At 39.1% G+C, this 57671-nt stretch carries 50 protein-coding genes and 3 pseudogenes (1 of these 53 running past the window's edge); 43 read left to right on the top strand and 10 right to left on the bottom strand.

All coding sequences use genetic code 11. The annotated features are described in order from the left end of the window. A protein-coding gene (locus H0Z31_06205; protein MBO8177035.1) for a LysR family transcriptional regulator crosses the window boundary here: on the bottom strand, positions 1-371 show its start. It extends 532 nt beyond the left edge of the window; the window shows 371 of its 903 coding nt (coding positions 1-371); it begins with the start codon at positions 369-371; the stop codon falls past the left edge of the window. A gap of 129 nt (positions 372-500) precedes the next feature. On the opposite strand from H0Z31_06205, the gene gltB reads away from it, so the two are divergent. From gltB to H0Z31_06185, 4 genes and pseudogenes are all read left to right on the top strand, one after another. Continuing rightward, positions 501-5063, top strand: a complete 4563-nt coding sequence (gene gltB, locus H0Z31_06200; GenBank protein ID MBO8177034.1) for a glutamate synthase large subunit — start codon at positions 501-503, stop codon at positions 5061-5063. 51 nt (positions 5064-5114) lie between these two features. After that, positions 5115-6596 carry a glutamate synthase subunit beta gene (locus H0Z31_06195; GenBank protein ID MBO8177033.1) on the top strand — a complete coding sequence of 494 codons (1482 nt, stop codon included), beginning with the start codon at positions 5115-5117 and terminating at the stop codon, positions 6594-6596. A 179-nt stretch (positions 6597-6775) separates the two neighbouring features. Next, positions 6776-8310 (top strand): annotated as a pseudogene (locus tag H0Z31_06190) (NAD(P)H-hydrate dehydratase). Between the two features lie 161 nt (positions 8311-8471). After that, complete coding sequence (locus tag H0Z31_06185) at positions 8472-9014, top strand: GNAT family N-acetyltransferase (GenBank protein ID MBO8177032.1); 543 nt, start codon at positions 8472-8474, stop codon at positions 9012-9014. A gap of 200 nt (positions 9015-9214) precedes the next feature. Here the strand turns inward: H0Z31_06185 and H0Z31_06180 are convergent, their stop codons facing one another. Then, entirely contained in the window at positions 9215-9700 is a 486-nt protein-coding gene (locus H0Z31_06180; protein MBO8177031.1) for an Lrp/AsnC family transcriptional regulator, read from the bottom strand. A gap of 194 nt (positions 9701-9894) precedes the next feature. On the opposite strand from H0Z31_06180, the gene H0Z31_06175 reads away from it, so the two are divergent. From H0Z31_06175 to H0Z31_06160, 4 genes and pseudogenes are all read left to right on the top strand, one after another. After that, entirely contained in the window at positions 9895-10839 is a 945-nt protein-coding gene (locus tag H0Z31_06175) for a DMT family transporter (protein MBO8177030.1), read from the top strand. 57 nt (positions 10840-10896) lie between these two features. Further along, entirely contained in the window at positions 10897-11619 is a 723-nt protein-coding gene (locus H0Z31_06170) for a metallophosphoesterase family protein (GenBank protein MBO8177029.1), read from the top strand. A gap of 736 nt (positions 11620-12355) precedes the next feature. Then, positions 12356-12727 carry an iron chaperone gene (locus H0Z31_06165; protein MBO8177028.1) on the top strand — a complete coding sequence of 124 codons (372 nt, stop codon included), beginning with the start codon at positions 12356-12358 and terminating at the stop codon, positions 12725-12727. Positions 12728-12749: 22 nt separating this feature from the next. Beyond that, a pseudogene (locus tag H0Z31_06160) lies at positions 12750-13121 on the top strand (iron chaperone). 476 nt (positions 13122-13597) lie between these two features. Here H0Z31_06160 and H0Z31_06155 read toward each other — a convergent pair. Next, positions 13598-14737, bottom strand: a complete 1140-nt coding sequence (locus tag H0Z31_06155; protein ID MBO8177027.1) for an FAD-binding oxidoreductase — start codon at positions 14735-14737, stop codon at positions 13598-13600. A gap of 304 nt (positions 14738-15041) precedes the next feature. Here H0Z31_06155 and H0Z31_06150 point away from each other — a divergent pair, with 304 nt between their 5' ends. Then, a complete protein-coding gene (locus tag H0Z31_06150; protein ID MBO8177026.1) occupies positions 15042-15431 on the top strand; it encodes a VOC family protein in 390 nt (129 codons plus the stop codon). 225 nt (positions 15432-15656) lie between these two features. Beyond that, on the top strand, positions 15657-16025 hold the full coding sequence (locus H0Z31_06145) for a nuclear transport factor 2 family protein (protein ID MBO8177025.1): 369 nt from the start codon (positions 15657-15659) through the stop codon (positions 16023-16025). A 219-nt stretch (positions 16026-16244) separates the two neighbouring features. Here H0Z31_06145 and H0Z31_06140 read toward each other — a convergent pair whose 3' ends face one another. Continuing rightward, entirely contained in the window at positions 16245-16805 is a 561-nt protein-coding gene (locus H0Z31_06140; protein MBO8177024.1) for a GNAT family N-acetyltransferase, read from the bottom strand. Between the two features lie 295 nt (positions 16806-17100). Between H0Z31_06140 and H0Z31_06135 the strand changes: the two genes are divergently transcribed. The 5 genes from H0Z31_06135 (at position 17101) to H0Z31_06115 (ending at position 22669) form a co-directional block, all read left to right on the top strand. After that, positions 17101-18849, top strand: coding sequence for a sensor histidine kinase (locus H0Z31_06135; GenBank protein MBO8177023.1), 1749 nt, complete (start codon positions 17101-17103; stop codon positions 18847-18849). Positions 18850-18855: 6 nt separating this feature from the next. Further along, positions 18856-19581 (top strand): response regulator transcription factor, encoded by a 726-nt coding sequence (locus tag H0Z31_06130; GenBank protein MBO8177022.1) that lies wholly within the window; start codon positions 18856-18858, stop codon positions 19579-19581. 144 nt (positions 19582-19725) lie between these two features. After that, positions 19726-21165 carry a carbon starvation protein A gene (locus tag H0Z31_06125; protein MBO8177021.1) on the top strand — a complete coding sequence of 480 codons (1440 nt, stop codon included), beginning with the start codon at positions 19726-19728 and terminating at the stop codon, positions 21163-21165. 267 nt (positions 21166-21432) lie between these two features. Further along, on the top strand, positions 21433-21945 hold the full coding sequence (locus tag H0Z31_06120; protein ID MBO8177020.1) for a GNAT family N-acetyltransferase: 513 nt from the start codon (positions 21433-21435) through the stop codon (positions 21943-21945). A 259-nt stretch (positions 21946-22204) separates the two neighbouring features. Further along, on the top strand, positions 22205-22669 hold the full coding sequence (locus tag H0Z31_06115) for a DinB family protein (GenBank protein MBO8177019.1): 465 nt from the start codon (positions 22205-22207) through the stop codon (positions 22667-22669). Positions 22670-22686: 17 nt separating this feature from the next. On the opposite strand, the gene H0Z31_06110 is transcribed toward H0Z31_06115, so the two are convergent. The 3 genes from H0Z31_06110 to H0Z31_06100 all read right to left on the bottom strand — a co-directional run bounded on the left by H0Z31_06110 (position 22687) and on the right by H0Z31_06100 (position 26106). Then, positions 22687-23586, bottom strand: coding sequence for a fructosamine kinase family protein (locus H0Z31_06110; protein ID MBO8177018.1), 900 nt, complete (start codon positions 23584-23586; stop codon positions 22687-22689). Positions 23587-23947: 361 nt separating this feature from the next. After that, complete coding sequence (locus tag H0Z31_06105; GenBank protein ID MBO8177017.1) at positions 23948-24262, bottom strand: hypothetical protein; 315 nt, start codon at positions 24260-24262, stop codon at positions 23948-23950. A 311-nt stretch (positions 24263-24573) separates the two neighbouring features. Then, entirely contained in the window at positions 24574-26106 is a 1533-nt protein-coding gene (locus H0Z31_06100) for an FAD-dependent oxidoreductase (protein MBO8177016.1), read from the bottom strand. Positions 26107-26334: 228 nt separating this feature from the next. Here H0Z31_06100 and H0Z31_06095 point away from each other — a divergent pair, with 228 nt between their 5' ends. The 5 genes from H0Z31_06095 (at position 26335) to H0Z31_06075 (ending at position 30913) form a co-directional block, all read left to right on the top strand. Beyond that, the gene (locus H0Z31_06095) at positions 26335-26613 is read left to right on the top strand and encodes a winged helix-turn-helix transcriptional regulator (GenBank protein ID MBO8177015.1); all 279 of its coding nucleotides are present in this window, start codon (positions 26335-26337) and stop codon (positions 26611-26613) included. Continuing rightward, positions 26610-27248: an SdpI family protein gene (locus H0Z31_06090; protein ID MBO8177014.1), complete on the top strand. Its 639-nt coding sequence runs from the start codon at positions 26610-26612 to the stop codon at positions 27246-27248. The genes H0Z31_06095 and H0Z31_06090 overlap by 4 nt, the downstream gene beginning before the upstream one ends. Positions 27249-27408: 160 nt before the next feature. Further along, positions 27409-28665 carry a methyl-accepting chemotaxis protein gene (locus H0Z31_06085; protein ID MBO8177013.1) on the top strand — a complete coding sequence of 419 codons (1257 nt, stop codon included), beginning with the start codon at positions 27409-27411 and terminating at the stop codon, positions 28663-28665. Positions 28666-28734: 69 nt separating this feature from the next. Beyond that, positions 28735-29103: a hypothetical protein gene (locus H0Z31_06080; GenBank protein MBO8177012.1), complete on the top strand. Its 369-nt coding sequence runs from the start codon at positions 28735-28737 to the stop codon at positions 29101-29103. A 370-nt stretch (positions 29104-29473) separates the two neighbouring features. Further along, a complete protein-coding gene (locus tag H0Z31_06075; protein ID MBO8177011.1) occupies positions 29474-30913 on the top strand; it encodes a carbon starvation protein A in 1440 nt (479 codons plus the stop codon). A gap of 180 nt (positions 30914-31093) precedes the next feature. Here the strand turns inward: H0Z31_06075 and H0Z31_06070 are convergent, their stop codons facing one another. Continuing rightward, the gene (locus tag H0Z31_06070) at positions 31094-31693 is read right to left on the bottom strand and encodes a hypothetical protein (GenBank protein ID MBO8177010.1); all 600 of its coding nucleotides are present in this window, start codon (positions 31691-31693) and stop codon (positions 31094-31096) included. Between the two features lie 571 nt (positions 31694-32264). Here H0Z31_06070 and miaA point away from each other — a divergent pair. The 15 genes from miaA (at position 32265) to H0Z31_05995 (ending at position 47043) form a co-directional block, all read left to right on the top strand. Continuing rightward, positions 32265-33218 (top strand): tRNA (adenosine(37)-N6)-dimethylallyltransferase MiaA, encoded by a 954-nt coding sequence (gene miaA, locus H0Z31_06065; GenBank protein MBO8177009.1) that lies wholly within the window; start codon positions 32265-32267, stop codon positions 33216-33218. A gap of 28 nt (positions 33219-33246) precedes the next feature. After that, on the top strand, positions 33247-33477 hold the full coding sequence (hfq, locus tag H0Z31_06060) for an RNA chaperone Hfq (protein MBO8177008.1): 231 nt from the start codon (positions 33247-33249) through the stop codon (positions 33475-33477). A gap of 157 nt (positions 33478-33634) precedes the next feature. Then, positions 33635-33910: a metal-sensing transcriptional repressor gene (locus H0Z31_06055; protein MBO8177007.1), complete on the top strand. Its 276-nt coding sequence runs from the start codon at positions 33635-33637 to the stop codon at positions 33908-33910. A gap of 15 nt (positions 33911-33925) precedes the next feature. Further along, positions 33926-36325: a copper-translocating P-type ATPase gene (locus H0Z31_06050; protein ID MBO8177006.1), complete on the top strand. Its 2400-nt coding sequence runs from the start codon at positions 33926-33928 to the stop codon at positions 36323-36325. Between the two features lie 22 nt (positions 36326-36347). Continuing rightward, positions 36348-36551 (top strand): copper chaperone CopZ, encoded by a 204-nt coding sequence (gene copZ / locus H0Z31_06045; GenBank protein ID MBO8177005.1) that lies wholly within the window; start codon positions 36348-36350, stop codon positions 36549-36551. Positions 36552-36936: 385 nt separating this feature from the next. Then, on the top strand, positions 36937-37881 hold the full coding sequence (gene spoVK / locus H0Z31_06040) for a stage V sporulation protein K (GenBank protein ID MBO8177004.1): 945 nt from the start codon (positions 36937-36939) through the stop codon (positions 37879-37881). Between the two features lie 218 nt (positions 37882-38099). Further along, entirely contained in the window at positions 38100-40205 is a 2106-nt protein-coding gene (locus H0Z31_06035) for a GDYXXLXY domain-containing protein (protein MBO8177003.1), read from the top strand. Positions 40206-40871: 666 nt separating this feature from the next. Next, a complete protein-coding gene (locus H0Z31_06030; GenBank protein MBO8177002.1) occupies positions 40872-41168 on the top strand; it encodes a rhodanese-like domain-containing protein in 297 nt (98 codons plus the stop codon). Between the two features lie 53 nt (positions 41169-41221). Continuing rightward, positions 41222-42361 (top strand): MBL fold metallo-hydrolase, encoded by a 1140-nt coding sequence (locus H0Z31_06025; protein ID MBO8177001.1) that lies wholly within the window; start codon positions 41222-41224, stop codon positions 42359-42361. A 134-nt stretch (positions 42362-42495) separates the two neighbouring features. After that, complete coding sequence (locus H0Z31_06020) at positions 42496-42996, top strand: hypothetical protein (GenBank protein MBO8177000.1); 501 nt, start codon at positions 42496-42498, stop codon at positions 42994-42996. 30 nt (positions 42997-43026) lie between these two features. Further along, positions 43027-43185: an NUDIX hydrolase gene (locus H0Z31_06015; protein ID MBO8176999.1), complete on the top strand. Its 159-nt coding sequence runs from the start codon at positions 43027-43029 to the stop codon at positions 43183-43185. Between the two features lie 438 nt (positions 43186-43623). Next, the gene (locus tag H0Z31_06010; GenBank protein MBO8176998.1) at positions 43624-44661 is read left to right on the top strand and encodes an ATP-binding cassette domain-containing protein; all 1038 of its coding nucleotides are present in this window, start codon (positions 43624-43626) and stop codon (positions 44659-44661) included. A gap of 15 nt (positions 44662-44676) precedes the next feature. Then, the gene (locus tag H0Z31_06005) at positions 44677-45468 is read left to right on the top strand and encodes an ABC-2 family transporter protein (protein MBO8176997.1); all 792 of its coding nucleotides are present in this window, start codon (positions 44677-44679) and stop codon (positions 45466-45468) included. A 4-nt stretch (positions 45469-45472) separates the two neighbouring features. Beyond that, entirely contained in the window at positions 45473-46258 is a 786-nt protein-coding gene (locus H0Z31_06000) for an ABC-2 family transporter protein (protein ID MBO8176996.1), read from the top strand. Positions 46259-46902: 644 nt separating this feature from the next. After that, complete coding sequence (locus H0Z31_05995; GenBank protein ID MBO8176995.1) at positions 46903-47043, top strand: hypothetical protein; 141 nt, start codon at positions 46903-46905, stop codon at positions 47041-47043. A gap of 32 nt (positions 47044-47075) precedes the next feature. On the opposite strand, the gene H0Z31_05990 is transcribed toward H0Z31_05995, so the two are convergent. Continuing rightward, the gene (locus H0Z31_05990) at positions 47076-47576 is read right to left on the bottom strand and encodes a GNAT family N-acetyltransferase (GenBank protein ID MBO8176994.1); all 501 of its coding nucleotides are present in this window, start codon (positions 47574-47576) and stop codon (positions 47076-47078) included. Positions 47577-47721: 145 nt separating this feature from the next. Beyond that, positions 47722-48330 carry a trimeric intracellular cation channel family protein gene (locus H0Z31_05985; GenBank protein ID MBO8176993.1) on the bottom strand — a complete coding sequence of 203 codons (609 nt, stop codon included), beginning with the start codon at positions 48328-48330 and terminating at the stop codon, positions 47722-47724. Positions 48331-48529: 199 nt separating this feature from the next. Here H0Z31_05985 and hflX point away from each other — a divergent pair, with 199 nt between their 5' ends. The 8 genes and pseudogenes from hflX to H0Z31_05945 all read left to right on the top strand — a co-directional run bounded on the left by hflX (position 48530) and on the right by H0Z31_05945 (position 57492). Further along, positions 48530-49744, top strand: a complete 1215-nt coding sequence (hflX, locus tag H0Z31_05980) for a GTPase HflX (protein MBO8176992.1) — start codon at positions 48530-48532, stop codon at positions 49742-49744. Between the two features lie 21 nt (positions 49745-49765). Continuing rightward, positions 49766-51034, top strand: coding sequence for a methionine gamma-lyase family protein (locus H0Z31_05975; protein ID MBO8176991.1), 1269 nt, complete (start codon positions 49766-49768; stop codon positions 51032-51034). Between the two features lie 180 nt (positions 51035-51214). Further along, positions 51215-51616 (top strand): MerR family transcriptional regulator, encoded by a 402-nt coding sequence (locus tag H0Z31_05970; GenBank protein MBO8176990.1) that lies wholly within the window; start codon positions 51215-51217, stop codon positions 51614-51616. Between the two features lie 36 nt (positions 51617-51652). Further along, positions 51653-52987, top strand: coding sequence for a type I glutamate--ammonia ligase (gene glnA / locus H0Z31_05965; GenBank protein ID MBO8176989.1), 1335 nt, complete (start codon positions 51653-51655; stop codon positions 52985-52987). A 416-nt stretch (positions 52988-53403) separates the two neighbouring features. Beyond that, a complete protein-coding gene (locus H0Z31_05960; GenBank protein MBO8176988.1) occupies positions 53404-54177 on the top strand; it encodes a patatin-like phospholipase family protein in 774 nt (257 codons plus the stop codon). A 277-nt stretch (positions 54178-54454) separates the two neighbouring features. Further along, positions 54455-55039, top strand: a pseudogene (locus H0Z31_05955) (HD domain-containing protein). Positions 55040-55736: 697 nt separating this feature from the next. Beyond that, positions 55737-56531, top strand: a complete 795-nt coding sequence (locus H0Z31_05950) for a DUF2935 domain-containing protein (GenBank protein ID MBO8176987.1) — start codon at positions 55737-55739, stop codon at positions 56529-56531. Positions 56532-56655: 124 nt separating this feature from the next. Beyond that, positions 56656-57492 (top strand): GNAT family N-acetyltransferase, encoded by an 837-nt coding sequence (locus H0Z31_05945; protein ID MBO8176986.1) that lies wholly within the window; start codon positions 56656-56658, stop codon positions 57490-57492. Positions 57493-57671 lie beyond the last annotated feature (179 nt).

The raw sequence follows: 57671 nt of genomic DNA, 5'->3' as shown, positions 1-57671 counted from the left end.
AAATGGAATTTGACATTTGGATGTTCATCTTTAAAGGAGGAAATCACCATTGGCAGCGTATGACTGGCTAAACTGGACGGAAATCCAATTTTAATCGTCCCATGTTCGGGATCTAAATATTCCTCAATTTGCTGCTTGGCGTTTTCGACCGCTCGTAACACCGCTTCGGCATGGGGTAAAAAATACTTTCCAATTGGTGTTAGCTTGACATTTCGTCCTTCTCGTTCAAACAATTGGACCCCTAACTCGGCCTCTAAATTAGCAATTTGGCGACTGATCGCGGACTGGGCCACGTGGAGTGTATCGGCTGCTTCAGAAACGTGTTCTCTTTTCGCTACTTCTACAAAATAAATGAGCTGTCTTAGTTCCATCTACGGACACTCCTTACGATTCATCTCAAAATGAGATTGATTTAATCTGAATTATATATTGTTTATATAAATTTTGAAAATTAAAATGATTATTACAGGCGTAACGGTGAAACGAATGGGGGGAGATAAATGACGAAACGGTATGGATTACCTAAAGCACAAGGTCTCTACCGTCCTGAGTTTGAACATGATGCTTGTGGGATTGGGTTATATGCTCATCTAAAAGGAAAGCCGTCCCATGATATCGTGAAGAAAGGAATTCATATGTTACGGCAATTAGAACATCGTGGGGGACAAGGAAGCGACCCGGAAACTGGGGATGGCGCAGGAATAATGGTTCAAATTCCTCACGAGTTTTTTCATAATGTGTGTACTCATATCGATCTTCCAGAAGCGGGACGATATGGGGTTGGGATGATTTTTTTCCCAGAAAACGAGGATGAACGGACAACCTATGAACAAAAAATCAACGAAATTATCGAAAAAGAAGGACAAATCGTATTAGGATGGCGGACTGTACCAGTAAATGTCGAAAAACTCGGAAAATTAGCAAAAGAAAGTAAACCGTTTATTCGTCAAGTGTTTATTGGCGCCAACGACAAACTAACAGACGACCTTTCTTTTGAAAGAAAGTTGTATGTGATTCGAAAGCTTGCCGAAAAGCTGGTGATGTCGAACGAATTTTATTTCGCCAGTCTATCCAGTCGTACCATCGTCTACAAAGGATTGTTAACACCTGATCAATTAGACGAGTTTTACCTAGATTTGCAAGATGAACGCTTTCAATCGGCATTTGCGCTTGTTCACTCCCGTTTTAGTACGAATACCTTCCCAAGCTGGGAACGTGCTCATCCGAATCGCTATTTAATCCATAATGGTGAAATCAATACACTTCGTGGAAATATTAACTGGATGAACGCGAGGGAAAAACAATTTGTTTCTGAATATTTTGGTGAGGACTTAGAAAAAATCAAGTCGATTTTGGACATGAACGGAAGCGATTCATCCATTTTAGATAATGCATTTGAATTTTTGGTACTGGCAGGGAAAAAGCCAGCCCATGCCGCGATGATGTTGATTCCTGAGCCATGGTTTTGGGACAGTGAAATGGATGATGACAAAAAAGCGTTTTATGAATATCACAGTTGTTTAATGGAGCCTTGGGATGGTCCAACAGCGATTTCATTTACAGATGGGAAGCAAATTGGCGCGATTTTAGATCGCAACGGCCTCAGACCTGCTCGTTATTATGTTACTAAAGACGATTATATCATTTTTTCGTCCGAAGTAGGCGTCATTGATGTGGAACCTGAAAATATTTTGTACAAAGAGCGGTTAAGTCCTGGAAAAATGCTTCTCATTGACCTTGAAGAGGGAAGAATTATTTCCGATGAAGAAATCAAACATGAGGTGGCCAATGAAAAACCGTATCGCCAATGGGTGAATAATCAACTAGTCACGCTGGATGATTTCCATATCCCATCCGTTACAGAAAAGATAACGAACCTTGTTCAATTACAAAAAGCGTTTGGTTATACGTATGAAGACGTAGAAAAAATGATGCTTTCGATGATCAAAGATGGAAAAGATCCGACCGGTGCCATGGGGAACGATACACCTCTTGCGGTTTTGTCTGATCGTCCGCAAAGTTTGTTTAATTACTTTAAACAGTTGTTTGCCCAAGTAACGAATCCACCGATTGATGCGATTCGCGAATACCTCGTGACTTCTACGATGACGCTCCTTGGAAAAGAAGGAAATCTTCTTCATCCAGATGAAACGGCTGCGCGCCGCATTCGTTTGGATTCACCGATTCTTTCCAATGAAGAACTCGCGGGCATAAAAGAAAATCCATATTCGGAATTTCGCTCAACAACATTACCAACATTGTTTACTTCCGATTTAAAAGAAGCATTGGAACAGCTTTTCAAACAAGCGGATACAGCGATTGAACAAGGAGCTGTTTTATTAGTTCTATCCGATCGAGCGGTTAGTCTGCATCATGTAGCGATACCGCCTTTACTTGCAGTAAGTGCGCTCCATCAATATTTAATTCGACAAGGAACGCGAACAAAAGTTAGCATCATTGTTGAATGCGGAGAAGCGCGAGAAGTGCATCATTTTGCGGCATTAATCGGTTTTGGGGCAGATGCGATTAATCCGTATTTAGCTTTTGAAACGATTCGACACATGACCGAAACAGGAACCCTCTCACTTTCTTATCAAAAGGCTGTTTACCAATACAAAAAAGCGGTAACCGATGGGGTCGTGAAGGTGATGTCCAAAATGGGGATTTCCACCGTGCAAAGCTATCGGGGAGCCCAAATTTTTGAAGCAGTCGGCATCGGAAAAGAAGTCATCGACGAATATTTTACAGGAACCGCCTCCCAAATTGGTGGAATTGGGTTAGAAGAAATCGCGAAAGAAGCGAAAATGCGTCACGAAGCGGCATTCCAGACGGCGTACCAGGATGACACATTAGATTCTGGAAGCGAGTTTCAATGGCGAAGAAACGGAGAACATCATGCGTTTAATCCAAAAACGATTCATACATTGCAATGGGCGTGCCGAAAAAATGATTACGAATTATACAAGCAATATTCAAAAATGGCGAATGAAGAGCGGATGACGTTTTTGCGGAACCTGTTTGAATTTGTTCCAAATCGAAAACCGATTCCATTAGACGAAGTGGAACCGGTGGAATCGATTGTTCGTCGTTTCAAAACAGGAGCGATGTCTTATGGATCGTTAAGTGAGGAAGCTCATGAAGCGCTGGCGATTGCGATGAACCGTACAGGAGGCAAAAGCAATAGCGGAGAAGGTGGGGAAGACCCTCGCCGTTACGTTCCGGATGAAAACGGAGATTTACGGAAGAGTGCCATTAAACAAATTGCTTCTGGTCGCTTCGGTGTAAAAAGTCATTATTTAGTAAATGCCGATGAATTACAAATCAAAATGGCGCAAGGAGCTAAACCAGGAGAAGGAGGGCAACTGCCAGGGAAAAAAGTATATCCTTGGATCGGAAAGGTGCGCGGTTCTACCCCGGGCGTCGAACTCATTTCACCTCCACCACACCATGACATTTATTCCATTGAAGATTTAGCCCAGCTCATTTACGACTTAAAAAATGCGAATCGCAACGCTCGTGTCAGTGTCAAGCTCGTTTCCAAAGCAGGGGTTGGGACGATTGCGGCAGGTGTCGCCAAAGGCGGGGCCGATGTCATTGTCATCAGCGGCTATGACGGAGGAACCGGTGCTTCACCGAAAACGAGCATTAAGCATGCCGGCTTACCGTGGGAGCTAGGGCTTGCCGAAACACATCAAACGTTAATGCTCAACGGGTTGCGTGATCGAGTCGTTTTAGAGACAGATGGTAAATTAATGACCGGGAAAGATGTTGTCATGGCGGCGTTGTTCGGAGCTGAAGAGTTCGGATTTGCGACCGCACCACTCGTTGTCTTAGGGTGTGTCATGATGCGTGTCTGTCATTTAGACACATGTCCAGTGGGGGTGGCCACCCAAAATCCAGCGCTTCGTGAGAAATTTATGGGAAAACCAGAACATGTCGTCAATTACATGTATTTCGTTGCCCAAGAAGTTCGCGAATTAATGGCTCAACTTGGCTTTCGGACATTGGACGAAATGGTCGGCCGCGTTGACATCTTAAAGGTAAGTGAACGTGCTAAACGACATTGGAAAGCGAAACATCTTGACTTATCACGCTTACTCTATCAAGTAGACGGACCACGGACATTTGCTCGTCAAAAGCATCATGGACTCGAAAACACATTAGACGTTCAGTCGATTTTACCAGCTCTTACGCCAGCATTAGAGACTAAGAAAAAAGTGGACCTACATTTAAATATCAGAAATATTGATCGAACGGTTGGCACAATCGCAGGTAGTGAAATTTCTAAACGCTTTGGAGAAGAAGGGCTGCCGGAAGATACCATCAACTTATATTTTTACGGGTCTGCTGGCCAAAGCTTCGCTGCATTTGTGCCAAAAGGGATGACAATGACCCTTGTGGGGGATGCGAACGACTATGTAGGTAAAGGGCTATCCGGTGGAAAAATCATCGTTCTTCCACCAGAGGAAGCATCCTTTGCAACAGGAGAAAATGTGATTATCGGGAACGTTGCCTTTTACGGAGCGACATCCGGTGAAGCATACATTCGCGGTCGTGCTGGTGAAAGATTTTGCGTCCGTAACAGCGGTGTTCATGCGGTTGTTGAAGGAGTAGGTGATCATGGCTGTGAATATATGACAGGCGGTCGGGTTGTGATTATCGGATCTGTCGGTAAAAACTTTGCTGCCGGAATGTCTGGTGGAATTGCTTATGTGTTAGCCGATCATGAAGAGCAATTCTATCGAACGGCAAATCGAGAACTGGTATTGTTTGAATCGCTTGAAGAAAAAGAGGAAATGGAACTTGTGTACAATATGCTCGCCAAGCACTACCAATATACGGGAAGTACGAAAGCCGCTCACTTATTAGACCATTGGGACAAATATGTGAAAAAATTTATCAAAGTCATTCCACGAAACTACAAGCTAATGACGGAAACGATCGACCAACTCGAACATTCAGGTTTATCGAAAGAACAAGCTCAGTTAGCGGCTTTTGAAGCTGTTACAAAACAAAAAAAGTCGGTTGTGAACGAGTCACATAAAAAAGAAGCGATCGTGTAAATAAGCAGGTTCCTTCATCGCGTGGCTGTTCACGAAAAAGGAGGGGAATAAATGGGAAAAACGACCGGGTTTATGGAATATATGCGAGAAGAAGAAGTAAAACGTCATCCACTTTCCCGCCTTGACGATTGGAACGAATATACGTCCCCATTTTCTGAGGAAACACTCGCTCGACAAGGTGCCCGCTGTATGGACTGCGGGACCCCTTTTTGTCACATGGGAATGGAGATCAATGGACTTACATCTGGGTGTCCGATTCATAATTTAATCCCTGAATGGAATGATCTTGTGTATCGTGGAAGATGGAAAGAAGCATTAGATCGCTTATTAAAAACGAATAACTTCCCAGAGTTTACGGGCCGGGTTTGTCCGGCGCCTTGTGAAGGTTCGTGTACGGTCGCGATTTCTGATCCAGCAGTCGCCATTAAAAGCATTGAGCGGGCGATTATCGATAAAGGATTTGCGGAAGGTTGGATTCAACCAAGAATTCCTGAAAAGCGCACTGGAAAAAAGGTGGCTATTGTCGGCTCTGGTCCTGCTGGGTTGGCGTGTGCAGACCAGTTAAATCAGGCGGGGCATTCCGTTACGGTTTATGAGCGCGCTGACCGAATCGGTGGGTTATTGATGTATGGGATTCCTAATATGAAACTTGAAAAAGAAATCGTCGAGCGACGGGTTCGACTGTTAGAAGCGGAAGGCATCACTTTTATTACTAATACGGAAGTTGGAAAAGATATTACCGCAGAGGAGCTTCAGTCCCAATACGATGCGGTCGTCTTATGTACGGGCGCTCAAAAACAACGTGACTTAGTCATAGAAGGAAGAGAGTTGTCAGGTGTTCATTTTGCTATGGATTATTTAACGCTTTCCACGAAAAAAATGCTTGGTTCTACTGTTGATGAAGAAAAGTGGATTGATACGAAAGGTAAGCATGTCATTGTCATTGGCGGCGGGGATACTGGGGCGGACTGTGTCGCGACCGCTCTTCGCCAACAATGTAAAAGCGTCGTTCAATTCGGAAAACATCCTGCATTGCCACAAAAGCGGACCGAAGACAATCCGTGGCCGCTATTCCCACTTGTGTTTACGCTCGATTATGCGTACGAAGAAGCGAAAGCAAAATTCGGTACCGACCCGCGTCAATATTGTATTCAAACGAAAAAAATCGTCGGGGACGAACATGGCAATGTCAAAGAGTTGCATACGATTCAAATGGAAAAGACGGTGGATGCAAACGGAAATGTTGTGTTCAACGAAATTCCTGGTACGGAAAAAGTTTGGCCATGCGATTTAGTTTTTATTGCGATTGGCTTTGAAGGTCCTGAGCAGCCTGTCCTAAAGCAATTTGGTGTAGAGACTGTCAACAAAAAAGTCAATGCTCCGTACGGAACATATACGACGAACGTAGAAGGCGTGTTTGCAGCAGGGGACGCCCGCCGAGGTCAAAGCCTAATCGTTTGGGCGATTCATGAAGGCCGGGAAGCCGCAAGAGAAGTGGACCGCTTCTTAATGGGTGTCACGCATTTGCCGTAACTTTTGAACTTTATCAATATAGGGAATGGGAGATGACATCAAGCTGACCGAAGAGTGTTCCATCTTATGAAAGATGATGAGATGGACGCTCGAATGGGGTCAGCTTTTTTTGATGAGTAAAGAAAACAGGACCAAAATTTTCTATAATATGGATAGAAAAAGTTTTCGAGGTGAATAGTATGCGCATCGTAACAGCTGAGGAAATGTATGCCATTGATCGATATACGATCGAGCACATCGGAATAAGCGAAGAATCGTTAATGGAAAACGCCGGACAAGCAGTGGCCAAGGTGTTGTTACATAAACTCTCCCATCATCACCGAATCGCTGTTATTGCTGGAATCGGAAACAATGGGGGCGACGGATTTGTCGTGGCCCGCGTGTTAAAAAGCTTCGGATACATAACCGATTTATGGTTAATTCCACCAAAAGAAAAACTAAAAGGTGCCGCAAAACAAGCGCTAACCATTTATGAACGGTCGGGGTACGAAGTAAATCATTATGTTGGAAATGAGGAACGTTTTCATCAACAATTGTGTTGCTATGATGTCATCATTGACGCAATGCTCGGAATTGGCGTGAAAGGTCCATTGCGTTCGCCTTATAAAGAAATCATAGAGATGGTCAACAAACTGGAGACGCCATCCGTATATGCAATCGATATCCCAAGTGGAATCCCGGCAGACGGGGGAGCTGTAGACACTGCCATTCAAGCGGACGAAACGATCACAATTCAGTCACCAAAACTTAGTGCCTACCTATATCCAACAGCCGATTTTTATGGAGAAGTGATCACGGTTGATATCGGAATTCCTCCCATCGCGATCGATAAAAGGGCAGCGTACAGGAAATGTTGGACAGAAAACGATGTGGTGATAACATTACCAAGAAGGCCACGTTTTTCCCATAAGGGGACGTTTGGGAAAGGAATGGTTATTGGTGGTTCTCGGAACATGAGCGGGGCCATTACGATGACTGCAAAAGCCGCTTTACGGAGCGGTGCTGGATTATTGACGATGGCGATTCCTGATGATATCTCTTCTGTGGCGGCTACGTATGTACCAGAAGTCATGTACACCCATGTCCATCGGAAAACGGTCACTTCCGTGGAGAGATTGATTTATCGAACTTCGATTTGGATGCTGCAGCCATTGGTCCAGGCATGGGAAGAACAGCAGGAACCAAACAGATTGTAAAAACTGTGCTAGAACAAGAGATTCCAGTCGTCCTCGATGCCGATGCCTTATATTTTTGGAAGGACTATGAGTCTCTTGTTCAACATCGAACGGCCGTTACCGTACTCACGCCTCATCCTGGCGAAATGGCGAGAATGATGGACATATCAGTAAATGAAGTAGAAAACAATCGGTTCGGAATAGCGAAACAGTTTGCAACTGAATACGGAGTATATCTCGTGTTAAAAGGTCCTTATACGATTATTACAACACCAGAGGGAGAGCAATTCGTGAACACAACCGGTAATCCAGCGCTCGCTAAAGGGGGAAGCGGGGATGTGTTAACCGGGATGATAGTAGCGTTCTTAATGCAGCATCAACATGTGCATGAAGCGATTTGCAATGCGATATATGTGCACGGGAAAGCAGCTGATGAGCTCGTTCAATCTAACCATTCCCCGCTGGATGTCCTCGCATCGGATGTCATTGACGCCATTCCCAAAACTCTTTATGACCTATATCAAAAGAAACATTCGTGAAATAAGGTGGCAGTCAGTAATAGGTTTACTTGTAGGAGAATAACACAATTATATGGAATTTTATGTTGATATTTTTGTAATGGATATTCAATTATTAGGTTGAGTTTATTAAAGAAAGTAAGGGGTCATTTGAACTTTATTACCAAAAAGGGAGTAAGAGAATGTTTCCAATAATAGAAACTGAAAGACTGCTATTGAGAGAAATTGTGAAAGAAGATGCTCAAAGTATTTATGATTGCTTTTCTAATAACGATGTGACACGTTATTATGGACTAGACCCTTTAACAAGCATCGAACAAGCGAAAGAATTGGTTGAGTTTTTTGCAAAGAACTACAAAGAAAAACGTGGCATTAGATGGGGAATCGAAATAAAAGGTAGGAAAGGAATGATAGGAACGGTCGGATTTAACGCTTGGTCTCCTAAACATAAGAGAGCCGAGATAGGCTATGAACTTCATCCAGAATATTGGCGGAAAGGATATGCAACTGAAGCTGTTTCTGAAGTCATATCATATGGATTTAAAGAACTAGATTTAACGCGGATTGGAGCAATAGTTTTCATTGAAAATAAAGCATCCAATGAATTACTAACAAAATTAGGCTTTCAAAAAGAAGGGGTTCTGAGAAATTATATGTATCAAAATGGTGTTCCATATGATACATACGTTTACTCTTTGTTAAGAACGGAAATTAATTTCATGTAATCTATAACCAAAGCTAGAAAATATAATGTAACTTAAGGAATCCATCATCGAGTACGTTAACCCAATAAGAAGAAAGAGTAACGCTCGGAAAAAAATTCGAGCGTTTTTCTTTGCGATTTATATTGTTATTGTTGGGTTAAATGTGTTTTTTAACATTTTTCCCTTCCCAAAGTGAACCCGTTAGTCGAATCTCCACCATTTTATTCTTCCTCTTCCATAATCGGTAAAGCCGTGGAATACTTCACTTCACGTAACGAAAGACTCGTTTGAATTCTTGTAATCCCCAGGCTATTCAGCTTACGAATAAAGGCTTCTAAATCGTTTCGGTCTTTGATGGCGACTTTTAATACATAATCATACTCTCCGGTCAAACAGTGACACTCAAGCACTTCTGGCATAGCCGCAAAGGCGTTTTCCAATACTTCGAGTTTTTCTGCTTGATGAAAGTTCGTACTAATAAAAATAAAGCATAGTAGGTTAAACCCTAGCTTTTCTTGATTCAAAATAACGACTTGGCGATCGATATACCCTTCGTTTTCTAACCGTTTCACACGTGTATGCGTCGCTGGAGGAGATAAATTCACTTGACGTGCCAGCTCGGCATTACTGATTTGGGCGTTTGTTTGTAACACATGTAAGATTTGTAGATCAACTTCATCTAATCCTTTTCGAACGTGAGAGCTCACCCATGGTCCCTCCTCTTTCGATTATTTCAAAAAATGGTTCATTTTACGTTAGATAATGAAGAAAATTTAATAAATGATAAGATGAACTTTTGATTATTTTAAAGTAATTATATAATACAAAATAATATTTTGTAAGAGTATGAACAGTGTTAATATTATTAATAAATCTGAAGAGGGGAACAGGGGAGAAGAGCATGACCTACGTTTATTATCTGTTATTGCTGGTTACGAGCTTTTTATGGGCAGGGAATTTCGTTGTTTCTAAATTAATAGTCGAACACGCTTCGCCCATGACCTTAACGAGTTTACGATGGATCATTGCCGTCATTTGTTTAATCCCAATCGTTTGGTGGAAGGAAAAGAAAATGATACCACCGAAAGAAGCGTGGTTACCGTTATTTTTCATGGGACTAACAGGGGTTGTTTTATTTAACCTATTTCAATTTTTAGCGGTAAAACATACAACCGCGACGAACGTAGGATTGATTACCACGTTAAATGCGATATCAATAGCTGTTTTTTCATCGTTTTTTTTAAAAGAAAAGATCACGTTTCTTCAAATCACCGCGATGATGTTTTCCTTTTTTGGGGTTCTCCTTGTGTTGACGAAAGGGAATGTCGATATGCTCGTATCTTTTCAATTCAACAAAGGAGATGTAATCATGTTGGCTGCTGTGGGGGTATGGGGACTTTATTCGGTTTGCAGCAAGTGGGCAACAACGAAGGTCTCACCGCTCTTGGCTACTTTGTACGCGGGAATTTTTGGGCTCATCATACTGATTCCATTGAATGCCCCAACCTTTTCAGTAACAAATGTAAACGGGGAATTTGTAAGTGCGATTTTATACACTGGAGTGGTTTCAACCGTTGTTTGCATGGTGCTCTGGAGCGTTGGTGTCAAACACTTAGGAGCAACAGCTGCAGGCATTTTTATGAACTTTAACCCTGTATTTACTTCGTTTTTAGCCTACATATTTTTGGGGGGACAAATGACCAATGTTCAATTGGTGGGGGCTGCAATCGTCATAATCGGATGTTATTTCTTTTCACAATGGAAAAATAAACAGCTGATCAAAGGAAAAAAGAAGATGTCCTTTCATCTGACGAATCGTCCGAGGAACATAGATGCCAATTTGTGAAAATTTTGCTAAAGTAAATAGGTGAACAATGCTTCTGAAAAGGAGTAGGAGATCCATATGTCGATGAAGCTTGCCATTATTACGGATATCCATGGGAATGCTCCAGCCTTACAAGCCGCTTTGGCAGACATCGAGAGGGAAGGCGTGGATCATCTTTATTGCTTAGGAGACTTAATAGCCATTGGTCCAAATACAAATGAAGTATTAGATATGTTGTTTTATCGAGGGGATATTGCTTTTGTAAAAGGGAATCATGATGAGGCCGTTTTATCAATCATTCAAGGAAAAGGTCCATTACCAGGACATGAGCACGCCAGGTCGCATCATGAATGGGTAGCATCCCAATTGGATAAAAGCTTTATCCCAAAACTTATGGAACTGCCACAAATGTTAGAAGTCGATGTTTTCGGGAAAAATTTTCTTTTTGTGCATTATCACTTAAAGTCGGATGGTCAAATCAAACGTATTGACCCAGATCCATCTGGTGAAAAACTAGACACCATGTACGACGGCACACCATATGACGTCGTTTGTTTCGGACACCATCATCCTGTTCATCATTTTCAAACGAACAAGCGGCTTTACCTTAATCCAGGTGCCTTAGGGTGTCATCATCAACCGTATGCTAGATATGGAATAGTAGAGGTCCACCAAAACCGTCAAGTTACAGTTCAATTAAAAGAAATCCCTTACGACAATACCGACTTTATAGCATCGTTTGAGCGACTCCAAGTACCTCAACGGGAATTTATTTTAAAAGTATTTTATGGAGTAGAATAATCATTTAATGATAGAAGCAGGGGGGGACTCCTGTTTTTTTATTTGCTGCTTTCTTATAAAACTGCAAAACAAGTGGCGAGAAGTGCAAAACATTCAGTCGGAAGTGCAAAACACTTGACGATAACTGAAATAGACGGAATAGAAATTATCACTAAAATAAACGATGACTAATTTTTTATCACTCTCATGTAAGAACAGAATTTTTTCTATAATCTGTGGTGACGCAACGTGAGGCATGGATGGATAACGGGTAAGTAGTTGAAGAAGGAATGATAAAATCATTAATTAATACGAACTTAAACAATAGGTGATTTATATGTTAGGAATAAAAAATTATAATCCTAAATTCTATACTGAACCATCTCAAATAATAAATGACCATAAATAAGGTTAGATGGTCTTAAAGGGAAGAAAATAAAGGAAATTTAGGTTGCTTGGGAACAAAATAAAGATGAGTGCGTTGCAAAGTTGAAAATTTAAAATAAGGATTTATGCTATGTAGCTATAGATGACATGTAGTAATATACTTTTAGACTGACCAGCTATCGCTGGCGATACAAGTCAGATACTTTTTAAAGCCTCTAATTTGCGTTTTAAGCCATTTTGACTAAATATATAGTTGGAAATAGGTGTTGTTTAAGAACGTGTCTGAACGGTTCTGTGAGGAGTTTTAACGACGAATGGAATTGAGGAATTTCTCTGAACGACATAATTTTTTATTTTAGGAGGGAACAATATGGAAGTTTTTGCAGAATATTTAGCGCATATTGATAACCCGCAACATCGGTCCAGAACGGAAGAAGTTTTGACTTGGGTAACTAAGAAATTTCCAAACCTGGAACCGCAAATCAAGTGGAACAAACCCACGTTTACCGATCACGGCACATACATCATTATGTTTGCCGCAGCAAAGAATCATTTGAGCATTTTACCCGAAGAAGAGACAATGGTGCATTTTGCCGATGAAATCGCCCAAGCTGGCTACAGCGCTTCTTCACGCTTGTTCCGAATTCAATGGACTGAACCAGTTAATTACGAATTGCTAGAGAAGATAATTGAATTTAATATCAAGGATAAGGCTGAGAATTCGAATTTTTGGCGGAGATAGCATAATATCGAAGGAGGAAGACATGGAAGTTTTTGCAAAATATTTAGCAGGTATCGATAACCCCGACCACCGCGACCGAACAGAGGAAATTTTGGCGTAGGTTGCTAATAAATTCCCAAATTTGGAACCGCAAATCAAGTGGAATACGCCAATGTTTACCGATCACGGCACATTTATCATCGGCTTCTCCACAGCGAAACATCATTTGAGCGTTTCACCCGAAGAAGAGACAATGGTACATTTTGCCGATGAAATCGCCCAAGCTGGCTACAGCGCTACCAAAGGCTTGTTTCGAATTCCGTGGAATGAGCCGGTAAATTACGAATTGCTAGAGAAGATAATTGAATTTAATATCAAGGATAAGACTGACTGTTCAACTTTTTGGCGGAAATAGAAAAACTGTAAGGGCTTCTTAGGGCTTTTCAGAGGCTTTAAGTAGTTGATAGCTATGCAAAACTATGCCTCACGCTTTTACATGCCCCAACACTCTTGTTGGGGACGCCCTGATATGGCGAATGTCAAAGTTTGGTGTGCGCCCTTTTTTAATAAGTGTAAATTATTACAGAAGCTAAGAAAATAATTCTCTTACTTATTCCAGAAAATGGCCCTTTAGTGGTAGAGTGAAACTTAATTGTTTTTAGTTAACCGACCTTTACAAACATATTATCATTAAATTCTAAAATTTTCTAAAATTATCCTATATTGACAACAGGGTGATTGATCTGAAGTAAATCACATCCCACACAAAAATAACCACCATTTAACAAATGCTGTAATATTAATAAAAATAAAAAGACCAATTCCTATACGAATTGGTCTGATAATAGATTCGTGTTTTCTCTCGTAAGTGAACCAGTTAAGGAAAATTCCTCAGCTTTCTTCCGTCTCATCTTTTGCAGCAATCGCTTCACCCACATGATATTCGTTTGGATCTAATTCCGTCGGTTGTCCGAGAACAAGTTTCGCTAACTCAGATCCTAAGTAAGGACCTGCTGTAAGTCCAGTCGCGCCTAGACCATTCCCGACATAGATGCCCGTAAATCCTGGAAGTGGCCCAAATACTGGTAGAAAACCAGGAGTATATGGACGGAACCCAACTTTTGTTTCGACGTGCGTACAATTTTCTAATCCTGGAGCTACCGTTAACGCTTTATGGATGACCTCATGTAAACCACCAGCCGTTACGCGATAGTCAAAGCCGACGCCATCTTCATAGGTAGCTCCAACTACTACACGGCCACCTCGAAAGGTCAATAAATATTGGTTATTCGGTGGCATCACGACAGGCCAATGGTCCGAATCCTTTTCAGGCCGGTCGAGCTGAACAATTTGAGCTCGTTGCGGTGTGACTAAAAACTCGATCCCTAGCGGCAGTAAAATTTCTTTTGACCAAGCACCTGCTGTTACAATGACCGCATCAGCTTCCATCTGTTTTCCGTTCACTTCTACACCAGTGACATGAGTCCCATCATATAGGAGGCTGGCACTTCCTTGAATATAAGTAGCCCCCAATTGTTGAGCGACTTTTACAAGCGAATCGCGAAGGGCGCATCCATTGACGCGGGCAGCCCCGGTAACGTGAATCGATTGATACTCATCCGCTAAGGCAGGAAATAGCGCTTTTGTTTCCTCTGCTGACAATCTCGTAATTTCGCCTATTTCTGGGGCATCTTTCCGACGTGTGTAGGCTCTTTCTTCAATTTTTTGCAGCTTTTCTTCATCAGTATGAAGACAGAGAACCCCAACTCGTTCATAGCCTGTATCGGTTGCACCGTACGATTGAAGCTCCTCAATGAAGGATGGATAAAATTTGGCTCCGCCTTTTACTAAGCGATACCATTTTTTATTTCGACGTTGCGAAAGCCACGGACAAACAATGCCTGCTGCGGCCTCCGTTGCTTGTCCTTTGTCGTTTCGGTCAATTAAGGTGACCGACGCACCTTCTTTCACTAAATGATAAGCGGTAGATGCACCTAAAATTCCGCCTCCAACGACGATGAATGACTTCATTGCTATGCACCTTTTCTGTTTAGATTTTTACCATTATAAGCATAACATAGATTATTAAATATCCAATAGACGAGTTATATTTGAAAAGTTCATTTTAATCGTAGGGATTCACCGTCTGGGAAGAGAGGGAGGGGGTTGGAGAAGAAAAAAGGTGGTGCATAAATCACTTTTAAGGTACAAATGGTTTCAAATCCTTGATGATTGGTTCTGTTAATTATTTTTTTATATTTATATTCCACAACTGATGTTCTAAAATAAAGATATTAACATTTATTACATAAAATTGTAATTGAGAGGACATGACATGCTACATCATATTGAAATTTATGTGTCCAACCTATCGGAAACAATAAAATTTTGGAATTGGTTGTTAACAGAACTTGGGTATGAGCAATATCAGAAATGGGAATCTGGAATCAGTTGGAAATACAGAAATACTTATATCGTCTTTGTTCAAGTAGAAGAACGTTTTCTGGATATTCCATATCATCGATGCAGAGTAGGTCTTAATCATTTAGCTTTTTATGCAAAATCTAAGAAACAAGTTGATGAAATTACCGAAAAATTACAAGAAAAAGGAATAAATATTCTATACCTTGATAAACACCCTTATGCTGGAGGTGAAAATCATTACGCTGTCTATTTTGAAGATCCAGACAGGATTAAGGTTGAATTAGTAGCACCGTCTGATTAAATTTTTTGACTGTGCTTATAAAAATTAACTTGTCAAAACGATTGCTAATTTATATACTAGAATGATTGTTATTTTGGTGAGGAATTTATCTTACCTCTGTTCAAAGATTAGGTATTTCCGATAAAAAGTCTAAAACTTTGATTGAATAACGCTTTAGATACTAATCAGGAAGAAATTTAAATAACATGAAAATTTAAACAATAGTTGTTAAGGAGGCTTAAATAAATGGATTATAAAAAAGTATTACAACAATACATAGAGGCAACGAATACTCATGATTTCAACAATGTGAAAAAAGTATTACATGAAAATGCTATTTTTTGGTTTACAGATAAAACATGTACAACGATGCAAGAAATCCAAAAATATTTTGAAAATGCTTGGGACACCATTAAAGAAGAAGTTTATACTGCAAACAATGTACATTGGTTAACCGTTGACGAAAATTCTGCAACTTGTACTTATACATATCAATATGAAGGTTATCATAACGGAGAATTTGTTTCGGGGAGTGGAAGAGCCACTAATGTGTTCGTAAAGAACGAAAAAGGAGAATGGAAGTTAATTCATGAACATTTAAGCGGTCTTAAATAAATATTACAGTTAATGCTAATAGATGCGTTAGTGAAACAAGAAACAGTAAAATGGATATTAAAAACGCTCAGAATGAAAATCTGAGCGTTTCAGGCTGCAGACAAAATAGGGTTCAGACCATAGCTCTTTAGTTACGATTTTTATCGTTATTTTGTGCTAATTGTATTGACTAATTACCTTGTTAATTGAATTGTTTAAGGAACGAATTATTATAAATAATTAACGTATATCGCTTTTAATGATAGAATACATCTTTAAATCCCGATGCTTCCCTTTCACAAACATCGCTTTACGTAAAATGCCTTCAAATGTCATTCCTACTTTTTCCATTACCCGAGCAGATGCTGTATTTTCAACGAAACATATTGCTTGAATGCGAACAAGATCCATTTCTTCAAAGCCAAATTGTATGAGTTTTTTCGAAGCTTCAGTGGCAATTCCTTTTCCCCAGTATTTATCGGAAATGACGTAGCCGATTTCCGCTTTTTGATGGGCGGGTTGCCACCAAACAAAATCTATCGTTCCGATGAATTTTTTTGTTTCTTTCGATTCAATTCCCCATGGTGCAATCTGTTTATTTTCGTATTGGCTTAAAACGAAATCGATGTATTGTTTCGTATCCGCAAGGGAGCGATGCGTATCCCAAGTCACATACTTCGTCACTTCATCGTTTGAGGCATACGAAAACATTGCCTCCACATCGTCTAACGTAATTTTGCGTAAAAGTAGACGTTCCGTTTCTAAAGTAGGAAGATTTCCGTAAATTTTTTCGATGTCCATGTTCAACCTCCTGATTGTTAATTACTACTATTATAAACAAATTTTTCAAAATTGAAAGATTACTATGAAAGTATGAGACTAATCGGTTCTTTTACTAGCCACCATGAAAAAGTCCGATAAAGATTAGCCAAAATATGACGTGAGCTCCAAAACGACTTCATTCTTTATCTCCTATCAAACAAGTAATATAATAGAAGTAGCGAATCGTTAGCTGGAAAAAGAGAAATAAACCCGTGGCACGACTATGTGTTGCGGGATCTTTTTTGTACAATTTCTGAAAGTTGAGGGAATACATGTGTGGCAGTTACTGCTTTCGTTGTTTGAACGACTAGCGATAATCGTAATGATCGCCTTTTTGCTTACGAGACTTCCGTATTTTAGAAAGCTGATTTTCCAACAGGAGTTAAATAGTATACAACGATTTCTATTTATGATTATTTTTGGTCTGTTCGGAATTATTGGGACCTACACGGGATTAACGATTCACGCAGAAACGGCGGAGTTTTCTAAAGGAGCTGGATTTTTACAAGAAGAAGAAGCGATTGCTAATTCTCGCGTCATTGGTGTTGTTATTGCGGGTCTTTTAGGTGGTTGGCGTGTAGGATTAGGTGCTGGAATCATTGCTGGGGGACACCGCCTGTTTCTCGGTGGATTTACCGCAGTTGCATGTGGAGTATCAACGATGATTGCAGGTTTGTTGGCAGGAATTGTAACCAAGGGAAGGCAAAAACCATTTGCGTTATCATCTTCTTCCGCTCTCTATATTGGTATGAGTGCCGAAGCATTACAAATGCTCGTTATCTTATTAACCGCTAAACCGTTCGAACAGGCATGGGCCTTGGTTGAGAAAATCGGTATTCCAATGATAATCGCCAACGGGATTGGATGCGCTATTTTCATCCTTGTCATTCGAAGTGTGTTACAAGAAGAAGAAAAAGTGGGGGCGTTGCATGCCGAAAAAGCGATGCGTTTAGCGGAAGCAACCGTCAGTCACTTGCGAAATGGATTAAATCCTGCATCAGCGAAAGCTATTTGTGAACTATTTATCAGAGAAGTGCCATCCGTAGCTGTGGCCGTGACCGATCGTGAGCGAATTTTGGCTCATGTCGGTGCAGGGGCTGATCATCATTTTACTGACCAGCCGATTCAAACCGATACAACCCGGATCGTCATAGACACAGGGGAGATGCTTGTCGTACGTGAACGCGTCGTTTGTCACCACGAACATTGTCCGTTACAAAAAGCTATAATTGCTCCGTTAAAAAGGAAAGACGAAACCGTCGGAACGTTAAAGTTTTATTTTCAATCGGAAGCAGATTTATCATCGGTTGCTTTTGAATTTGTGAAAGGATTGTCATCGTTATTAAGTTTACAGTTGGAAATTGCGGAGGCCGAAAAGTACTACCAATTAATGAAAGATGCAGAAATTAAAGCGTTGCACGCCCAAGTTCAGCCGCATTTTTTATTTAATGCCTTAAATACGATTGTGTCTTGTATTCGAATCGATCCGAATCAAGCACGTCAACTGCTCCTTTCATTGGCCCAATATTTTCGCAAAAATTTAGGCAGCTCGACGGAATTGTTATCTACATTAGATGAAGAGCTAAAGCATGTAAAAGCCTATTTAACAATCGTTCAAGCTCGTTTCCAAGACAAGCTGCAAGTTGAATATGAGATTGAGGAAGGTTTTGAACAATTAGCTTTACCGACATTGACGATGCAACCACTTGTGGAAAATGCGGTAAATCACGGGTTAAAACCAATGAAAAAAGGGAGCCGAATAAAAGTAAAGGTTCAATCGGTTGGAAGTCACGTTCACATTTCGGTCTCAGATAACGGAAAAGGGATGGATGACAGGACTGTGGCTACATTACTAAAACAACCCGTATCATCAGCGAAAGGGGGAGGAATTGGACTTTATAATGTCAATGAACGATTGAAATTATTGCTAGGGGAAAATGTCCAAATGTCCATTGTATCTGAGCTTGAAAAAGGGACGACAGTGATAATACGAATTCCAAACAGTGTGGTAAAAGGAGAGTAGACACCATTGAAGATTCGCGTATTAGTTGTCGATGATGAGCCATTAAGCCGTGCAGAGTTAATTCATTTGTTAAACCATCATTCTCAAATCGAGGTAATCGGAGAAGCGGATTGTGGTGAGGCGGTTTTTGAAAAAGTGTTTCAGCTTCAGCCAGATGTCGTTTTTTTAGATATCGAAATGGCCGAGTTGTCCGGGTTAGATGTGGCAAAAATGCTTCAACAAATGAAAAAGCCTCCATATATTGTATTTGCGACAGCGTATCCGAATTATGCAGTGGAAGCCTTTCGATATGAGGCCATCGATTATTTATTAAAACCGTTTAATGAAGAACAAGTGCAGGAATCCGTTATGCGCCTAATACGAAATCTTTCAGAAAAACGAGAGAATCATCCCGATCTATCATCTCGAAAGCTAGCGATCGAAGTAGAAGACGGGATTGTCTATGTGTTACCGAGAGATATTTTGTATTGCTGCCGGGAAGAACGAGATACTTTAATTGTGACAACGGATAAAACATTCCAAACAAAAGTTTCATTAAAAGAGCTTGAACAAAAATTAAAAGGAAGCCCTTTTTTTCGAACACACAAAAGTTATCTCGTCAATATAGAGAAAGTAGAACAATTGATTCCGTGGTTCAATGGAGCATACCACGTGGCATTAACGGGTTGTCATGAAAATATTCCGGTGAGCCGTAATTATGTAAAAGCATTGCGGGAGGTATTAGAATTGTGAACAATTTGTGACATTTGATGCATGGATATGAGCATCTTATTCCCATATATGAACATCATGCGCAAAATTCCCCCGAATTTTCATTCAATTCTTATAAACTATCACTAGAATGAAAGCGGATACAAAACAAAGGGGGAAAAGTGGATGATTACGTTTATTGTCTCCATTGTGCTTTTAATCATCGGCTATTTTACTTATGGGAAATATGTCGAAAAAGTATTTGGTGTAAAAGCAGAACGGAAAACACCAGCTTACACGATGCAAGATGGTGTGGATTACTTGCCGATGGGAACTAAACGAAATTCGATGATTCAATTGTTAAATATCGCCGGAGTTGGGCCTATTTTTGGACCGATTTTAGGTGCCTTATACGGTCCAGTGGCGTTTTTATGGATTGTTTTTGGGGCAATTTTTGCCGGAGCCGTGCATGACTATTTAACAGGGATGATTTCTATTCGAAACCGTGGAGCCCATGTTCCTGAATTAGCAGGAAAATTTTTAGGAAAAGCAATGAAACATGTGGTGAATGCGTTTACTGTATTGTTACTTTTACTAGTTGGAACGGTGTTTGTTCAAGCACCAGCAGCACTCATTCATAATTTAGCAGAACAAAAAGTAGCCTTATCTATCATTCTAGGAGCTATTTTCGTCTACTACATTGTCGCGACATTATTACCGATCGATAAAGTCATTGGTCGTGTGTATCCGTTATTTGGAGTCCTTTTACTGGTTAGTGCGATTGGTATTGGCGGTGGCTTAATTGTCACTGGAGCACCGATTCCAGAAATAAGCTTGACCAACATGCATCCAGATAACGTACCGATTTTCCCGCTATTATTTTTAACCATTTCGTGCGGGGCACTCTCTGGTTTCCATGCAACCCAATCACCAATTATCTCTCGTACAACGCAAAACGAGCAAAATGGTCGTAAAATTTTCTACGGCATGATGATCGCCGAAGGAATCATTGCGATGATTTGGGCAGCCGCAGCAATGAGCTTGTTCAGCGGAAATGAATTAAATGAAATTATTCAAGCAGGTGGTCCGGCGGCCGTCGTTAATGAAGTAGCAGTACGTATGCTTGGAGCCATCGGAGGTACGCTGGCAGTGATTGGTGTCATCATATTACCAATTACATCAGGAGATACCGCTTTTCGCAGCTGCCGGATGATTATTGCCGATTATTTTAAAGTGGCTCAGAAGAAAATTACCAACCGTCTATGGATTGCTTTACCGTTATTTGCCATGTCTTATGCGTTAACGAAAATGGATTTTACGATTTTATGGCGCTATTTCTCTTGGGCCAACCAATCTACAGCAGTAATCGCTCTTTGGATCGGTGCGATGTATCTCATTTTATCGAAGAAAAACTATTTCATTGCCATGATTCCAGCCATTTTCATGACGATGGCGACAACAACGTATATTTTAAATGCAAAAATCGGTTTTAATCTTCCGCTAAATCTATCATATGTCATTGCAGCCATCTTTACGATTGGGATCATTGGTGCTTTTTATAAAGCAGCACGTAATAAACGAAATGAGCTTGCCTCTGTGGATGATGATTTCGAAAAGGCGGCATAAAGATGGGCTGTTGTAACAACCATTACCGAAAAGCTGTCGAAGCGGAAGAATGCCGAATCAATGAAAAAGGAAAAGATCAAATACCAATGTTATTAAAAATCCTCATGGGATTCGTTATCCTGATTGCTTTGTGGGTCTCCTTATCATAAGGAGGCCTTTTTTAGGTAAAATTTTTATTTTCAGTCTTGGAAAGTTTTACTAGATGGAAATATTCATTGATTGTAAAGTAGTAGATAGAAAATAATGGATGGAGTAGGTGAACCGTTAATGGAAGATCAATTATTCATTCGAGAAGCAAACGTAGAAGATGCCGAGCCATTAACCAACCTCATTTTACAAGTCGAACGGGAAAGTGAGTTTATGTTGTTTGAAGCGGATGAACGAAAATTAACAGCTGAGCAGCAAAGAAACCGGATTGAACAAATGAAAGAACAAAACAATTCGACGATGTTGGTTGCTGAAGTAAACGGAAAACTAGTCGGCTATTTATTTGCAATTGGTGGAATGGCCAGAAGAAATCAGCATACTGCTTATTTAGTCATTGGTATTTTACAAGAATATCGCGGGAAAGGAATCGGGACTCAATTGTTCACTACGTTAGATAGATGGGCCAAAGAACAACGTCTCCATCGATTAGAACTTACCGTCGTTGCAACTAATGAAACCGCCATCGCCCTTTATAAAAAAATGGGGTTTCAAATCGAAGGGACGAAAAAGGATTCGTTACTGATAAACGGTGAGTTCGTTGATGAATATTATATGGCAAAATTAATATCGTGAATGATGGCCGGATATGAATCATTCTTAAATAAGAGATGGTTATGGACTTAGGATGTACGGAACTGCAGTTTTTTTAAAATGGAAAAGATGAATAAATAGAAAGGAGAACGATTCTTCCTAATGACGAATCCATTCGTTCTCCTTTTTCTGTTTGGTTCTGTCAAAGAATGTTGTTGATTTTCTTTTTGACTAACGGGGGAGGTTAGTGAAAGTTTAAATTGAAATTATAATAAAACGAAAAAATGAAGTGGTGAATAAATTGATAAAATTTTTTCAATACAATTGGCAAGTAAGAGATGAATGGTTTGAATGGTGTAAACAATTGACTACAGAAGATTTATTGAAGAAGCGAATTGGAGGAGTAGGGAGTATTTTAAATACCCTCTTTCACATAATTGATGTGGAATATAGTTGGATTCGTGCCATTCAAGGAAAAGATGATGTTGTAGTTCAGTTTAATGATTATAATACCCTTGAAAAAGTTAACTCTCTCTCAGATACATTTCGTAGTGAGGTAGTGGAATTTTTACAGGAATGTTCAGATGCTTTAGAAGATGAACCTGTGAAAGTTCCCTGGGATGAAATTAAGTATACAAGGAGAGAAATTTTACATCATATCATTGCTCACGAAATTCATCATATTGGTCAACTATCTGTATGGGCAAGGGAATTAAATCTAAATCCTGTCCCTGCTAATTTTATTGGAAGAGACTTAAGAAGTTAGAATTTAAAAAACGTATTTTACTGATTTAAATGTTTAAAAACATGGATTGCCTGAAAAAAAGTCTCGTTATAATCCCCATGATCTTCAATGGACCAACACGTTGCAAGAACCGTATGGGCAAATCCCCATAATAAAATTCTTTTTTTGTCTAAATTCAGTTCTTGGACCAAAATGTCAATCCGTCTCTCTATAACTGTTGTCAAATGTTCACTAGGTAGTTTATTAAGTAAAAATTGAATTACATCGTATTCTCTGTCTCCAATTAACCCTTTCGGATCAATCGCTATCCAAGATTTGTGGCGATCCTGCAAAATGTTGTAATGATGCAAATCCCCATGAAGTAAAAAAGGTTGATTGCCCAATTCATTCAAAGAATGAAATGTCTCAACCGCTTCTTGAAGCCATTCACCCGTTATAGGACCGATTCCTTGAGGGTGATTCTTTAGAATCTGGATTAGTTGCTTTTCTCTATGTACCATGGTTGGAAGGTTCGAATATTTTGGCGCAGGGATCCATAACTTTTTCATCACTTGGGAAGCAAAAGTCGTTGCTTCCTCATCATTTTCTAATGAAGCTAGATTCGTACCAGGACGTATCCGTTCAAGAATCAAGATCCCTTTTTCTTTATCAACATCCAACATTTGAACCATTCCATTACCTTTAAATAATTGAAGCGCTTTTACTTCAGTAAGAAACTCCTCTCCAGGTACGGCAAGCTTAATGACCATTTGCGTCCCGTCTTTTCGTATGGCAGGAGCAACAAAATTATACGATAACTCAAAAGGGTCCAAAATTCTCAATTGCCAACGCTGCTCACATTCATGAATGAGCGATTGAAAATCTCTTAACCATTTTTCGCCTTTTTCTTTATGAACATTGATGATGCTTTTTATGAATACTTTTGGTAATCTGATCATACCTATTCCCCTTCGTAAATAACTGCTTTATATATAGTTCTTCCTTTGATTATTCAAATCCTCTATGTTCAAAAAATAGGGGAAGGAAGAATGATGTTGTTTTTCTATAATTGCAATCTTTTCAACAATTGTTTTAATTGTTATAGTCACATCACGAAAACCATTACAATGAATCATTACAGACTTTACAGCAACACGCTCTATTAGCTAGACGATTAAGAAAATATATTCCCCTACAGGAAAAGTTCTGTAGAGGAAACGTGTTTTTTGTGTAGTCTGATGTACATATCACCATGTATCCTTATTTCTTATATACGGTATATTTGGTTGGGGGCTAACACTTGGTTTTAGGTCTGTATCTTTAATAAAAGACTTCATTCAACTCCCATGATTCAACAGTGGCGTAAGCTGTTTGTGGATCGAATCCTCTCCCCATTAGATAAGCTATAGCGGCTACTTCTTGTAAAGCATGTGCATACGAGGTCATCTGTGCTTCTCTTAAACCATATTGAACTAAAGGAGACACCATATTCAATGTTCGGTCTTTTAGCTGAGGATACATCGGTTGCTTGATTTGTTGATGGGCCATGATCTCCGAATAAGGATATTGCGGAAATGTTCCCATTTGCTGAGATGGATAAGAAGGCATCTGATAATGAGTTGGATATTGATTCATATTTTATCTTCCTTTCTTTTTTAAAAAGACTGTAATCATTAAACACTCAATCTTATCCTATGTTCCGCGATTGTCCACTGTGTACTAGTTTAATGCCTATTTTTAGGAGACGTTTGGTGTTCTTCGATATTACTCGACCAAGTGAACTGAATATCAAGGATATAACGACACTAAAAAAGAAATTTTAGACATCACGGAACTAAAAAATTGTTAGGTGTGAATATACGGAAGGGTGTTATTTTTGTAGAAAAAAGAAAATCCCCTACCTGAATTCAGTAGGGGATTCGTTGATTTTATATAGTGTCATTTGATTACTGTAGTTTTTTCAACGGTTTGGTCGCTGGACCTTCGACAACTTCTCCGTCAATGGAAAAGCGTGATCCGTGACAAGGGCAATCCCATGTTCGTTCGCCACAATTCCATTCAACTTCACAGCCCATATGTGTACATGTTGTGTCAACAAGGTGAAGCTTTCCTTTTTGGTCTTTATAGGCACCGGCTCTTTTTCCATTGACCGAAACGACAGCACCTTCATCTGGGACTAAGTCCTCTGGTTTTCGAAGGGCGTATTCTAATTTTCCTTCCAGCATATGTTTGGCAACGTCGACATTAATCGATAGAAACTGTTTGACGCTTGGGTCGGCATGAAATCTTGATGGAGTATACAGGTTTTCGTAACGATTGCTTTTTTCGAGTACTAAATCTGATAGAAGTAAAGCTGCTGCTGTTCCGTTCGTCATTCCCCATTTTCGGTACCCAGTTGCGATCAATACATTAGGAGTACTTTGTTTCAACGGGCCGACATACGGTACTTTATCTAACGTGGTTAAATCTTGTGCTGACCAACGGAATGGAATCTTCTCTATACCGAAAACATGGTCCCCAAATGCTTGCAAGGCTTCATAATGATTGATCATTGGTTCCCCTTGACCCACTTTATGATTGTCTCCAGCAATGAGCACGTATTTTTCTCCGTTGATTGTGGCAGAACGAAGTGAACGTACTGGATCATCCGCACTAATGTACATCCCGCCAGGAAATGGGGTCTTGGTTTTGGCAGCAATGATGTACGACCTTTCCGCATACATTCGGGAAAAATAAAAAGAGCGGTCGTAATAAGGAAAGTGTGAGCAAATAACGACTTTTTGACATGAAATTTTATGACCGTCTCGGGTGATAATCGTTGGTTGTGTGCTTATCTTTAAATCGATAGCGGGTGTATCCTCGTATATAACTCCACCATTTTCGGTAATGAATTGAACGAAATGGTTTAAAAATCGAAGGGGATGAAAATTTGCCTGATTTTTCATGATAACGGCTGCTTTAGCCGCAACAGGTATAGGAATGGTATCAACAGACTGACCAGGAATTTGTAATTTTAAGTAGGCGTCATATTCATCCGAAATTTTTGGGACATTTTTTTCAGAAAATGCATACACATAGGCATCCTCTTCTTGCCAGTCACAATTGATGTTCTGTTCGTGAATAGTATTTTTTATCCACTGCATGGCATCGGTGTTAGCTTCATAATATAGTTTTGCTTTTTCTTCCCCAAAGTGTTGAATTAACTCGTGATAGATAAGTCCGTGCTGGGCAGTGACTTTAGCGGTTGTGTGACCAGTCGTTCCATTGAACAGTCGATCGGCCTCCATTAACGTCACCCGAACTCCAGCTTTTGTGAGCAAATACGCTGTCGTCACACCGGAAATTCCACCACCGACAATCGCGACATCCGTATCGATATCCTTCGTTAATTTTTCAAACGTGGGCAATTGGACGGAATCTAACCAATATGGTTTTGGATCCATTGGTAATTCATTTTGTTGTGTATTTGTTTCATTCATTGTTTAATTCCCCCTAAAAATGTCTAGATGTTCATAATTTACCCAATATTTGGGGATACATGAGTAGGGGGATGATTATTATATCAATTATTTTTTTGACATTTTGATAATAATTGGCATACAATATATTTAGAAATTTATCTAAAAATCTAACTAATGATCAAAAAATTTTTTCATTAACAATTAGAAAAATGTCTAAATATCTAATAATGAAAGGGGGATGCATCCTTGTCCTTCAATGAAGCATTTAAAGCGATTGCCGATCCGACACGGCGAAAAATTTTATCCTTACTGAAAAAAGGAGATTTAACAGCAGGAGAAATATCTTCCCATTTCGATATGCAAAAACCGAGTGTATCGCATCATTTAAAAATTTTAAAACAAGCTGATTTAGTTCAAGACGAGCGTAAAGGACAACATATTTATTACTCATTAAACACGACCGTATTTCAAGATTTGTTGACTTGGTTTTACGATATTTTAGAAAAGGAAGGGAAGGAAACATGAAATCCAGTCGTTTGCTTATCGGTTTGGTCATTTTGGCTTATGTCATTAGTTTGGTGGCCATCACATTTTTACCGGATCAAGTAGCGGTTCATTGGAATGCAGCAGGGGAAGTGGACGGTTATAGTAATAAATGGATTGGAGCATTCTTTGGACCTATCGTGTTAACTTTTTTACTTTTGTTGTTGACATTATTACCTAAAGTGGATCCGAAAAAAGCGAACTATGAAAAATTTAAAGGTAGTTACCTTGTGATGATGAATGCCTTGGTGTTATTATTCTTTTTTATTCATGTTGGCACCCTTGCCTATAATTTAGGCTATCCAATAGATATTTCGTTGATTGTCCCAGTTGGAATCGGCATTTTATTTATCATTCTAGGAAACTATATGCCAAAATTTAAACATAATTATTTTGTTGGTATCCGAACCCCATGGACGTTAGCGAATGAAACCGTGTGGAATAAAACTCATCGTATTGGTGGAAAAGTTTTTGTCATCATTGGGTTGATGAGTATATTGACGATCTTTTTAGAAGGCAGTTGGAGATTTGTCATATTTATCTCTGTTACCCTATTAGGTACCGTTTATGTTTTTGTGAAATCATACATTTATTTTAAAGAAGAACAGAATAGGTAGGAGAAAAGACCAACCTCCATTGATAGAGGCTGGTCTAATTTTTGTAAGTGAATCAAATAATTAGAAAAAAGTGAAATTAGTCCCACTTCCTTATTTCCATATATTCATTCAATGCTATAATAAGGTAAGATACATATTTTAGTAGAAGGTAGGGAGAGAGATGACGTTACGGAGCTATATCATTCGCACATTGTTAGTTGTAGTTCCTGGGACGTTTTTACTTGGGTTCGGTGTGTCTATGTTTATTGGCCTAACAGGTACAGATTTCTGGGTGACGACCGGGAGCTTAGTTATTTGTGGAATGCTCCTTGGTATTTTATCCGCTACATTAAATTACCGGCGGTTTGTGGTGCCCATTGCCGTGTTGAATAAGCATTTACAGGCGATTAAAGATGGGGATTTATCTACAAGAGTCAATGCCAATGAAGTAGGTGAACTTAAGTCTTTTGCGGTAAATATTAACGAAATGTTAGAAACATGGGGAATGTTAATTCAAAAGGTGAAACAACATTCAAAACAAATCGTTTCCTTTTCTGACCAGTTAACGAACATCGCCGAACAGACGACAAAAGCGACGGAGCAAATTTCTTCGTCCATGGAAGATATTGCGGCAGGTTCCGAACAACAAGTAAAATCAGTTCAAGAAACTTCGACGTCCATGAATGAAATATCTAAAGGATTATCCCTCGTTTCCACAAAAACTCAACAAGTTGCTGATGCCGCTGGAGGAACGTTTGCCAAAGCGAATGCAGGTTCAGAAGTTATTAGCAAAATGGAAGAGCAAATGCGGTTTATCCATCAACATGTTGAATCGCTTGGACACGTTGTAAAAGGATTAGGGGAACGATCGAAAGAAATTGGTCAAATTACCGAAGTGATTTCTACAATTGCTTCTCAAACGAATTTGTTAGCCTTAAATGCCGCTATTGAAGCAGCAAGGGCGGGAGAGCACGGTAAAGGTTTTGCTGTTGTAGCCGATGAAGTACGGAAATTAGCAGAACAATCCGCAGATTCTGCACAGCAAATTTCTCAATTAATCCATCATATTCAAAAGGAAACTAACGAAGCGATGGTATCGATGCAAACAGTTGTGGATGAAGTTTCCAAAGGACTTGAAGATGTAAACTTAGCTGGAGATTCCTTTGAGCAAATTCGCCAGTCGGTGGATGAAGTATCTGGACAAATTGCCGAAGTATCACAAGCCGTTCAGCAAATGACGCACGGAGCACAGCGTATTGCAATGTCCATTGATCAAATGGCGGCCATTGTGAAGGAATCTTCAGAACAATCGTTAAATATATCCGCGTCAACAGAAGAACAAATGGCTTCTATGGAAGAAATGACCTCCTCTGCAGAAGCGTTAAATCAAATGGCAGAGGAAATGCAGCAATTATTAAATCGATTTAAAGGAGTGTAAAAAGATCCCTTATTTATATACATAATTAACGAAAAATTGGGCTTATGCCCAATTTTTTATTTAAATCCGATGGGTTTATTTGCATTAGTTTTATTTACGAGTACAGGTTGCACTTATGAAGGAAAAAAAAACGAAGTAACAATTGACCGTATTGATGCCGAAGAAGTCTTAAAATTGGACCCAGATGCAGATATTTTTCAGTATGATGGAGTGATTTACAAAACGAATATTGACTGGGTACAAGAATTATCTTTAACAAAAGATGTTCAAATCGGTGAAATAAAATCAAGAATTGATGCTAATACAGATTTTAAAGATGGAATGTCAAATAAACTTCCTGTTGGTGCAAAGATTTTCTCAACCAAAGAAAGAGGAGATATTTTACTCGTTGAATTCGAAGGAAAAATATTGAAATACCTCGCAATTGTTGAAGGGTAATACAATTCGTTATTAAAAATGAAAAGGAGATTACAAACGGATTAGTTCAATAATAGTAGCAATGGTAAAAAACGCTTGAAGGTATATCCAATCATTTTTATTTGTTATAAATCAAACTGTTAAACTATTGGAATGCGTTAGTTTTACGAGACAACAAAGAAGGGCCAAAACTGGTCCTTTTTCTTTTAATGAAATTCAAGATTAGGTTTAACGGAGCCATTTAATAAAGCACTGAATTTTGCTCCCTGATTGCTTTATTAGAATAGCAATAAAAAATATTAGAAAAATATTAAAATTTAGTATTGAAATTATTTTGGGAAACTATTACAATATATCTAAAAATTTAGAAAACTTCCAGGGGGTCTAGAAGATGGCAACATTTGTTTCGGCAGTTTTTCTATTAGTACTTGGTTATTTTATCTATGCAAAGGTGGTTGAGCGCATTTTCGGAGTAAATGATGAAAATGTTACACCGGCGTATTCTAAAAAAGATGGGCTTGATTATACACCGATGAGTTGGTGGAAGGGAACGCTTATTCAATTGTTAAATATTGCTGGACTTGGTCCGATTTTTGGAGCGATTATGGGGGCGCTTTATGGTCCGGTAGCATTTATTTGGATTGTCATCGGTTCTATTTTTGCAGGTGCGGTACACGATTATTTTTCAGGAATGCTGTCGTTAAGACACGGAGGAGAACAATATCCTTCATTAGTTGGACGTTATTTAGGAAAAAGTATTAAAGCTATTATAAATGTTTTATCAATCATACTTATGATTTTAGTAGCAGCAGCTTTTACAGCTGGACCAGCACAATTAATTGCAAAAGTAACTCCTTTAAGCTATCAAGTAGCTATCGTCATCATATTTGCTTATTTTATTCTAGCGGCATTGTTGCCCGTCAATAAATTAATCGGAAAAATTTATCCGTTATTTGGAGCTGTCTTATTATTTATGGCCGTCGTAATTGGCGTTGGACTATTCTTTATGGACCATCCGATTCCGAATGTGACGTTAGAAAATTTACATCCAAACCAATTACCGATTTGGCCGTTACTAATGATCACTATTTCATGTGGGGCTGTTTCCGGTTTTCATTGCACCCAAAGTCCAATTATTGCTCGGACGATGAAAAAAGAAAGCGATGGCCGCAAAATCTTTTACGGGGCTATGATATTAGAAGGAATCATTGCCCTCATTTGGGCAGCGGCTGGGATGACATTTTTTGGAGGAACCGATGGATTGGGAATCGCATTAGCGGAAGGAGGACCAGCTGCAGTCGTTGATGAAATTAGTAAATCACTATTAGGAACATTAGGTGGAATTTTAGCGATTTTAGGGGTTATTATCTTACCGATTACAACAGGTGATACTGCCTTACGGTCATCGCGAATGATGATTGTAGACATCGTAAAGCAATTTGGTGTCAAAGTCGATTCTTATAAGAAAACCGTTTTATTAACCATACCAGTCATTGTTAGTACGTTTGCCCTTACGCAAATGGACTATACATTTTTATGGCGCTATGTCGGCTGGACGAACCAAGTAGTCGCCACCGTCATGCTATGGACAGCGGCGATGTACTTATTACAAAATGGGAAGTTTCATTGGATCTGTAGTGTTCCAGCAATGTTTATGACAAGTGTTGTATGCACGTATATTTTTTACGCACCAGAAGGATTCCATCTAGCATTTCAACCATCCATGATTTTCGGACTCACCTTGACCTTAGCGGTTATTGGTTGGTTTATGGTACAAGTAAGAAAATCTAGAGTATCTGATTATCAACCATTAGAAAAAAGTGCGTCGTAAGCTGCCCTTATTGGGTGGCTTTTTTTATAAAAAGAGTTGGTTGAGACTGTAAGGATCGAATCAACTATGTTAGTAAAATAAAAATGTAAACACTTTCGTGATTGATGACACAGATATGAAACGTTTAACATGTTCACCTAGAAGCCTCCCACCTCTAGGCGAAGTGTAGGTGTGAGAGGATTATTGAGTAACTTTCAACGTCTGTAACATTTCAACCATGTGCTGAGTAATGACTTCAGATTCTTCTTGATTTAAATAATGAATAGTAATTTTTAATAATACACCATCTATTTCTTTAACAATGACATTTTGGGCGGTTTCTTGATTGGAAGCATGTAAGGAAAATTTAGTATTTTGATATAGCGGGATAGCTTCATTCATAGAAATATCTCGGACTTCCCCTGTGTGAGACAAATACTCCAACACTTGTTCTTTTACTTTTTCAATGTTTTCATTGGCATCTAACACTTCAATCCGAGCATAATAATCTGCATTTTTTTGGTATTCCAAAATAAATCGTCTTGGTTCTTCGGCATCAAATATGTATCCGTCATGAACGTCTACTTGTAACTGAATATTTGATGCATCATACGATACTGTATTTTTATTAGATTGGTTGGAACTTTTTTTCTCGTCCTCATGAACGATAGTTTTTTCAAGTGGCTTTTGATCATTGGAATAAACATCATCTACGGTATTACAAGCGGTCGTAATTCCAACTACACTTATAAGTGCTCCGATAATAATGGCTTGGTTGAGTTTTGGTAATTTGCTTTTCAAGTAAATACCTCTTACAACATTTTACTTCTTTATATATTACATAATGGTTCAAGCAAGGTTCAATGCATCTTTTATCATGATTTAATAAATGATGGCCTAGATGTTCTAGTAATATATCCTGGTTATGTCATTTAAACAATACCTATTGACTTTTTATATAAAAAATTGTTTAGTTTAAGATAAACAAGTATATGGAAAAAAATGAGAGGAGATTCGTAGTGAACAAACGGCCATGGTGGTTGGTTCCATTAACGAAATATACTAAGAGAGTAAAAGTTTATTTTTTCGTTACGCTTTTGACACTTATTGGGGGTAGCCAAATTACATTTTATTTTTATTTTAATCAGGAAAGCTTAGTGGCAAGTTTCCTGCTTGGCGTCTTAAGTACCGCTGTGTTCATTTGGTCGTTCTTGCGGTTTCGGTTAAATGCTAAGAAGGAATTTCAGAATCAAGAATTTTAATTCGCTTTTATGTATAAATGCATCATTTACATGGAAAAATAGCTAGATGTTAAAGATAAGTGAAATTATGGTACGATAGAGAAAAAACAACTTAGAAAGCAGTGAAGGAAATGAAGGAGAAACAAAAGCTTGTTGTACTAATTGGGCCAACGGCTGTTGGAAAAACAAAATTAAGCATTGAGTTAGCGAAACGGTTTAACGGTGAAATTATTAGTGGGGATTCGATGCAAATTTATAAAGGTATGGATATCGGGACGGCCAAAATAACAAAGGAGGAAATGGAAGGCATCCCCCATCATTTAATTGATATCAAAGAACCAACAGAGTCATTTTCAGTGGCTGAATTTCAAACGCTTGTAAGAGATAAAATTAATGAAATACATAATCGTCATCATCTGCCAATGATTGTTGGGGGAACTGGTCTTTATATTCAAGCTGTTATTTATGATTATCAATTTGCTGATTCACCCGGGGATGAAAACTTTCGGAATCAATTGGAGGAACGGATAAAAAAAGAAGGAAATCTGTCGTTATATGAAGAATTAAAACGTATTGATCCAGAAAGCGCTACTAGTATTCATCCAAACAACGTCCGCCGTGTCATACGGGCGCTAGAAATTTTTCACACTACAGGGAAAACGATGACGGAATATATTCGAAATCAGCAACAAGAGCTCCTGTATGATGTCGTTATTATTGGTTTAACCATGGAGCGAGAAAAACTGTATGAACGAATTAATCGGCGAGTCGATCTTATGATGGAACAAGGTCTTTTAGATGAGGTCAAGCGGTTATATGATGCTAAAATCCGTGATGTTCAGTCGATTCAAGCCATTGGATATAAAGAATTGTACGAATATTTGGATGGCCGTCTTTCGTTGGAAGAAGCGGTTGAGCAGTTGAAACAAAACTCTCGTCGCTATGCGAAAAGGCAATTAACTTGGTTCCGCAACAAAATGGATGTTCATTGGTTTGATCTCACAGATGAAGCGTTATACGAGAAAAAAATTAATGAAATTTCCGATTTTATTGCAGGAAAGCTTCAAATCAAATCGAATAAATAAAAGTAGAGATAGAAGAGGAGGACTAAGCATGAAACAATCCATTAATATTCAAGATCAGTTTTTGAACCATCTTCGAAAAGAAGGGATTCCTGTCACGGTATTTTTATTAAATGGGTTCCAGCTTCGCGGACATGTAAAAGGTTTCGACAACTTTACGGTTTTGTTTGAAACAGAAGGAAAACAGCAATTAGTGTATAAGCACGCGATTTCTACGTTTTCCCCAGCGCGAAACGTTCCAATTAATTATGAAGAACAATAATAACATTCATTATTGAAGTGGAAAAAGGTATCGGCTAAGCGGTACCTTTTTTCTATAGTAACCTTTTTTATTTGTATTACATACCATATACGGGTATAATGTATGTAACGAGGTGATTGTAGTGAATCATTGTGAGGATAACCAAACTAATCCGAAAATGGTCCCACGGTCAAAAGAAGAAATAGACCATATTATGAAACGTTTAAAACGAATCGAAGGACAAGTTCGTGGAGTACAAAAAATGGTGGAAGAAAATCGCTATTGTATTGATATTTTAGTTCAAATTTCGGCGATTCAAGCGGCGCTGAAAAAAGTAGGCTTTCATTTATTAGAAAGGCATGCCAATCATTGTGTGGCAAAAGCGATAAAAGAAGGAAGCGGAGAAGAATCGCTTCGTGAATTAATGGACGTCATCAAACAGTTCTCAAAATAAAGGGAGGAACAATGAATGAGTGAACAAAAGCAGGTGACACTCAAAGTAACAGGAATGACGTGTGCCGCTTGTTCCAACCGGATTGAAAAAGTATTGAATAAAATGGATGGTGTAGAAGCAAACGTGAATTTAGCCATGGAGAAGGCATCCATCCAATACGATCCAACAAAACAAAATCTAGAAAATATTCAAGCAAAAATTGAAAAATTAGGGTACGGGGTAGCCGTTGAAAAAGTCAAACTCGATATTGAAGGAATGACATGTGCTGCCTGTGCCACGCGGATCGAAAAAGGGTTAACCCGAATGGAAGGCGTTGCAAGTGCAAACGTGAATTTAGCCATGAACAACGCGGTGGTAGAATATTATGAAGGAATTACTTCTGAAAAAGACATTCTCGAAAAAATAAAGAAACTAGGATACATCGGTAAAGTTCATCATGAAGAAGAGCCGACTGCTAAACGGAAAGAAGAAGTAAATCGTCAACAACGACGACTCATCCTATCCATTTTGTTATCTTTGCCTCTACTTTATACGATGGTTGCTCATATGCCTATTGACTTAGGGATCCCTGTGCCCGACATCTTTATGAATCCATGGATTCAACTGCTATTAGCAACACCCGTGCAGTTTTACATTGGTGGCACTTTTTATATGGGGGCTATTCGAGCGCTCAGAAACAAAAGTGCCAACATGGATGTATTAATCGCTCTTGGCACTTCAGCTGCTTACTTTTATAGTGTATTTGAAGCAATAAAAACAATTGAGAATCGTCCATATACTCCACATCTGTATTTTGAAACGAGCGCAGTGTTAATTACCCTTGTTCTTTTAGGAAAATATTTGGAGGCCATGGCGAAAGGTCGGACAACTGAAGCGATTTCAAAACTAATGGATTTACAAGCGAAAGAGGCTCGGGTCATTCGAGATGGAGAAGAAGTTCATATACCACTCGAGCAAGTGATGGTAGGGGATATCATTCTTGTGAAACCTGGGGAAAAAATACCGGTAGATGGTACCGTTCTTCGAGGAACATCTTCAGTCGATGAATCGATGATTACAGGGGAATCTATTCCGATTGATAAAAAAGAAGGCGACTCAGTCATTGGGGCGACCATAAATAAAAATGGGGTTCTTACGATTCGTGCTGAAAAAGTTGGAAAGGATACGGCGCTTGCCAATATTATAAAAATCGTAGAAGAGGCTCAAGGGTCGAAAGCGCCGATTCAGCGACTCGCTGATGTCATTTCAGGAATATTTGTCCCGATTGTTGTCTCCATTGCGTTAGTAACGTTTATTATTTGGTATTTTGAAGTGACGCCGGGAGATTTTGCGAAAGCACTTGAAGTGGCGATTGCTGTTCTTGTTATCGCGTGTCCATGTGCACTTGGATTGGCGACACCAACATCCATTATGGTAGGTACAGGAAAAGGAGCGGAACACGGCATCCTATTTAAAGGCGGTGAATTCCTCGAAGGAACTCATAAAATCAATGCGGTTTTACTTGACAAGACAGGCACGGTGACAAAAGGAACACCAGAAGTAACGGATGTATTAGAGTTTCAAAAAGGGATGCTATCATATGCGGTTTCAGCTGAAAGTGTATCGGAACACCCGTTAGCACACGCGATTGTCAAATATGGAAAGAAGCAAGGAACTTTAATGAGATCGGTTGATCAATTTACAGCCATTACCGGGCATGGTATTGAAGCAACGATCGAAGGAAAACAAGTGCTTATAGGTACACGGAAACTTATGAAAGAACGAAATGTCAATTTTTCATCATACGAAAATGACTTACTTCATTTGGAACAACAAGGAAAGACCGCGATGCTGGTGGCTATCGAGCATCAGATCGTCGGAATTATCGCTGTCGCTGATACGATCAAAGATAGCTCGAAAAAAGCGATTGTAGCATTAAAGGAAATGGGTATGGAAGTATATATGGTAACCGGAGACAATCGTCGGACAGCAGAAGCCATCGGGAAAAAAGTCAATGTAGACAAAGTATTTGCAGAAGTTCTTCCGGAAGAAAAAGCAAAGATCGTATCGGAATTACAACAAAAAGGAAAATACGTAGCGATGGTTGGAGATGGAATTAACGATGCTCCTGCGTTAGCGAAAGCTGATATTGGTATGGCAATTGGTACAGGTACGGATGTGGCCATCGAAACAGCTGACGTGACGTTAGTCGGAGGCGATTTAGCTCATATTCCGAAAGCGATTGAATTAAGCCGAAAAACGATGAAAAATATCCGTCAAAACTTGTTTTGGGCGTTATTTTACAATTCGATTGGCATCCCGGTGGCTGCTTTTGGACTATTGGAACCTTGGGTGGCAGGAGCGGCGATGGCGTTTAGCTCTGTTTCTGTAGTGACCAACGCGCTTCGATTGAAACGCGTGAAAATATCATTTTAGAAACGATAAAGGAGGAATTTTTATGACAACGACATTACAAGTTCAAGGAATGACGTGTGGACATTGCAAAATGGCCGTAACAAATGCGCTTCAAGAGTTAGATGGCGTAAAACGTGTGGAGGTTCATTTGGAAGAAGGAACTGTCGATGTTGAGTTTGATGAAACAAAGGTTCATTTAGAGCAATTAAAAGAAGCGATTGAAGACCAAGGATATGATGTAAAATAATCAATCTAATTTGTGCGTTCCCTCCATGGTTGTGGAGGGATTTTTTTGTGTTGTTTAACGGTTCCTTCAATAGGGATAGGGGGTTATACGAAGAAAATTTGGTGATATGCATGGATTAATGTGAGTTGTTCCGAATTTTTCTAAATTTCTTTGTTCATGATTTGAGAATCGTCTCGCATACAATTAATAAGAAGCGTTCGATTTCTTGGGAAAGCGCAATTTTTGACAATGTGCATCAAAAATACTCATTGAATTTGTGAATGGTGTCATAGTAACGATTTTTATGGCGACGAAACGTAAAAGGTTGTCGAATTGATGCAAATGGGCCATTGTCACCTTCAACAGAAGTAGAGCGTATACTGTCTTTGAATGTGAGGTGAACGCTTTGGACCATCCGATGCGTATGAAAAATAATGGACAAATTAATATTGTATTAAATTCAAAGAAAAGATGGCCGGTGGAAAACAAAGGAATAAAATCGATCGTTCCAACCTCGTATCCACAAGAACATCAACCATTACGGGAAATTGAAGACGAATTAAATCAACTCGTTGGATTAGAAGAAATGAAAAAAATGATTAAAGAGATTTATGCTTGGATTTACGTCAATAAAAAGCGGGAAGAAGTCGGGTTAAAGGCGGGAAAACAAGCGCTGCATATGATGTTTAAAGGAAATCCTGGCACAGGGAAAACGACGGTGGCAAGACTGATTGGAAAATTGCTTCATAAGATGAACGTTTTGTCGAAAGGACATCTTATTGAAGCGGAACGAGCAGATTTAGTTGGGGAATATATTGGACATACAGCTCAAAAAACGAGGGATTTAATCAGAAGAGCGATGGGCGGGATTTTATTTATTGATGAGGCGTATTCTCTCGGTCGGGGAGGGGAAAAAGATTTTGGAAAAGAAGCAATTGATACCCTTGTCAAACATATGGAAGACAAACAGCACGATTTTATTTTGATTCTGGCGGGATACTCTCGTGAAATGGATTACTTTTTGTCATTAAATCCAGGTCTTCAATCAAGATTTCCGTTAGTGTTTCATTTTCCCGATTACAATATCGATCAATTAATGGAAATCGGACGGCGCATGCTAACGGAAAAAGAATACGTATTCAGTCCAGATGCCGAACGCAAACTGCGCGAACACCTCGCCCTTATGAAAAGTACTTCTAACCCAATCAACTTCTCCAACGGAAGATACATTAGAAACATCATCGAAAAAGCCATCCGCGTCCAAGCCATGCGTCTACTACTTGACCAAACCTACCACAAAAACGAACTCATGACCATCAAAAGCAGCGACCTCATCTTCACCGACACTTAGAACTGAATTCTAAGTGTTTTCTTTTGCGCTTTAAAGGAGTGGGGGACAGTCCCGCGGTACAGTAATGCGTTAAAGGATGTGGGGACAGTCCCTCAACACGTTAAAGCAACGCGGGACTGTCCCCTAAAAAATCTACCCAAAAAGTGAAATTTTACACCCGAGACAATTTGAAATATGTTATAATACATGTAAATATTGGAAAGGTTGGAGGAGATAAGATGACTTTACGTTGGATTCGGACGGGGTATTTGCTTGGTATTTCTTTAATTCTCACGGGGATTATTTATTTTTTCGCTTCTAACTGGCAAGGGTTTGATCGTTTAGAGAAGGTGTTGTTAAGCGTTGGCTTGATGCTGCTTTTCTATGTGGCAAGTTCTATTTTAACGTTGATGTTAAAGCGACATGATTTTTTGAGCAAATGGCTGTTTGTTGTAGCAACCATTGCCTTTGGAATTACCTTAGCCTTAATCGGACAAATTTATAATTCGCATGCCGATAGCTTTTGGCTATTTTTCATTTGGCTCATTCCAAGTGCATTACTTGCTTGGATTACCCATTACGAACCTTTTCGCATACTAAGTCTCTTCTTGTTACAGCTATCGTTTTGGTTTTATTATTTTCCCTCGTCCTATGCAATCGAGCGCGGACAATGGGAAGCTTTTTGGACATTAATTACCTTTGCTTTCATCAATGGGGGTATCTATCTTCTGTCGCGGTCACGGATCCTTCCGTATTTAGCGTACAGTAGTATGCAAGGTTGGTTGTTTATTGTTTACCAAGTGGGGTTGTATGAGCGACAATTTGCGTGGTGGCCTTACATCTATGCTGGCCTTTTAATCGGTAGCTTTCTGTACTATTTTCGTGTCAAAAAACAACGTTCGTACATTCTCATCACCGGATTGTTTGCAGGCGTTTTTCTAATCAATCAATATTTTCGCTATGTTGCCAAATATTATCATGAAGGAATTTTCCTTGCTGGCTTATTCGTTGTCGCCTTAATTGTAATTGGGAGCGTATATTTGATTAAGCATCTTCGAACGATGGCTCAAGACGAAACAAAAGGTCACGTATTTTTATTCGCGTTTCAAGCGATTGTCACCTTTGTAGCTTCAGTGATTGGTATCTCAAGTATTATGGGGCTAATTACCATGTTGACGAACGACTTTTCCTTTGAACTGTTATTTTTCCTAGCAGTATTCGGCCTTGTGTTACCGGCCTTTTTGGCTAAAAGGTGGAACTCGGTCGTTCGAAACACGTTGTCAGCCATCGGTTTCGGTTTGGTTGCCATTACTTCAAATGAAGTTTCAATGACGATTTTATTCATATTCACGTTGGTCTTACTTTTCTTTTACGTCAAATCACTAGAAACTGGGTTACGAGTGTTAACGAACATAGCGATATCGCTATACAGTTTGATGATCATTCTCGATTGGACTGACGAACCGAGGTTAGCGCTTTTCATCGTTGTTGTGATAAATGCTGTTTTTTATTTCCTACCATTGATAAAAAAAGTGGAACGGAATGCGGCGCTTGTGATCGGATTAAGTGCTTTCCTGCCATTGACGAGTATGGATTTATTTACACTTGATTTGTGGTATGTATTATCTAACATTGCCTTTGTCCTTCTCGTTGTCGGTTTCATTTTTTACAAACATGAACGAGGCGTAATGTTCATTACCTGGCTATATTGGTGGCTATTTCTTGTATTAAAGTACTATGAATTCGCTTGGGATTTGTTAGATAAATCGATGAGCTTCTTAATTACAGGCATGGTATTTCTAGTTGGAACAGCCCTTTTTGAAAAAACACGAGCAACTCGTATAAAGGAACAGCCAAGTTGGCTTCGAAAAAAAGCTTTATCTCTCTTAGCCATCGTTGTCCTTCAAACACTGTTTATCGGTTATCTTGTGTATGAAAAAGAAGATCATTTACAAAATGGAGACGTGGTAAAGTTAGAGCTTGCTCCTATCGATCCGCGCTCCTTATTGCAAGGCGATTACGTTCGCCTTCGATACGAAATTTCAGATGTCGGTACATGGGAAGCTCGCGGAAAAGTAAAAGTAATATTACGTAAAGATGCTCAAGGCATTCACCGATTCGCTGGCTTTTACTCCATTAACGGGGAGGTAAAAGAGGGGTACGCCCCACAAAAAGGGGATGTCCTTATCAATGGTAAAATGTACGGAGACACGGTTATCTACGGGATTGAATCGTATTTTGTCCCCGAAGGCACCGGTATTGAAATCCAGCAGAACGCTCGATACGCCTATGTCCGTGTAAGCGAGGAAGGGGATGCATTATTAGAAAAACTAGGTGAAGAATAAAATGCCAGGAAATTATTATTGGGTTCGGTTTAGAGTATGAGATAGTGAAGTCGCGTGTAGTGATGGACTCTGATTCGATTGGAAAAGGGGAAATATATGTATAAAAGCTTATTACTCGTTTTAATAGCTTCTGTGCCTTTTAGTTTGATAAACTTTAATGCTTATCTTAACACAAGCAATTGCTTCCATCCTTTTCATAATTTTATGGTTCATATACGGTTTTTTTATGGGCAATAAAAAGAGACGTTATTTTATAAAATTTGCAACTCTGTATTGGATGATAGGTGCTTTGTTATGTATTTTAGGTTACTTTGCTAATTTAGCCATCATCTTTATTCCCGCTGCTCTTGTTTTTGCTGGTCCCTTATATGGAACGAGGTATTTGTTAGGAGTACCTTCAGATATTCTTCTCATTAATTTGAGTATAGCCATAACTTATTTATTTTGTTTGATAGGATACTTCATTGGCAGACATGGTAAAAAATAAGATAATGTTACTCAATTAACGGCTGCTATAGTTGAACAAGGCATTGTTAAGAAAAGCAATGCCTTTTTTAATTTTATCGTGAAAAAAGGAAAAGAAGATTAGATCGTTGACAAAATACCATAAGGGGTATATAGTATGAATTGAGGGTTGTAATAACCATCAATTGGAGGGGAAACACATTGAAATCTATTTCAGCCAATGAAGTAAAAGAAAAGCTTTTAAATAACGAACAACTGCATATCATCGATGTTCGGGAAGCAGAGGAAGTTCAGCTAGGAAAAATCCCGAATGCCGTGCACATTCCATTAACTTTATTGGAATTTCGAATGCATGAACTTGACCGAAACATACCGTACATTGTTGTTTGTCGATCAGGGAACCGTAGCGGACTGGCGGTTCAATTACTAACATCTTATGGATTCAATGCAACGAACATGGTAGGCGGTATGCAAGCTTGGGATGGCCCAGTAGATTAAATTTTTTTAAACCAAAATACCCCTACGGGTAAAAATAAAATGAGGAATTTTATATGAGTATTCAAATGATTACAGCAGCAGAAGTAGCGAAACGACTTATGAATAAAGAAAAAATGTTCATTTTAGACGTTCGAAACGAGAGTGATTACAACGATTGGAAAATTGAAGGAGAACAAGTTACTTCCATTAATGTTCCGTATTTTGAGCTATTAGATGGGGTGGAAGGTATTTTAGACCGTTTGCCAAAAGACGAGCAAGTGTTAGTTGTTTGTGCAAAAGAAGGATCATCTAAAATGGTTGCGGAAATGTTAGCGGAAGCTGGTATGACAAATGTCGCTTTTTTACAAGGCGGAATGAAAAAATGGAGTGAAGAATTGTACAAAGTGAACGTACATGAAGATGAGAACAGTAAAGTGTATCAATTTATCCGCGTGGGAAAAGGCTGTTTATCCTATATGGTCATTTCTGGAAACGAAGCATTAGTCGTTGACCCTTCTCGTTTTATTGATGTTTATCAACAAGTAGCGGATGAAGAAGGGGTAAAAATTACGCACATTGTCGATTCCCATCTGCATGCTGACCATATTTCTGGAGGGAAAAAACTCGCCGAACAAACCGGGGCAACGTACTATTTAATGAAAAGTGAAGGAGCGGTGTTTGACTTTGAACCGCTGGAGCAGCACGAGGAGATTACGTTTGAGAATGTAAAGCTTCAAGTGCTTGCAGTGAAAACACCTGGTCATACCCCTGGCAGTGTATCTTTCTTTGTGAACGATCAGTTGCTGTTCTCAGGTGATACGATTTTTGTCGGGGGGTTAGGCCGACCAGACTTAGGAGGAAAAGCAAGAGAATGGGCGAACGATTTATACGATACGGTGTATGAAAAAGTAGCAGCAATTGCCGATGATGTCATGGTTTTACCAGGGCATTATGCAAGTCTTGATGATGAACTTAATGAAAAAGGATTTATCGGAGATACGCTCGGTCGTATTCGTGAGAGAAATGACATGATGCAAAATAAAGAAAAGGAAGAATTCGTTGAACTAGTAGCGGCTCAAACGAATAACGAAACACCTCCAAACTTTGAAGACATCGTGGCCATTAACCGAGGAGAGCGCGAAGCCACATTGGATGAACAACAAGAGTTAGAAATCGGTCCAAACCGTTGCGCGCTTTACCATACTCACGAATAATAACACGATGTGAAAACGAATCCTTTAAGCTAAAGGGTTCGTTTTTATTTTTTTGATGCTTGTCTTGGATGATTAATGATAAAATGGAAGAAATAAGAAGGAATTACATCAGAGGAAGAATAGGGGGAGAGGTTTTGAAAAAAATAGGATTCATTCTTATTGTTTTTTTATTAACTGCTTGCTCATCCGCATTGGATGTGAAATATGAGGGACGTCCATTAACGATTGGTGTCATCGGTACCATTCCGCCCATTGAAAATGATTTGATTGAATGGAAGACTTATTCGCTAGAGACGATGGTAACAAACGACACGAACGTTGATGGTTGGATCGTGACCGAAGAATGGTTTGAAGAAGCGTCGGAACCGACTTATGCATCCCAATTTCAGCAGCTTACGAAACCGATCTTTTTTATTGGAATTGCACCGTATCACTATTCGATTTTTTTAGAAGAGCAAACGACTTTGGAAAACGGATATAAAAATGAACATTTACCGTATATTCAAGGATTTGTTTTGCTTCCTGATGGCACACGAAAAGACATGGGAGTACGTTTAAACGAATATATGAGTGAACAAAACGCCCTTGAGGAAATGTACGAAGGAGTTATTACCTTGATTTCTCAAAACTCTTAATCCATGAATCTCTTTAGGATAGTGTTTTACATGTGGCGTGGGACAGCAGGGGTATGTATCAATGAAAATGGTCAATTGTTTATGGTGTTACAAGGAAAACCGGAGCACGAAACATTCGAACAGTGTGTCATACGTGAGTTTAAAGAAGAAACAGGATATGATGTAAAGATAAAGGCCCGTCCTATATGAAAAGGGACGGGTTTTACATATGTTCATACCAATTGGTTCTGAAATATATGCTATGTAATGGAAATTTACATATTACTGTAGTAGATTACTTTCCGTTCAGGAGAAAATACTTTCCGTTAATGTGAAATTACTTTCAGTTCAGGAGAAAATACTTTCCGTTAATGTGAAATTACTTTCAGTTCAGGAGAAAATACTTTCCGTTTAAATGAAATTACTTTCCGTTAAAAAAATAACTTTCTATTATGATGAAATTATTTTTCGTTCAAGTAAAATTACTTTCTGTTTAGGCAATTTTACTTTCCGTTATAGTAATAACACTTGCCCGAATCTTGATCAGCAGATCATTCATATTAAAAAAATGACCATGCAACCCGTTTGTCATGGTCCTCATTTTTTTATAAACTATTCGTTGTGATTTCCAAACTTGGAGGGGAAAACATGAACGTCATCGAAGTTGAAAATTTGCGAAAAGAATTTAAAAGTTATTCTAGCCGCTCTGGGTTAAAAGGTGCCTTTCGCGATTTGTTTACGCGAAATTATAAGACGATTCGAGCGGTCAATGATATATCATTTTCGGTTAAGCAAGGAGAAATGGTCGGTTATATCGGTGAAAACGGAGCTGGGAAATCGACAACCATTAAAATGTTGACAGGAATTTTAACACCGACATCGGGAAAAGTGCTCGTAAATGGAATGAATCCGCATAAAGAGCGGGAAAAATTTGTGCGAACGATTGGGGTCGTTTTTGGCCAACGGTCTCAACTTTGGTGGGACATTGCTGTTCAAGAGTCGTTTCGGTTGTTAAAAAAAGTGTATCAAGTCTCAGACAAAGATTATCGTGAACATATGGACCACGTCATTGAGACGTTAGATATTGGTCCGTTATTGGACAAACCTGTGCGAAAATTATCCCTTGGTCAACGGATGCGTTGTGAATTAGCTGCCGCGCTCATTCATAATCCGCCACTCCTCTTTTTAGACGAACCAACGATCGGTTTAGACGTTTTGGTCAAATTAAAGATACGCCAGTTTTTAAAAGAGATGAATGAAAAATACAAAACTACCATTCTATTAACCACTCATGATATTTCGGATATTGAAGCGTTATGTGAGCGCGTCATTATGCTCGATGAAGGACAAATCATCTATGACGGTTCGCTTTCCCATTTACGAAAGCAGTGGGGAGAAGGAAAACAAATCGAATTCCAATTTAGCGAGGAAGTCTTAGAATCTCGTTTACATGAACTGACTAAAGGACTCTCCGTAGAGTGGGTAAAAGGGGAGCGCGGAAACGTATGGATTGCGCACGTGTCAACGAAAGAAAACGAATTATCAGAGGTCATTAGTCGAGTCGTATCGCACGAAAAGTTGATCGATTTGCGTATTCAAGAAATATCGACGGAAGAAATTATCCGTAACATTTATGAAAAAGGGGACGCGACCAAGGAAAATAAATTGGGCGTCCATTCGGTTTAAACGTGGTGATGGATTATGGCTAAATATATAGAAATGATCCGTATTCGCTTTTTAATGATGTTAGCGTATCGGACGAATTATTATACTGGAATTTTGATTTATAGCATTAATATCGGTGCTTATTATTTTTTATGGTCCGCAATCTATGGTGGACAAGGAGAAATTCAAGGCCTTTCCGTTTCGCAAATGGTGACGTATGTCGCCGTTGCTTGGATGGCACGCGCCTTTTATTTTAATAATATCGACCGAGAAATCGCGATGGAAATTAAAGAAGGAAAAGTGGCCGTCGAATTGATACGACCGTATTCCTACCTTGGAATGAAAACGATGCAAGCATTAGGTGAAGGAATTTTTCGCTTATTCTTATTTTCGTTACCAGGGATGGTGATTGTAAGTTTCATATTCCCGCTTTCGTTTTCAACGGATGGAACAACGTGGGGACTGTTTGCATTATCGATTTTATTCAGTTTTATCATTAATACACAAATTAACCTAATCACAGGCATGCTGACGTTTTTCTTATTCCATATTGATGGATTGATTCGAGCCAAACGCGTCATTATTGATCTATTCTCCGGTTTGATTTTACCCATTAGCTTTTACCCGATTTGGGCGCAAGAAGTCATGCAATGGTTACCGTTTCAAGCCATTAGTTACATCCCAAGTATGATTTTTACTGGAGGGTTTACTGGAGAAGCGGCAACCGAAGCCTTGATCGTACAAGCGGCATGGTCCTTCGTTCTCTTACTTCCAATTTATTTCATGTGGAAAGTAGCGAAAAATAAACTGGTGATTCAAGGGGGGTGAGCAGATGTATTACGTCTCGATCTTTTTTCAATATATGGGTCAATACATGAAAACACGAATGCAATACCGAACGGATATGGTGATTGAATTTTTATCGGATTTGTTGTTCCAAGCAACGAATTTAATCTTTATTCTTGTCGTGTTCGGGCATACGAATTTGTTAAACGGGTGGTCGCGTGATGAAATTATTTTTATCTATGGCTTTTTCTTAGTCCCGTTTGCCCTCTTTGCAACGTTCTTTAATATTTGGGATTTTAATGAACGGTATATTGTCAAAGGGGAATTTGACCGCATATTAACCCGACCGCTCCATAGCTTATTTCAAATCGTACTGGAACGAATGGAACTCGAATCGTTGTTTGGAGCGGTGACGGGTCTCATTGTGATGGCGTATGCAGCCGTTCAACTCGATTTATCCTTCCATTGGTACGATGTGTTTATTTTTATGTTTTTTGTCCTAGGTGGTACACTCGTGTACGCAGGAATTTTTGTCATGCTAGCTTCCATCGGCTTTTGGTCCGATGCCCGCACATCGATTATGCCGATGATGTACAATATCGGAAACTACGGCCGGTATCCTGTAAACATTTATAACCGAATCATTCGCTATGTGTTGACGTGGATTTTACCGTTTGCCTTTGTCGGTGTGTACCCATCGGCGTACTTTTTGAAAAAGACCGAATGGTATAGTTATGCCTTTTTAACACCTTTTATGGGTCTTGCTTTTTTCGCGTTATCGGTTATCGTGTGGAATGCTGGAGTGAAACGATATCGCGGAGCGGGGAACTAATAGTTTTTAAAAATAGCTGCCTTTTAATAAGGTAGCTTTTTTATTTTGTAAAAATAACTAAGTGAGAAATATACTGTTGAAAAAAAAGGATCATTTTTAAAGGTTTTATGGAAAAATGTGTTAATATTATTGTGGAGTTTATTCAAACTTAGGAGTGTAGTAATGTAGAAAAAAAATAAGTAGGGGGATGTGAATGGACACGATCATGTTTTAACACATTTATTTGGAAAGTAAATTGAATTTATGAACACAAATGCCTCGTTATGGAAAAAATTTTCAGTTTATGAGAAAAAAAGATTAATTTATGGGAAAAGATTTTCGTTTTATGAGAAAAAACGATTTGCTTATGGAAAATTCTATTGATTAATGAGCAAAAAAATACGTCTATTTCATTCAATTTCACAATAATAATGTTATGTAAACAAGAACTCTTGTTCATTTTCTAATTAACTATCTTTTTGAGTAAGAAAGCCACCGATACATGAATCGTTATTATAGAGAATAGATGATAGGAGAACTTATGAAGGGGTGGCTTCATTGCAAGAGGCGTTTGATTCAAGGTCGCTAGATGAAATTCGTTTTGGTTACGTATTATGAAAGAATATGCGTTGTTTATAAGTTTTTAAGGGCTATGTTATGTTTCAATGTTGATTTTTAGCAAGTTGAAGTTGTTCACACGGCGGCGGACTCCAGCGGGGACAAGAAGCCAGGCAAGACCCTTATTTGAGCGTTGCGAGGGAAGCATCTTGCACCTTGCCCGCGGAAAGCGTCCGCCACAAGCGTAATGTATATCTATCAACAGTATCGTTTAACACGCCTATGTTAAAAACAACACCATATGCTCCTCATCGTAATACGTATGATTTATTTTAAGTGCCTTTTTTTCTGTTCCATATACTTCAAAACCAAGTTGTTGATACAGACGTTTTGCCGGTTCGTTGCTTGCGACAACGGATAAATTAATTTTTTCAATTTCCGGTATACGTCTCGCTTGATTAATCGCTTCTGTAAGCAAAGCTTTCCCGACACCAAGCCCTCGCATTTTCGGTGTCATAGCAAAAATGTTGGCCCGATGCTGAATTTTGGCATGTTGTTCTTGCACTAACGTCACCACTCCGATGAGCTCGTTATTGATAAAAGCACCAAAGTTGTATGTTCCTTTTGTCGCAAATCGTTTCGAGACTTGTTCGATCGGATTTTTCTTTTTGATCGCTTCTTCGTACGTTGTTAAAAAAGCTTCTGGATTTTGTTGCAAGGCTTCGAGTCGTAATTCCCAATACATCTCAGCATCTGCAGGAGTTAATTTCCTAATTTCCATTATCAACCACCCAATCAATTTTTAGATTATATTAACATATATTATTTAATTGGTAGCTTTGTATTAACAGATTTTTATCAAAGTATTCCAAAATAAAAAGGAGAACACACCGTTTTGTGTTCTCCTAAGTACCATTTTGGTTATTTTATTGATTCGACCTTAAACTGCGATTCGGAAGGCGCCATTTAAACGTATAAGATAAAATCCGTAAAACAGTCGTGATAACGAAAAGCACCAATAACTCAAGCGTGGAGGAGGCTATGCCTAAACCAACACATGCCCCTGCTAAAATGGCCCAGACTGCATAAATTTCATCCCGCAATACTAATGGCTTTCGACCAGCTAACACGTCGCGAACAATTCCTCCACCACTACCGGTTAATACAGCCGCAACAATGACCGCGCTTATAGGGTGATTCATTTCGGTTGCATATAGGGCTCCTTGGATGGCGAAGGCCGATAACCCAATCGCATCAAAAAAGTTCCCCCAGCGGCGCCAATGTTTTAATAAGTTGTTGGGGAATAAAAATACCGCTGTAATGGATAATAGAGCGATTTGAAACAGCATTCCTTGTTCCCATAACGCAGAAATCGGAACACCGATTAATAAATTTCGAATCGCTCCACCACCAAAGGCTGTAACAATTCCTAATATATAAACTCCTAAAATATCATATTCTTCTTCCATAGCGACAATCGCTCCAGAAACCGCAAACGCAATGGTCCCAATAATGCTTAGCACTTCCCAAGTCATCGGCACACATACTCCTTTTTGTCCTGACAAAACTTCAACCAATCTGATTGTAAGGACAGGAAAGGGGGAATGCAACATAAATGATAGAAAATAGTAATTGTTTCTATTTTCGGAAAACTCGTGTGTAAAATGATATTTCCATTGATTCATTTTTTCGTATACAATGGAAATCAGATTAAATTAGAAAGAAGGATGATCGTTGGAAAATATAAAAGAAAAAGCGATTCTTGTTGGATGTCAAATCGACCAAGATGACCTCCGCTTCCATTATTCGATGGAAGAATTGGCTTCCTTAACGCACACCGCGCAAGGAGAAGTGTTGCTAAAAGTCGTTCAAAAACGGGAGAAAATTCATCCGTCAACATACATCGGAAAAGGGAAAGTCGAAGAATTGCAAGTGTTGGTGGAGGAACTGCAGCCAGATGTCGTCATTTTTAATGATGAATTGTCCCCAAGCCAACTTCGAAATTTATCTTCGGTCATTAATGCGCGTATTATTGACCGTACGCAGCTGATTTTAGACATTTTTGCCCAACGAGCGCGATCAAAGGAGGGGAAGCTGCAAGTAGAATTAGCCCAATTGCAATATCTGCTCCCTCGACTCACGGGACAAGGAACGGCGCTTTCTCGTCTAGGAGGAGGCATTGGGACACGTGGACCAGGGGAAACGAAGCTCGAAACGGACCGCCGTCATATTCGAAGACGCATTGATGATATTAAAAAGCAACTAGCAGTTATAGTAAACCATCGTGATCGGTATCGGGAGCGCCGGAAAAAGAATCGTACGTTTCAAATTGCGCTAATTGGATATACAAATGCTGGAAAATCGACATTATTTAACCGTTTAACTGATGCGGATGCATTTGAACAAAACTTATTATTTGCCACACTCGACCCGTTAACGAGAAAAATGACGTTAAAAAGTGGATTTACGACCCTTGTAACAGATACGGTAGGGTTTATTCAAGACTTACCGACGACGTTAATTGCTGCGTTCCGCTCGACGCTAGAAGAAGTGAAAGAGGCGGATTTACTACTGCATGTCGTCGATGCTTCAAATCCAGATTACGAACAACACGAACAAACGGTACATCAATTATTAACGGAACTTGAAATGAATCACTTGCCACAGCTAATTGTGTACAATAAAATGGATTCGGTACATCCGGACTTTGTTCCGTCCCCGAAATTTGACTCGATTCAAATCAGTGCCTTACGAAAAGATGACCGTGAACGATTAAAAGAACGAATCGAAGAAGAAATGATCAAACAAATGGAACCATATGTGCGTTATGTTCCTGCTGGGGATGGAAAAACATTGTCACGCTTAAAACAAGAGACGATCTTAACCGAATGTACATTTGATGAAGGAACGCAAATGTATCGCTGTTCAGGTTTTTCCAATACAAGATAAAGATAGATAAGGAGTACAAGCATGTTCGAATTTCTCACCTATGGAAAAGAACTACAAAAACTGGTCCAAGAAGTGGAGCAACATATTGCTCCGATTCATGAAGAGATTCGTCGGCGTGTGGAATATAACCAATTCCGCGTCTTGAAAAGTTTTCAAGCCCATCAAGTGAGCGATTCTCATTTTATTCCGTCGACTGGCTATGGATATGATGACCACGGCCGGGACACGTTGGAAAAAATCTACGCGGACGTTTTCGGGGGCGAAGCGGCGCTTGTCCGTCCGCAAATTATTTCCGGTACTCATGCCATTTCGATCGCCTTGTTTGGGGTATTACGACCGGGGGATGAACTAATTTATATTACCGGAAAACCGTATGACACGCTTGAAGAAATTGTCGGAATTCGTGGAAGCGGGGTTGGTTCCTTAAAAGAATTTGGTATTGATTATCAAACCGTATCCTTATTACCAGACGGATCAATCGATTGGGACGGTGTAAAACAAGCCATCTCTTCTAAAACGAAAATGATCGGAATTCAACGGTCGAAAGGATATGCCAATCGTCCGTCGTTTACCGTCGATGAAATTGGCGAAATGATTCGGTTTGTCAAATCGATTAAACCGGACATGGTCGTGTTTGTGGATAATTGCTACGGAGAATTCGTAGAAGATAAAGAGCCATGTCATGTTGGAGCGGACTTAATGGCCGGATCATTAATTAAAAATCCAGGCGGCGGCTTAGCGAAAACAGGTGGATATATCGTTGGAAAAAAAGAATGGGTCGAGGCTTGCGCTTATCGAATGACATCACCTGGTATCGGAGCCGAAGCGGGAGCGTCGTTATATAGCCTACTTGAAATGTATCAAGGCTTTTTCTTAGCCCCACACGTTGTCGGGGAAGCATTAAAAGGAGCCGTGTTTACGTCCGCGATGTTAGAGAAAGTCGGAATGAATACTCATCCTTCTTGGGATGCGAAACGAACAGACTTAATTCAATCCGTTCAATTTGATGACCGGGATAAAATGGTTGAATTTTGCCAAGCGATTCAATATGCATCACCCGTAAATTCGCACGTCACCCCATATCCAAGCTACATGCCAGGATATGAAGACGATGTCATCATGGCTGCAGGAACGTTTATTCAAGGAGCTAGCATTGAATTATCTGCTGACGGTCCGATTCGTCCGCCGTATGTCGCTTATGTCCAAGGTGGGCTTACGTACGCGCATGTGAAAATAGCTGTTTGCTCGGCCTTAAACCGATTAATTGAAAAGTCATTAATAGAAGTCTGAGGGGAAAAAGCTGACTGATTCGTTTAGGATTAGTCAGCTTTTTTCATTTGAATGATGGTTAGATAAAAATTTTCATGTAAGAAAACCTAACATCATATTGACAAAAAATATTACATTGCATATAATGGCATTAATTAAGCAATCGTTAAGTGGTGATTTTCCATGAAAGGGGGATAAGAAATGAGTGAAAAAAATATTCGACGCTCCATGCCGTTATTCTCAATTGGTGTTGTAATGAAACTAACGGATTTATCTGCCCGCCAAATTCGATATTATGAAGAACATGGACTCATTTCTCCTGCACGAACCGAAGGAAATCGCCGGCTCTTTTCACTTAACGACATTGATCGCTTATTAGAAATTAAAGACATGATAGACCAAGGAATTAACATGGCGGGGATTAAAAAAGTTTTTGCTGTTAAAGATGAGGTAAAAGAAAATGAAGGAGCGGCAAAAGAAAAAGTACGCCGTGAACTATCCGAAGATGAGTTGCGAAAATTGCTACGAACCGAGTTATATGAAGTGGGACGTTTCAACCGAACGTCTTTACGTCAAGGTGATATGTCTCGCTTTTTCCATTAATAAAAAAAGACATCTTTTAAGGGAGGAATTTTTTCCATGGGTAAGTACACAAAAGAAGATATTAAACGCATGGCCAAAGAGCAAAATGTTAAATTTATTCGCCTCCAGTTTACGGACATTTTAGGAACAATTAAAAACGTAGAAATTCCAATTAGCCAATTAGACAAAGCATTAGACAACAAAATGATGTTTGACGGGTCTTCTATTGAAGGGTTCGTTCGTATCGAAGAGTCTGATATGTACTTGTATCCAGATTTAGATACGTGGGTTGTGTTTCCTTGGACAGCTGAAAAAGGAAAAGTTGCCCGCCTTATCTGTGACATTTACAATGCAGACGGTACACCGTTTGAAGGGGACCCTCGTAACAACTTAAAACGTATTGTGCAAGAAATGCGAGACCTAGGTTTCTCTGATTTTAACTTAGGGCCAGAACCAGAATTTTTCTTATTTAAGCTTGATGAAAAAGGTGAACCAACTTTAGAATTGAACGACAAAGGTGGCTATTTCGACTTAGCACCAACGGACTTAGGGGAAAACTGTCGGCGTGACATCGTGTTAGAGCTTGAAGAAATGGGCTTTGAAATCGAGGCATCTCACCACGAAGTTGCTCCAGGTCAGCACGAAATTGATTTTAAATATGCCGACGTTGTAACAGCTTGTGACAACATTCAAACGTTCAAACTAGTCGTAAAAACGATTGCTCGTAAACACGGACTTCATGCAACATTTATGCCGAAGCCACTATTCGGTGTGAACGGTTCAGGTATGCACTCTAATGTTTCTTTATTCCGTGACGGGGAAAATGTGTTCTTTGATCCAAACGGAAAACTACAATTGAGCGAAACGGCGTACCAATTTATGGCTGGTGTCATTAAACATGCGCCAAACTTTACTGCAGTAACAAATCCAACAGTAAACTCATATAAACGTCTCGTTCCAGGATACGAAGCACCATGTTATGTCGCTTGGTCTGCCCAAAACCGCAGTCCACTCATCCGTATTCCAGCTTCTCGCGGTATGAGTACTCGTATCGAAGTTCGTAGTGTCGACCCATCCGCCAACCCATACTTAGCGATGGCTGTTCTATTAAAAGCTGGTCTTGACGGAATTAAAAACAAACTGACACCTCCAGCACCTGTTGATCGAAACATTTATGTCATGACAAAAGAAGAGCGCATTGAAGCAGGAATCGTTGATTTACCAGCAACCCTTTTCGAAGCGCTTGAACTATTAAAACAAGACGAAGTCATGGTATCCGCACTTGGTAAACACATTTTCGAACATTTCGTAGAAGCGAAAGAAATCGAGTGGGATATGTTCCGCACACAAGTGCATCCATGGGAACGCGAACAATATATGCAAATGTATTAATGACAAAATCCCTCAGCGCAAACGCGTTGGGGGATTTTTGTTTTGCGGAAAAGAATAATCATTTCTTATTCTTGCACCATATGAACGACAGTTATTTTTTGTGTGATGATCGAAATATGGTATTGCAACGTTTGAATAAACATCTAATACCAAAGCTGCATAAGTATATAGTAAAAAAATGATTGTTCAGTTGTTGGGGAATGTTAAAGAAAGAATGGCACTCTTTGTTGTTACCCGTGTTTAGCTTTTGTTCTGTAGAGTCTTTTACCTACACAAAATTATTCAGTAACATATTATAATATTTTTACCATTAGTCTCCTCACTTTAAAGAGGTATAGGTGGGAGAGGATTATTAAATGAAAACATGAACTGATTTAGTGTGTAAACTAATTCTGTGAAGGAAGGACAGAATAGATATGAAAGTAGGCATAGCTTTAGGCGGTGGAGCGGTCCGCGGATTAGCCCACATTGGTGTAATAAAAGTTTTAAAAAAGTACGAAATACCGATTGATTTTATTGCAGGCACCAGCATGGGAGGTGCAATTGGAGGCTTAGTCGCCGCTGGTATTGACATTGAAGAAATTGAAGAATTTATCCTGAGCACTCCATCCTATCGATTCATGGATCTCGGAATTCGGAAACGTGGGCTCATAGCAGGAAATAAAATATACGCCATGCTTATCCATTTTTTAGAACAAAAAGGACTTGGGGATATTAAAATCGAGAATCTAAAGATTCCTTTTCGGGCGGTTACAGTAGATATAATAAAAGGAAAAGTTTTTGTTTTTGACGAAGGAAGTCTTAGTTTAGCCATTCGAGCCACCACATCGGTACCAGGTATTTTCTCTCCAGTTCATTATCAAGACAAAGTGTTGGTGGATGGGGGTGTTTTGAATAACCTTCCAGCTGATTTGCTTCGGGAAGAAGAGATGGATGTAGTTATTGCTGTGGATGTCGAAAGAGAACATGAAGAACAGGAGCCACGTAATCTTTTTGAGGTGGTTTATCGTTCGTTCACCATTATGATGACAAGGCAGCGCCGTGCCAATCTTAAGTATGCGGATGTGGTTTTTCGTCCAGAAGTTGGGCACATTTTAGCGTTTGACACAAGCAAAATCCGAGAGTGCATTGACGCAGGTGAACGAGAAGCTCAACACAAGATTCAAGAACTGATGAAATTTTTAGAATGAGGTAATTCATCTAAAACATTAAAAAGGTGGAACAACGATTTTCAACAATTAGAAAAAGGAAACGAGTAAACACTGGGACCTATGTGAGGGTCCTGATTGTTATGGAGGAAATTATCTCTATTTGAATAGAAATCTAAAAAAATAGCATTTCTTCGGATTTACGATAAAAATAATATGTAAATAACATACTAGTCAAAAACAAAACGTTAATTTACAATGAAATACTTTTAACTATATATGGAGGACGTTTAATGATTGAAAAAAAATCGATAAAATAATGAACATACTCAAACTCTCTGAAAAATTAAAAATGGAATTACGCCACAGTTGGCTATCCAATGGAAGACAGGAAAGCGTTGCTGAGCATACGTGGAGAGTGTCACTCATGGCAATATTAGTCGAACCGTTTTTAGAACAAAAAGTGAATCTCGAAAAATGATTAAAGATGATTATTATCCATGACCTAGTGGAAGCGGAGGCTGGCGATATTCCTGCTTTCGACACAATTAATAATCAAGAACGAAAAGAGAAAAAGAGAATTGGAAGCTATACATAACATTAAACATTCACTCCTGTATGAACTGGGTGAAGAGCTATATCGCTTATGGATGGAGTTTGAACATAAAGAAACGTATGAAGCGAAAGTCGCCAATGCCTTGGATAAACTAGAAGTCCAGCTGCAACATAACGAGGCAGACATTTCAACCTGGCTGGAGATCGAATATGCCATGACCTACAAAATGAATCAATACGTTCAGTTTGATAGCTTCCTTACACAAAAAAAGACGTGATTGAAAAAATGGGGGAGGACAAAATGAAGGAAGCGGAGATTGAGGTAGAAAAGTATAAACTACAAGTTTAAATTAATCACTTTTTAGTCGGTTGCGGTGAGAATATAGAATTTACTAAATCAAATATTTTAAGTTTTGGGTATGAGGAAAATCATTTGTTTATGAGAAAATTTCTAATTTTATGAGCACCGATACCACGTTTGTGGGAAAGTATGTTGAATTTATGAGCAAAATTAACAGGTTTATGGGAAAAATTTAGATTTATGAGCACTAATGCCAGTTTTATGGGAAAAAATTATGAATTATGAGCACTAATAACACATTTATGGGAAAGTAAATTGAATTTATGAGCAAAAATGACAGGTTTATTGGAAAATTTGTTGGATTATGAGCACAAATGACACATGATGTTAGAAATGAGCACCAAAGACTCGTTATGGAAAAAATTATGGATTATGAATACAAATGACTCGTTATGGGAAAAAATTTGCAATTTATGAGAAAAAAAGTTTTATTTATGGGAAAAGATTTTCGTTTTATGAGAAAAAACGATTTGTTTGTGGGAAATTTTATCGATTAATGAGCAACAACGATACGTTTATTTATTCAAATTCACAATAATAATATTATGTAAACATGAACAATTATAGCTCATTTTCTTATTATCTATCTTTTTGAAATTAGATCCTGTAAGAACGCCACCAATACATGAATCGGTTTTTTAAAGAATAAGATGATAGAGGATAAACGAACGAAGGGGTGGTTTTATTGCAAGAGGCGTTTGTTTCAAGGTCGCTTGATGAAATTCGTTTTTGGTCGCGCATTATGAAAGAACATGCGTTGTTTTTAAGTTTAGGATTTCATTACGATGATACTGAATTAATTGAAGAGGCGAGAAGTTTTATTCCGAAATTTGAACGAATTGAAGAGCAACTGGAACGGTTTTCAGTATCGACCGATCCACAACAAATCGCTCAATTTAATCGACACGTGTATGAAGCGGCAGTTCAAATTTGGGCGTTCAAACGAAAAGTGTTGGAGCTAACGTTACAATGTAAAATTCGGTCCAATAACTACGCTTTATTAATTGATCACACTAGTCGAGAGGCAGCCTATTTTGCTAATCGACTAAAAGAATTAAATGAAGGAAAGCTCACACCAACTCCCGCGTCTGTCATTAAAGAAAACGTCTTTTTCTTAAAAGTAATGGCTGATCACGCGAAATTTATTGGTCATTTGCTCGATCCTTCGGAAAGAAAACTCGTCGAGCAAGCGAGAGAATTTAGCCATGATTTTGATCAATTGCTCTATCAAGCCATCGATTTAGATTCCATGCGACCACAATCAGAAACCAAACCAATTTTAACCCAATTTCTTGATCAAAATCGAGTGTCGGTGGCTTCGCTCCGGAATTTTAAAAAAGCGGCGAAAGAGCTAATTGAAGAGTGTAAAATAAAAAGCAATATTCCTCCACTGTTGGCAGACCATGTGTTCCGAGAAGCAGAAAGATTTCTAATGATTATAGATAGGTTTGATGAATATTTACAATCAAACAATTCATGAACTGTATGTCAAGCATCATTCACTGACTCTTCTTCGTGGGTCAGTTTTTCTTTTATTGAATAACTAGGAGAGCAGATGGTAAAATTTTAAAAAATTCCAAAAATGATTGAATGAGGGGATGGACATGCAGGGGAAACAGTATCACTCAGTACATTTATTTCGTAGACAACTGGAACCATTGCTTCTAAAAAACGAAGCGGCGCACAATTTATTTTACGGCGTTTTGTTAAAAATAAATGAAACCAACTCTCCAATATTTATGGGACTAGTAGAAAAAGAGAATCGAGTCGTCATGGGGTTTTTACAAACGAACCCAGCACAAATCATTGTAGCGACATTTTCTGCATTAGATGAACAGGATTTAGAAGCCATTGCTCTTTGGTTATATCAGCAAAAAATTCAAGTGCCAGGATTGATAGGAGAAGTAGAGACCATTCATTCCCTCGTTAAGGCATATGAACGATTGGCAAAAGTAACGTACGAGGTCCGAATGAGGCAACGGATTTATCAATTAACGGAAGTCGCACCCCTTCCGAAAGTAAACGGGTTATTTCGAAAAGCCGTAGAAAAAGATACTCCAATCATCTGCCGTTGGATTCATGAATTTTGTGAAGAGATAGGAGAAGTAATCACGTTTGAAGAGGCAAAGAAAGAAGCAACCAAATTGATGAAAGAAGAACGAGTTTTTGTTTGGGAAGTTAATAGCCAACCGGTATCAATGGCTTGTTGGACCCGGCCGACGAAAACAAATGTAACCATCAATTTGGTATTCACGCCGAAGGAAGAACGAAAAAAAGGTTACGCGACCGCATGTGTTGCTCATTTATCACAGCACTTACTCAACCAGGGCTATAAAAGTACGTCGCTTTATACCGATTTAGCAAACCCTACTTCCAACCATATTTATCAAGAAATCGGCTATCGGCCGATCTTGGACTCGATCTATTATCGACAGGCATAAATGAAAGATTAAATTGATTCTTATTCCGCTCAATTTGTATCGGGTATGGGCCGGGTGTATATTTACTTACGCAACTAGCAAATGTTCATATATTGATGTCTGTTAAACGATACTGTTGATTTTTATACGTTACGCTTGTGGCGGACGCTTTCCGCGGGAAAGCCGCAAGATGCTTCCCT

It is taken from the genome of Bacillus sp. (in: firmicutes) (assembly GCA_017656295.1).
Lineage (GTDB): Bacteria > Bacillota > Bacilli > Bacillales > JACDOC01 > JACDOC01.
The sequence above is the reverse complement of the archived record's forward strand: the minus strand, read 5'-3'. Positions and strand labels throughout refer to the sequence as shown.

Bases quoted from the DNA above. Each gene is read 5' to 3' on its own strand.
- gltB (MBO8177034.1), top strand. From the start codon at position 501: ATGACGAAACGGTATGGATTACCTAAAGCACAAGGTCTCTACCGTCCT.
- H0Z31_06195 (MBO8177033.1), top strand. From the start codon at position 5,115: ATGGGAAAAACGACCGGGTTTATGGAATATATGCGAGAAGAAGAAGTA.
- H0Z31_06185 (MBO8177032.1), top strand. From the start codon at position 8,472: ATGTTTCCAATAATAGAAACTGAAAGACTGCTATTGAGAGAAATTGTG.
- H0Z31_06175 (MBO8177030.1), top strand. From the start codon at position 9,895: ATGACCTACGTTTATTATCTGTTATTGCTGGTTACGAGCTTTTTATGG.
- H0Z31_06170 (MBO8177029.1), top strand. From the start codon at position 10,897: ATGTCGATGAAGCTTGCCATTATTACGGATATCCATGGGAATGCTCCA.
- H0Z31_06165 (MBO8177028.1), top strand. From the start codon at position 12,356: ATGGAAGTTTTTGCAGAATATTTAGCGCATATTGATAACCCGCAACAT.
- H0Z31_06155 (MBO8177027.1), bottom strand. From the start codon at position 14,737: ATGAAGTCATTCATCGTCGTTGGAGGCGGAATTTTAGGTGCATCTACC.
- H0Z31_06150 (MBO8177026.1), top strand. From the start codon at position 15,042: ATGCTACATCATATTGAAATTTATGTGTCCAACCTATCGGAAACAATA.
- H0Z31_06145 (MBO8177025.1), top strand. From the start codon at position 15,657: ATGGATTATAAAAAAGTATTACAACAATACATAGAGGCAACGAATACT.
- H0Z31_06140 (MBO8177024.1), bottom strand. From the start codon at position 16,805: ATGGACATCGAAAAAATTTACGGAAATCTTCCTACTTTAGAAACGGAA.
- H0Z31_06125 (MBO8177021.1), top strand. From the start codon at position 19,726: ATGATTACGTTTATTGTCTCCATTGTGCTTTTAATCATCGGCTATTTT.
- H0Z31_06120 (MBO8177020.1), top strand. From the start codon at position 21,433: ATGGAAGATCAATTATTCATTCGAGAAGCAAACGTAGAAGATGCCGAG.
- H0Z31_06110 (MBO8177018.1), bottom strand. From the start codon at position 23,586: ATGATCAGATTACCAAAAGTATTCATAAAAAGCATCATCAATGTTCAT.
- H0Z31_06105 (MBO8177017.1), bottom strand. From the start codon at position 24,262: ATGAATCAATATCCAACTCATTATCAGATGCCTTCTTATCCATCTCAG.
- H0Z31_06100 (MBO8177016.1), bottom strand. From the start codon at position 26,106: ATGAATGAAACAAATACACAACAAAATGAATTACCAATGGATCCAAAA.
- H0Z31_06090 (MBO8177014.1), top strand. From the start codon at position 26,610: ATGAAATCCAGTCGTTTGCTTATCGGTTTGGTCATTTTGGCTTATGTC.
- H0Z31_06085 (MBO8177013.1), top strand. From the start codon at position 27,409: ATGACGTTACGGAGCTATATCATTCGCACATTGTTAGTTGTAGTTCCT.
- H0Z31_06080 (MBO8177012.1), top strand. From the start codon at position 28,735: ATGGGTTTATTTGCATTAGTTTTATTTACGAGTACAGGTTGCACTTAT.
- H0Z31_06075 (MBO8177011.1), top strand. From the start codon at position 29,474: ATGGCAACATTTGTTTCGGCAGTTTTTCTATTAGTACTTGGTTATTTT.
- miaA (MBO8177009.1), top strand. From the start codon at position 32,265: ATGAAGGAGAAACAAAAGCTTGTTGTACTAATTGGGCCAACGGCTGTT.
- hfq (MBO8177008.1), top strand. From the start codon at position 33,247: ATGAAACAATCCATTAATATTCAAGATCAGTTTTTGAACCATCTTCGA.
- H0Z31_06055 (MBO8177007.1), top strand. From the start codon at position 33,635: ATGGTCCCACGGTCAAAAGAAGAAATAGACCATATTATGAAACGTTTA.
- H0Z31_06050 (MBO8177006.1), top strand. From the start codon at position 33,926: ATGAGTGAACAAAAGCAGGTGACACTCAAAGTAACAGGAATGACGTGT.
- copZ (MBO8177005.1), top strand. From the start codon at position 36,348: ATGACAACGACATTACAAGTTCAAGGAATGACGTGTGGACATTGCAAA.
- H0Z31_06035 (MBO8177003.1), top strand. From the start codon at position 38,100: ATGACTTTACGTTGGATTCGGACGGGGTATTTGCTTGGTATTTCTTTA.
- H0Z31_06025 (MBO8177001.1), top strand. From the start codon at position 41,222: ATGAGTATTCAAATGATTACAGCAGCAGAAGTAGCGAAACGACTTATG.
- H0Z31_06015 (MBO8176999.1), top strand. From the start codon at position 43,027: ATGTGGCGTGGGACAGCAGGGGTATGTATCAATGAAAATGGTCAATTG.
- H0Z31_06010 (MBO8176998.1), top strand. From the start codon at position 43,624: ATGAACGTCATCGAAGTTGAAAATTTGCGAAAAGAATTTAAAAGTTAT.
- H0Z31_06005 (MBO8176997.1), top strand. From the start codon at position 44,677: ATGGCTAAATATATAGAAATGATCCGTATTCGCTTTTTAATGATGTTA.
- H0Z31_06000 (MBO8176996.1), top strand. From the start codon at position 45,473: ATGTATTACGTCTCGATCTTTTTTCAATATATGGGTCAATACATGAAA.
- H0Z31_05995 (MBO8176995.1), top strand. From the start codon at position 46,903: ATGTTGATTTTTAGCAAGTTGAAGTTGTTCACACGGCGGCGGACTCCA.
- H0Z31_05990 (MBO8176994.1), bottom strand. From the start codon at position 47,576: ATGGAAATTAGGAAATTAACTCCTGCAGATGCTGAGATGTATTGGGAA.
- H0Z31_05985 (MBO8176993.1), bottom strand. From the start codon at position 48,330: ATGACTTGGGAAGTGCTAAGCATTATTGGGACCATTGCGTTTGCGGTT.
- H0Z31_05975 (MBO8176991.1), top strand. From the start codon at position 49,766: ATGTTCGAATTTCTCACCTATGGAAAAGAACTACAAAAACTGGTCCAA.
- H0Z31_05970 (MBO8176990.1), top strand. From the start codon at position 51,215: ATGAGTGAAAAAAATATTCGACGCTCCATGCCGTTATTCTCAATTGGT.
- glnA (MBO8176989.1), top strand. From the start codon at position 51,653: ATGGGTAAGTACACAAAAGAAGATATTAAACGCATGGCCAAAGAGCAA.
- H0Z31_05960 (MBO8176988.1), top strand. From the start codon at position 53,404: ATGAAAGTAGGCATAGCTTTAGGCGGTGGAGCGGTCCGCGGATTAGCC.
- H0Z31_05945 (MBO8176986.1), top strand. From the start codon at position 56,656: ATGCAGGGGAAACAGTATCACTCAGTACATTTATTTCGTAGACAACTG.